At 71.6% G+C, this 55831-nt stretch carries 56 protein-coding genes and 2 pseudogenes (2 of these 58 only partly in view); 30 read left to right on the top strand and 28 right to left on the bottom strand.

Annotated features, from left to right (window positions below; translation table 11 throughout):
• The 5 genes and pseudogenes from AB0O28_RS09470 to AB0O28_RS09450 all read left to right on the top strand — a co-directional run.
• Positions 1-353, top strand: the 3' portion of a protein-coding gene (locus AB0O28_RS09470) for a hypothetical protein (RefSeq protein WP_363638105.1). 1630 nt of this gene lie to the left of the window's left edge; the window shows 353 of its 1983 coding nt (coding positions 1631-1983); its start codon lies beyond the left edge, outside the window; it ends in the stop codon at positions 351-353.
• 294 nt (positions 354-647) lie between these two features.
• Positions 648-887, top strand: coding sequence for an acyl carrier protein (gene acpP, locus AB0O28_RS09465; RefSeq protein WP_363638103.1), 240 nt, complete (start codon positions 648-650; stop codon positions 885-887).
• Positions 888-1291: 404 nt separating this feature from the next.
• Positions 1292-1561: a hypothetical protein gene (locus AB0O28_RS09460; RefSeq protein ID WP_363638101.1), complete on the top strand. Its 270-nt coding sequence runs from the start codon at positions 1292-1294 to the stop codon at positions 1559-1561.
• Positions 1501-2037: a tyrosine-type recombinase/integrase gene (locus AB0O28_RS09455; RefSeq protein WP_363638099.1), complete on the top strand. Its 537-nt coding sequence runs from the start codon at positions 1501-1503 to the stop codon at positions 2035-2037. The genes AB0O28_RS09460 and AB0O28_RS09455 overlap by 61 nt, the downstream gene beginning before the upstream one ends.
• A pseudogene (locus tag AB0O28_RS09450) lies at positions 2018-2077 on the top strand (hypothetical protein); the annotation flags it as partial. The gene AB0O28_RS09455 and the pseudogene AB0O28_RS09450, both read left to right, overlap by 20 nt.
• A gap of 228 nt (positions 2078-2305) precedes the next feature.
• Here AB0O28_RS09450 and AB0O28_RS09445 read toward each other — a convergent pair.
• Positions 2306-2854, bottom strand: coding sequence for an FAD-dependent monooxygenase (locus AB0O28_RS09445; protein ID WP_363638097.1), 549 nt, complete (start codon positions 2852-2854; stop codon positions 2306-2308).
• Positions 2855-3107: 253 nt separating this feature from the next.
• Here AB0O28_RS09445 and AB0O28_RS09440 point away from each other — a divergent pair, with 253 nt between their 5' ends.
• Positions 3108-3710, top strand: a complete 603-nt coding sequence (locus tag AB0O28_RS09440) for a TetR family transcriptional regulator (RefSeq protein WP_363638095.1) — start codon at positions 3108-3110, stop codon at positions 3708-3710.
• A 403-nt stretch (positions 3711-4113) separates the two neighbouring features.
• Positions 4114-4944: an MOSC N-terminal beta barrel domain-containing protein gene (locus AB0O28_RS09435; protein WP_363638093.1), complete on the top strand. Its 831-nt coding sequence runs from the start codon at positions 4114-4116 to the stop codon at positions 4942-4944.
• Positions 4945-5038: 94 nt separating this feature from the next.
• Here the strand turns inward: AB0O28_RS09435 and AB0O28_RS09430 are convergent, their stop codons facing one another.
• Positions 5039-5434 carry a RidA family protein gene (locus AB0O28_RS09430; RefSeq protein ID WP_363638404.1) on the bottom strand — a complete coding sequence of 132 codons (396 nt, stop codon included), beginning with the start codon at positions 5432-5434 and terminating at the stop codon, positions 5039-5041.
• Between the two features lie 131 nt (positions 5435-5565).
• Between AB0O28_RS09430 and AB0O28_RS09425 the strand changes: the two genes are divergently transcribed.
• Positions 5566-6534: a WYL domain-containing protein gene (locus AB0O28_RS09425; protein WP_363638091.1), complete on the top strand. Its 969-nt coding sequence runs from the start codon at positions 5566-5568 to the stop codon at positions 6532-6534.
• A gap of 78 nt (positions 6535-6612) precedes the next feature.
• Here AB0O28_RS09425 and helR read toward each other — a convergent pair whose 3' ends face one another.
• Both helR and AB0O28_RS09415 read right to left on the bottom strand, forming a co-directional pair.
• Complete coding sequence (gene helR, locus AB0O28_RS09420; RefSeq protein WP_363638089.1) at positions 6613-8760, bottom strand: RNA polymerase recycling motor ATPase HelR; 2148 nt, start codon at positions 8758-8760, stop codon at positions 6613-6615.
• Positions 8761-9029: 269 nt separating this feature from the next.
• Positions 9030-9947 carry a helix-turn-helix transcriptional regulator gene (locus AB0O28_RS09415; RefSeq protein ID WP_363638087.1) on the bottom strand — a complete coding sequence of 306 codons (918 nt, stop codon included), beginning with the start codon at positions 9945-9947 and terminating at the stop codon, positions 9030-9032.
• Between the two features lie 228 nt (positions 9948-10175).
• On the opposite strand from AB0O28_RS09415, the gene AB0O28_RS09410 reads away from it, so the two are divergent.
• The 3 genes from AB0O28_RS09410 to AB0O28_RS09400 all read left to right on the top strand — a co-directional run bounded on the left by AB0O28_RS09410 (position 10176) and on the right by AB0O28_RS09400 (position 11957).
• The gene (locus tag AB0O28_RS09410; RefSeq protein WP_363638085.1) at positions 10176-10937 is read left to right on the top strand and encodes an SDR family NAD(P)-dependent oxidoreductase; all 762 of its coding nucleotides are present in this window, start codon (positions 10176-10178) and stop codon (positions 10935-10937) included.
• Between the two features lie 98 nt (positions 10938-11035).
• The gene (locus tag AB0O28_RS09405; RefSeq protein ID WP_363638083.1) at positions 11036-11674 is read left to right on the top strand and encodes a LysE family translocator; all 639 of its coding nucleotides are present in this window, start codon (positions 11036-11038) and stop codon (positions 11672-11674) included.
• Between the two features lie 73 nt (positions 11675-11747).
• Positions 11748-11957 (top strand): hypothetical protein, encoded by a 210-nt coding sequence (locus AB0O28_RS09400; RefSeq protein WP_363638081.1) that lies wholly within the window; start codon positions 11748-11750, stop codon positions 11955-11957.
• Between the two features lie 111 nt (positions 11958-12068).
• Here the strand turns inward: AB0O28_RS09400 and AB0O28_RS09395 are convergent, their stop codons facing one another.
• The 7 genes from AB0O28_RS09395 to AB0O28_RS09365 all read right to left on the bottom strand — a co-directional run bounded on the left by AB0O28_RS09395 (position 12069) and on the right by AB0O28_RS09365 (position 21425).
• Positions 12069-13049, bottom strand: a complete 981-nt coding sequence (locus AB0O28_RS09395; RefSeq protein WP_363638079.1) for an aldo/keto reductase — start codon at positions 13047-13049, stop codon at positions 12069-12071.
• Entirely contained in the window at positions 13046-13423 is a 378-nt protein-coding gene (locus AB0O28_RS09390) for a MerR family transcriptional regulator (RefSeq protein ID WP_363638077.1), read from the bottom strand. Before AB0O28_RS09390 ends, AB0O28_RS09395 begins: the two co-directional genes overlap by 4 nt.
• A 46-nt stretch (positions 13424-13469) precedes the next feature.
• Positions 13470-15530: a cellulose binding domain-containing protein gene (locus AB0O28_RS09385; protein WP_363638075.1), complete on the bottom strand. Its 2061-nt coding sequence runs from the start codon at positions 15528-15530 to the stop codon at positions 13470-13472.
• Between the two features lie 225 nt (positions 15531-15755).
• Positions 15756-16775: a pyridoxamine 5'-phosphate oxidase family protein gene (locus AB0O28_RS09380; RefSeq protein ID WP_363638073.1), complete on the bottom strand. Its 1020-nt coding sequence runs from the start codon at positions 16773-16775 to the stop codon at positions 15756-15758.
• Positions 16775-17419, bottom strand: coding sequence for a hemerythrin domain-containing protein (locus AB0O28_RS09375; protein ID WP_363638071.1), 645 nt, complete (start codon positions 17417-17419; stop codon positions 16775-16777). Before AB0O28_RS09375 ends, AB0O28_RS09380 begins: the two co-directional genes overlap by 1 nt.
• A 54-nt stretch (positions 17420-17473) precedes the next feature.
• Positions 17474-20791 (bottom strand): BTAD domain-containing putative transcriptional regulator, encoded by a 3318-nt coding sequence (locus tag AB0O28_RS09370; RefSeq protein WP_363638069.1) that lies wholly within the window; start codon positions 20789-20791, stop codon positions 17474-17476.
• Positions 20792-20951: 160 nt separating this feature from the next.
• Positions 20952-21425 carry a TetR family transcriptional regulator C-terminal domain-containing protein gene (locus tag AB0O28_RS09365; protein ID WP_363638067.1) on the bottom strand — a complete coding sequence of 158 codons (474 nt, stop codon included), beginning with the start codon at positions 21423-21425 and terminating at the stop codon, positions 20952-20954.
• A gap of 231 nt (positions 21426-21656) precedes the next feature.
• On the opposite strand from AB0O28_RS09365, the gene AB0O28_RS09360 reads away from it, so the two are divergent.
• Positions 21657-23072 carry an FGGY family carbohydrate kinase gene (locus tag AB0O28_RS09360; RefSeq protein WP_363638065.1) on the top strand — a complete coding sequence of 472 codons (1416 nt, stop codon included), beginning with the start codon at positions 21657-21659 and terminating at the stop codon, positions 23070-23072.
• Positions 23073-23270: 198 nt separating this feature from the next.
• On the opposite strand, the gene AB0O28_RS09355 is transcribed toward AB0O28_RS09360, so the two are convergent.
• Positions 23271-23726: a hypothetical protein gene (locus AB0O28_RS09355; RefSeq protein WP_363638063.1), complete on the bottom strand. Its 456-nt coding sequence runs from the start codon at positions 23724-23726 to the stop codon at positions 23271-23273.
• 152 nt (positions 23727-23878) lie between these two features.
• A complete protein-coding gene (locus AB0O28_RS09350; protein ID WP_363638061.1) occupies positions 23879-24442 on the bottom strand; it encodes a MarR family transcriptional regulator in 564 nt (187 codons plus the stop codon).
• Between the two features lie 104 nt (positions 24443-24546).
• Here AB0O28_RS09350 and AB0O28_RS09345 point away from each other — a divergent pair, with 104 nt between their 5' ends.
• The 4 genes from AB0O28_RS09345 to AB0O28_RS09330 all read left to right on the top strand — a co-directional run bounded on the left by AB0O28_RS09345 (position 24547) and on the right by AB0O28_RS09330 (position 30723).
• Positions 24547-27798 carry an efflux RND transporter permease subunit gene (locus tag AB0O28_RS09345; RefSeq protein WP_363638059.1) on the top strand — a complete coding sequence of 1084 codons (3252 nt, stop codon included), beginning with the start codon at positions 24547-24549 and terminating at the stop codon, positions 27796-27798.
• An 81-nt stretch (positions 27799-27879) separates the two neighbouring features.
• Entirely contained in the window at positions 27880-28509 is a 630-nt protein-coding gene (locus AB0O28_RS09340) for a winged helix-turn-helix domain-containing protein (RefSeq protein WP_363638057.1), read from the top strand.
• Positions 28506-29831, top strand: coding sequence for an MFS transporter (locus AB0O28_RS09335; RefSeq protein WP_363638055.1), 1326 nt, complete (start codon positions 28506-28508; stop codon positions 29829-29831). Before AB0O28_RS09340 ends, AB0O28_RS09335 begins: the two co-directional genes overlap by 4 nt.
• 340 nt (positions 29832-30171) lie before the next feature.
• Positions 30172-30723, top strand: coding sequence for a YetF domain-containing protein (locus AB0O28_RS09330; protein ID WP_363638053.1), 552 nt, complete (start codon positions 30172-30174; stop codon positions 30721-30723).
• Positions 30724-30775: 52 nt separating this feature from the next.
• Here the strand turns inward: AB0O28_RS09330 and AB0O28_RS09325 are convergent, their stop codons facing one another.
• The gene (locus tag AB0O28_RS09325) at positions 30776-31096 is read right to left on the bottom strand and encodes a hypothetical protein (protein WP_363638051.1); all 321 of its coding nucleotides are present in this window, start codon (positions 31094-31096) and stop codon (positions 30776-30778) included.
• A gap of 266 nt (positions 31097-31362) precedes the next feature.
• Between AB0O28_RS09325 and purB the strand changes: the two genes are divergently transcribed.
• Together purB and AB0O28_RS09315 are read left to right on the top strand one after the other, a co-directional pair.
• The gene (gene purB, locus AB0O28_RS09320) at positions 31363-32790 is read left to right on the top strand and encodes an adenylosuccinate lyase (protein ID WP_363638049.1); all 1428 of its coding nucleotides are present in this window, start codon (positions 31363-31365) and stop codon (positions 32788-32790) included.
• An 8-nt stretch (positions 32791-32798) separates the two neighbouring features.
• Positions 32799-33548 carry a GNAT family N-acetyltransferase gene (locus AB0O28_RS09315; protein WP_363638047.1) on the top strand — a complete coding sequence of 250 codons (750 nt, stop codon included), beginning with the start codon at positions 32799-32801 and terminating at the stop codon, positions 33546-33548.
• Between the two features lie 76 nt (positions 33549-33624).
• On the opposite strand, the gene AB0O28_RS09310 is transcribed toward AB0O28_RS09315, so the two are convergent.
• Positions 33625-34455: an HAD family hydrolase gene (locus AB0O28_RS09310; RefSeq protein WP_363638044.1), complete on the bottom strand. Its 831-nt coding sequence runs from the start codon at positions 34453-34455 to the stop codon at positions 33625-33627.
• A 140-nt stretch (positions 34456-34595) separates the two neighbouring features.
• On the bottom strand, positions 34596-35354 hold the full coding sequence (locus AB0O28_RS09305; protein WP_363638042.1) for a MerR family transcriptional regulator: 759 nt from the start codon (positions 35352-35354) through the stop codon (positions 34596-34598).
• A gap of 246 nt (positions 35355-35600) precedes the next feature.
• Between AB0O28_RS09305 and AB0O28_RS09300 the strand changes: the two genes are divergently transcribed.
• The gene (locus AB0O28_RS09300) at positions 35601-37076 is read left to right on the top strand and encodes a pectinesterase family protein (RefSeq protein ID WP_363638040.1); all 1476 of its coding nucleotides are present in this window, start codon (positions 35601-35603) and stop codon (positions 37074-37076) included.
• 185 nt (positions 37077-37261) lie between these two features.
• Here the strand turns inward: AB0O28_RS09300 and AB0O28_RS09295 are convergent, their stop codons facing one another.
• Positions 37262-37825 (bottom strand): helix-turn-helix domain-containing protein, encoded by a 564-nt coding sequence (locus AB0O28_RS09295; RefSeq protein WP_363638038.1) that lies wholly within the window; start codon positions 37823-37825, stop codon positions 37262-37264.
• Between the two features lie 77 nt (positions 37826-37902).
• Here AB0O28_RS09295 and AB0O28_RS09290 point away from each other — a divergent pair, with 77 nt between their 5' ends.
• The 3 genes from AB0O28_RS09290 to AB0O28_RS09280 are packed head-to-tail and all read left to right on the top strand — an operon-like array spanning position 37903 to position 40680.
• Positions 37903-39174, top strand: coding sequence for an MFS transporter (locus tag AB0O28_RS09290; protein WP_363638036.1), 1272 nt, complete (start codon positions 37903-37905; stop codon positions 39172-39174).
• 46 nt (positions 39175-39220) lie between these two features.
• The gene (locus tag AB0O28_RS09285) at positions 39221-40114 is read left to right on the top strand and encodes a GyrI-like domain-containing protein (protein WP_363638034.1); all 894 of its coding nucleotides are present in this window, start codon (positions 39221-39223) and stop codon (positions 40112-40114) included.
• A complete protein-coding gene (locus AB0O28_RS09280) occupies positions 40111-40680 on the top strand; it encodes a hypothetical protein (protein WP_363638032.1) in 570 nt (189 codons plus the stop codon). Before AB0O28_RS09285 ends, AB0O28_RS09280 begins: the two co-directional genes overlap by 4 nt.
• Before the next feature lie 65 nt (positions 40681-40745).
• On the opposite strand, the gene AB0O28_RS09275 is transcribed toward AB0O28_RS09280, so the two are convergent.
• From AB0O28_RS09275 to AB0O28_RS09255, 5 genes are all read right to left on the bottom strand, one after another.
• Entirely contained in the window at positions 40746-41735 is a 990-nt protein-coding gene (locus AB0O28_RS09275) for a sterol desaturase family protein (RefSeq protein ID WP_363638030.1), read from the bottom strand.
• Between the two features lie 58 nt (positions 41736-41793).
• Positions 41794-42588 (bottom strand): AraC family transcriptional regulator, encoded by a 795-nt coding sequence (locus AB0O28_RS09270; RefSeq protein ID WP_363638028.1) that lies wholly within the window; start codon positions 42586-42588, stop codon positions 41794-41796.
• Positions 42589-42599: 11 nt separating this feature from the next.
• Positions 42600-43682 carry a tyrosine-type recombinase/integrase gene (locus AB0O28_RS09265; protein WP_363638026.1) on the bottom strand — a complete coding sequence of 361 codons (1083 nt, stop codon included), beginning with the start codon at positions 43680-43682 and terminating at the stop codon, positions 42600-42602.
• Between the two features lie 52 nt (positions 43683-43734).
• The gene (locus AB0O28_RS09260) at positions 43735-44202 is read right to left on the bottom strand and encodes a ribosomal protein L7/L12 (protein WP_363638024.1); all 468 of its coding nucleotides are present in this window, start codon (positions 44200-44202) and stop codon (positions 43735-43737) included.
• Positions 44203-44299: 97 nt separating this feature from the next.
• Positions 44300-45250: a DUF2218 domain-containing protein gene (locus AB0O28_RS09255; protein WP_363638022.1), complete on the bottom strand. Its 951-nt coding sequence runs from the start codon at positions 45248-45250 to the stop codon at positions 44300-44302.
• Between the two features lie 116 nt (positions 45251-45366).
• Between AB0O28_RS09255 and AB0O28_RS09250 the strand changes: the two genes are divergently transcribed.
• On the top strand, positions 45367-45966 hold the full coding sequence (locus AB0O28_RS09250; RefSeq protein ID WP_363638020.1) for an ArsR family transcriptional regulator: 600 nt from the start codon (positions 45367-45369) through the stop codon (positions 45964-45966).
• Here the strand turns inward: AB0O28_RS09250 and AB0O28_RS09245 are convergent.
• On the bottom strand, positions 45894-46706 hold the full coding sequence (locus tag AB0O28_RS09245) for an aminoglycoside phosphotransferase family protein (RefSeq protein WP_363638018.1): 813 nt from the start codon (positions 46704-46706) through the stop codon (positions 45894-45896). The genes AB0O28_RS09250 and AB0O28_RS09245 overlap by 73 nt on opposite strands.
• A gap of 77 nt (positions 46707-46783) precedes the next feature.
• Between AB0O28_RS09245 and AB0O28_RS09240 the strand changes: the two genes are divergently transcribed.
• Positions 46784-47284, top strand: a complete 501-nt coding sequence (locus AB0O28_RS09240; RefSeq protein WP_363638016.1) for an ATP-binding protein — start codon at positions 46784-46786, stop codon at positions 47282-47284.
• Positions 47285-47299: 15 nt separating this feature from the next.
• On the opposite strand, the gene AB0O28_RS09235 is transcribed toward AB0O28_RS09240, so the two are convergent.
• Positions 47300-48184, bottom strand: a complete 885-nt coding sequence (locus AB0O28_RS09235; protein WP_363638014.1) for a LysR family transcriptional regulator — start codon at positions 48182-48184, stop codon at positions 47300-47302.
• 80 nt (positions 48185-48264) lie between these two features.
• Here AB0O28_RS09235 and AB0O28_RS09230 point away from each other — a divergent pair, with 80 nt between their 5' ends.
• The 4 genes from AB0O28_RS09230 (at position 48265) to AB0O28_RS09215 (ending at position 51623) form a co-directional block, all read left to right on the top strand.
• Positions 48265-49473: an MFS transporter gene (locus AB0O28_RS09230; RefSeq protein ID WP_363638012.1), complete on the top strand. Its 1209-nt coding sequence runs from the start codon at positions 48265-48267 to the stop codon at positions 49471-49473.
• Positions 49474-49508: 35 nt separating this feature from the next.
• Entirely contained in the window at positions 49509-50273 is a 765-nt protein-coding gene (locus tag AB0O28_RS09225; protein WP_363638010.1) for a sugar nucleotide-binding protein, read from the top strand.
• A 77-nt stretch (positions 50274-50350) separates the two neighbouring features.
• The gene (locus tag AB0O28_RS09220) at positions 50351-51211 is read left to right on the top strand and encodes a sugar nucleotide-binding protein (protein ID WP_363638008.1); all 861 of its coding nucleotides are present in this window, start codon (positions 50351-50353) and stop codon (positions 51209-51211) included.
• A 241-nt stretch (positions 51212-51452) separates the two neighbouring features.
• Positions 51453-51623: a hypothetical protein gene (locus tag AB0O28_RS09215; RefSeq protein ID WP_363638006.1), complete on the top strand. Its 171-nt coding sequence runs from the start codon at positions 51453-51455 to the stop codon at positions 51621-51623.
• Between the two features lie 119 nt (positions 51624-51742).
• Here AB0O28_RS09215 and AB0O28_RS09210 read toward each other — a convergent pair whose 3' ends face one another.
• Both AB0O28_RS09210 and AB0O28_RS09205 read right to left on the bottom strand, forming a co-directional pair.
• Positions 51743-52924: a hypothetical protein gene (locus AB0O28_RS09210; protein WP_363638004.1), complete on the bottom strand. Its 1182-nt coding sequence runs from the start codon at positions 52922-52924 to the stop codon at positions 51743-51745.
• 1 nt (position 52925) lies between these two features.
• A pseudogene (locus AB0O28_RS09205) lies at positions 52926-53613 on the bottom strand (response regulator transcription factor).
• Between the two features lie 16 nt (positions 53614-53629).
• On the opposite strand from AB0O28_RS09205, the gene AB0O28_RS09200 reads away from it, so the two are divergent.
• On the top strand, positions 53630-54145 hold the full coding sequence (locus AB0O28_RS09200; protein WP_363638002.1) for an ABC transporter permease: 516 nt from the start codon (positions 53630-53632) through the stop codon (positions 54143-54145).
• 34 nt (positions 54146-54179) lie between these two features.
• Here AB0O28_RS09200 and AB0O28_RS09195 read toward each other — a convergent pair whose 3' ends face one another.
• Both AB0O28_RS09195 and AB0O28_RS09190 read right to left on the bottom strand, forming a co-directional pair.
• On the bottom strand, positions 54180-55184 hold the full coding sequence (locus tag AB0O28_RS09195; protein ID WP_363638000.1) for a YegS/Rv2252/BmrU family lipid kinase: 1005 nt from the start codon (positions 55182-55184) through the stop codon (positions 54180-54182).
• A gap of 29 nt (positions 55185-55213) precedes the next feature.
• Positions 55214-55609, bottom strand: coding sequence for a DUF3224 domain-containing protein (locus AB0O28_RS09190; protein WP_363637998.1), 396 nt, complete (start codon positions 55607-55609; stop codon positions 55214-55216).
• A 189-nt stretch (positions 55610-55798) separates the two neighbouring features.
• On the opposite strand from AB0O28_RS09190, the gene AB0O28_RS09185 reads away from it, so the two are divergent.
• Positions 55799-55831, top strand: the beginning of a protein-coding gene (locus AB0O28_RS09185; protein ID WP_363637996.1) for an ATP-binding protein. The gene runs 720 nt beyond the window's last position; 33 of the gene's 753 nt are visible here — the first part of the coding sequence; it begins with the start codon at positions 55799-55801; its stop codon lies off the right edge, out of view.

The following is a 55831-nucleotide window of genomic DNA, read 5'->3' as shown; positions in this document are numbered from 1 at the left end:
GCCCCGCCACGATGGCCCCCCACGGCTCCCAGCAGGTATGGAGGATCGTCCGCGGGATGGACAACTCGCTGGCGTTCAGCGTTTCAGGCTCACCCACCGGCTGGCGCGACGACGTCGGAACCGGAGGCGCAAGGGGGTGGCGCATCACCCATGGCCCGACGCTCACCCTCCATGACGGCAAACTATGGATCTTCCTTCGCGCGATGGACAACACCCTGCTGGTCGGCACCTACACGGACGCCACTCAGTGGACCGCGCCCCAGCAGGTCGGTGGACAAGGCGCCATCAAACCGAAGGATGAGGTCGCCGCGACCTCCCACGACGGCAGGCTGTATGTGATGTATCGCCGCTGAGGAACGGCCGGGCTCGATCCCCGGTCTCATGGGGGTCCCGGCAGTCATGAGGAAATTTCCAACGAAGTAGCCTCTGACCTGCGGTGATTCTAGGCGCCAATGACTAAGGTCTCGGAGGTCTGCTCCCGAACGGGGCCGCAGCCGCCGCCACGTAACGCCAGGTAGCCATGCTGCGAGGACGGTCTGACATATGAGTCGTTGGCAAGGGGCGTGACCTGCGCATGTCGAACCTCCAGTTGAGTGTTCTCGCATGAGAGGCTCGAGGCGATTCGTCCGGCGAGCCAGGGGGGCTACGTGACCACCGAGACCACTATCGAGGCGCGGGTAAAGCAGATCGTCGCCGAACAACTCGACCTCACGAGGCAGGTGAACCCCAACGCCTTGATCATTGATGACCTCGGAGCCGACGATATAGCCATGGCTGAGATCATCGCGGCCCTGGAGGAGGAGTACAACCTGGAGATCCCCGAGGGGGACGCCCAGTATATCCGCACCGTCAACGATGCGATCACATACGTCCAGAGGCGAGCATAGCGCTATGCCCTCCACTCGGGCCCGTGCGATGAGCCCCAAAGTGGCTGTGGGTGACGAAAACGGCAGTCAGCGCACCGGACAAAGCTTAGGTTCTGTCCGGTGCGCCGATTGCTGTTTGGGGCTGGTGACGCGTTTCTTACCGGCACCCCTACGGATGAGCGGCATGAAGTACACCGACTTCCTGAAGAACGTCAGAGAAACCACCTTCACCAAGTGACCTCCCGCCGAGAGGCGACCCTGGGATGTCCTCTCGACGGGCATCGGCCATGTACGTGATAAACGCCTATTATCGCGTACATGAGCGATCATGAGGGCACGACAACCAGGAGAACCCCCCGCCCAGGCGGTGCGCGACTCCCGCACGTTATCCGGTACATCGCCGCAGCCGTCGCGCGACGGCCCGCATGAGCGCCGCGAAGGTCGCCGCCCTTCGCGGCGGGCACGTCACCCTCGCCGCAGCCGCCGACGCCTTCCTCGCCACCGCGCGCACCGCCAACCCCAACACCCAGCGCGCCTACGCCTCGGCCATCGACCGCACCATCGCCCTGCTCGGCCGCGACCGGCCGCTCGCCGACGTCGCCGACACCGAGGTCGGCACCGCGCTCACCGACCTGTGGGCACGTGCGCGCCGGCCATCTGGAACCGCAACCGCGCCGCCATCACCTCCTGGCTGACCTGGTGCCAGACCAAAAAGCACTGGGCCGCCCCGTCCGTCCCGGCCGACGCCGAACGCCGCAAGGAAACCGCCGACGAGACCCGCGCCGTGGCCAAGACCACCATTCACCGGCTGCTGTCGCGCCGCGACGTCCCGCTGCGGGAGAAGACGCTGTGGCGGATGCTGTACGAGACCGCCGCCCGGGCCACCGAGGTCCTCGCGCTGAACATCGAGGACCTCGACCTGGAGCACCGCCGCGCCCCCGTCCGCTCCAAAGGCGGCGCCCTCGAATGGGTCTACTGGGAGCGCGGCACCGCCCACCTGCTACCCCGCCTGCTCCGCCTCCCCGACGGCAGCACCCGCACGAACGGCCCGCTGTTCCTGTCGATGCGCCGCCCCGTGCCCGCACACCGGCCGCGCCCGCCTCGGCTACGACCGCGCCCGCGTCCTGCTCGACAAGCACGCCGGGCTCGACCTGCACCAGCTGCGCCATAGCGCCGCCACCCACCTCGGCGACGCCGAGATCCCGCTGCAGCTCATCATGGGCAAAACCCGGCACAAGAACCCCCGCACCGCCATGCGCTACGTCCGACCCGGCGCCGAAGCCATCGCCAAGGTCACCGAGGTCCTGGCGCCCCGCCGCCGTACGCACTGACCAGCGCATCCCCCGCCAACACATGCCGTCGCGGCTTAGCGCTAATACTCACCAGTAGACTCCAATCGGCCTCCCGAGTTCCTGCAAACGACTGCGTATCGCCGCAGGTCATGCAAATCTGTTGGAAATTTCCCCGGGACTACAGCGAGGCCACCAGGCGGCGCACCCGGGACCAGGCTCCGTCGCCTCCCACGACGAGGTCGGTGTCGGTGGTGGCGCCGTGGGCGAAGTGGAGTCGGTGGCGGCCGTCGCCGAGGGGTTCGGCGCGCTCCAGTTTGTGGCCCCACCGGACGGTGCCGGGGTGAGGGAGTTCACGAGAAGGCCGCGCAGACGGCCGCGGTCGATCTCGGGGTTGCCCTGGCCGTCGCCGGGCGGTGCGGCGTCGAAGAGCACCTCGCCGTCACGGCTGACCAGGCGGATCTGCTCGCCTTCCGGGCGGGCCAGAGTGGTGAAGGCGTCCCACAGGCCGGCGGCCCGCAGCGCGTGCCGGCCGGTGCCGGGGTGCATGTCCAGGGTGCCGCCCTGGTCCCGGGCGGCGGCGGAGGCGTCGAGGTCGTAGACGGTGACGTCGATGCCGTGCAGTTGCAGAATGCGGGCCGTCGTCAGGCCGGCGGGTCCGGCGCCGATGACGGCGACACGGGCGGAGGCGGGAATCATGCTGGTACTCCTCGGTGATGGGTGTCGCGCCGGCCGGGTGTGCGGCCGGCGGCCGAGTTCGGGGGCAGGTGCCGGCCGGGGGCGGCGACGGGAAAGCCCCTGTGACGGCCGGCGGCTGACCTGACCGTGCCGGGAGGGCGGGGGAGGAGCGCGGCGGGGCGCGTCCTTCCGCCGACGCCCACAAAAGCACACTCGATCAAAAAGTGCAACGACACAATTTTTTGTACTGCCCAGACATCTGTACGATGTCAGCATGACGACGCCCGTAGGCCGGCGCGAGCGGAAGAAGGCGGCCACCCGCCAAGCGCTCGCCGACGCCGCCCTGAACCTTTTCATCGCGCACGGCTACGACAACGTCACCCTGCATGACGTCGCCGAGGCCGCCGACGTGTCCACCACGACGCTCCTGAAGCACTTCCCCAGCAAAGAAGCCCTGGTCTTCGACCAGGAAGCCGACCAGGAGGCCGCCCTGGTCGCCGCCGTGCGCGACCGCGCTCGCGGCACGACCATCCCCCGGGCCCTGTGCGTCCACGTCAAACGCGTACGCATCCACGCCGGCGGCTCCGACGCCCGCTACAGCCAGTTCGCGGACCTGGTGAAGACCACCCCCGCCCTCAGCGCCTACGCCCACCGCATGTGGATGCGCCATCAGGACGCACTCGCTCGCGCGATCGCCGCCGACACCGGCGCCCCGTCCGACGACCCGCGCAGCGCCGCCCTGGCCCACTTCGCCCTGGAGAGCGCCGCCCTCGCCCACCGCGCCGCCGATCCCGAACAGGCCGTGGAGGCCGCCTTCGAACTCCTCGAACACGGCTGGGAAAACCCGGCCGCGAAGCCCGGCGCCGCCCGCACGTGACATGGTGACCTGCCTGGGAGACATGTACGTCGACGCTGCGGGGGCGAGGTTCGTCCGCGACGCACTGCACGCGTACGCGCGGACCCGGATGTAGCTCGTCTGGCCTCGTGGAAACGACCAGCGAAACTCACTACCTTTTTTGCTGATCTACATTGTAAAGGCGCTTGACGAGTGAAAAATGCGAGATCAATTTCATAAAGAATCCCAACGACCCCGTGAGGCGGCTGCGGCCTTAACGCGTGCGGCCCTGCTGTGACGCGCCCGCGTAACCAGGGCAGGGCAGAGGAGCTCTGCGAAACCGCCGGCGGACGCGGCGAAGGTGACGATGCCGGCTCCGTGTGGGCGGGCAGCATCGCGGCCAACGCGGCTTTCTGGGAACGATTCTCGGACGTAGCCTGGCGGAATGAAGCTGGCCGAGATCCGTAGATATCCGGTTAAGTCAGTTTCCGGGTGGGTTGTTGATTCGGCGGTCGTGGAGCCGTGGGGGCTGGCGGGGGACCGCCGGTGGGCCGTGGTGGACGAGTCGGGGAACCTGCACTGGGTCGGGGAGAATCCGCGGCTGCTCTCCGTCGTGGCCACCCCCACCGCCGACGACGGCCTCCTGCTCGAGGCTCCGGGTCTGCCGCGGCTGAAGGTCCCCCCGGCCACCGGTGAGCACGTCCCTGTCCACTTCGTGGAACTGGACACGGCGGTCCTCGCCCATCCGGAGGCCCATGCCTGGTTCACCGGATTGCTGGGGAAACCCGCCCGCCTCGTCTGGCAGGACGACCCTCGCCGCTGCGCCGTCCCGGCCTCTCACGGAGGCATCCCCGGCGACGTCGTCAGCTTCGCCGGGGACGCCCCCTTCCTGCTCACCTCCCGTTCCTCCCTCCGCCGGCTCGACGAGTGGATCGCCGAGGGCGCCCTCGATCGTCAGGAGGAGGTCCCCGCACCCCTTGACATGGCCCGCTTCCGTCCCAGCCTCGTCGTGGACGGCTTCGCGCCCTTTGTCGAGGACACCTGGCGGGAGATCCGCATCGGCGCCCTCCGCTTCCGCATGTCCGAACTCTGCGACCGCTGCGCCGTGCCCACCTACGACCCGACCACCCTGCAGAAGGGCAAGGAACCCCTCCGCACCCTGGCCCGCCATCGCCGCTGGGACGGCAAGACCTGGTTCGGTGTCCGCTTCGTCCCCCGCAGCTACGGCGAAATCCGGGTCGGCGACCCGGTGACCGTCCTCGCCATCGAGCCCTGACCCGGCAGCACGGGTCTCAGGAGGCGGTCAGGCCCGCCACCTGCCTCCTCCTCGTGCCGTCTCCGGCCGGGCCGCAGGAGACGGCACGGTCACATCACGCGACGGCGGTCCCCTCAAGCTCGACCATCAGGCCGGGGACCGCCAGCCGGGTCACCCCGAGCATCGTGGTGGACGGCGCCACTCCGGCGGCGCCCAACCGCGACGCCAGCACGCCGTAGTGCTCGAAGAGCCGGTCGACGTCGGTGGTGTAGACGTTGAGCCGGACGAGGCCGGCGAGGGACATGCCGGCCTCGCCGAGCACGGCCTCCAGGTTGTCGAGGCTCAGCGCCAGCTGCGCCGCCATGTCACCCGCATGCAGGGGCTCACCGTCGCCGCCCATCGCGGCCTGCCCCGCGCAGTACAGGGTCCGGGTGTGCCCGGAGACGATCTCACCCTGGTTGTATCCCAGCTTCATCGACCACGCCCAGGGGTTGATCGCCGTTCGCTCCATTGCCACATCAGCTCCATTCGGGTCGACGTCACGTGCGCCGGTCGGCTCGGTAGCCGCCGTTCTCGGTCGCGTTGATGAGCCTCCCAACAAATCACGACATCCTTTGTCGTATATCTCGGTACATTTCTCGGGTGCGCGCCGACCGGTTGGTCTCGCTGGTGCTGCTGCTGCGGCAGCACGGCCGGCTGTCCGCGGCCGCGCTGGCCCGCGAGCTGGAGGTGTCCACCCGCACCGTGCTGCGCGACATCGAGGCGCTGTCCGCAGCGGGCGTCCCGGTCTACGCCGAACGCGGGCGGCACGGCGGTTTCGCGCTGTTGCCCGGTTTCCGGACCGAGCTCACCGGACTGAACCACGACGAGGCCCTTGCCCTGCTGGTCGCCGGATCGCGGCGCGGCGCGCAGGCGTTCGGCCTCGGCTCGGCGCTCGCCTCGGCGATGCTCAAGGTGGTTGACGCGCTGCCGGAAAGCTACCGGGACACCGCGGCCGGCGCGGCCGAGCGGCTGCTCATCGACCCGGAGACCGACCTCCTCTCGCGCCGGCTGGTCGCTGAGGAGGTGCCTGACGCCGTAGCGGCCGAGGTCCTGCGCGCGGTGTTCGCCGGACACAAACTGCGGATCCACTACGCGGCCGTGGACCAGGCCCCGAAGTGGCGCACGGTGGACCCGATCGGCCTGGTCACCGTACGCGACCGGGGCTACCTGCTGGCCACGAGGTCCGGCGCGGACCGCACCTATCGGCTGTCGCGGATCCTGGCCGCCGAGGAACTCGCCGAACCCGCACAGCGACCGGACCGCATCGATCTGGACCGGACCTGGCAGGAACGCAGCACGCGGTTCCGGACCGGCGGCGACCAGCTCGCCGTGCTGGTACGGGTGGACCCGGCGCGGAGGGAGGACCTGGTGAGCACCGCGCTGGCGGTCCTCGCCGAGGAATCCGGCTCGGACGGCCGGCTGCGTCTGGAGGTGACCTTCCAAGATTCGAGACACGCCGAATGGGCGCTGTGGCAGCTCGCCACGGACGCGGAAGCCCTGGCCCCGCGGTGGTTGCGCGACTCCCTGCGCAACCGCGCGGCCGCGATCGCCGCCCGCTATGGACCGTGATCCGGAGAGTGCCGAGGACGGTGGCCGTTCCGGCCCGGACAAGGCCCGGCCAAGGCGGCGCCCGTCCGGCCGCCGGCGTCAGGAGCCGGTGAGGATGACGAGTCGCTGGGTCGCCCGCGTCATGGCGACGTAGCGGTCGACGGCTCCTTCGACGCCCTCGCCGAACCTCTCCGGGTCGACGAGGACGACCAGGTCGAACTCGAGCCCCTTCGTCAGCTCGGGGCTCAGCGACCGGACGCGGGGCGTCTCCCGGAACGCGGGGGCGCCGATGACGCAGGCGGTCCCTTCGTCGTGCTCGGCGAGCCAGGTGCCGAGGACGGCGTCGAGATCCGCGACGGATCCGTGGACGACGGGGACGCCGCTTCCGCGGATGGAGGCCGGCACGTTGGCGTCGGGGAGCACGGCCCGGATGACCGGCTCGGCCTCCGCCATGACCTCCTCCGGTGTCCGATAGTTGATGCTCAACGTGGCCAGGGTGATGCGGTCGAGCCCGACCCGCTTGAGGCGTTCCTGCCATGACTCGGTGAATCCGTGCCTGGCCTGGGCGCGGTCTCCGACGATGGTGAAGCTCCGGGACGGGCAGCGGAGCAGCAGCATCTGCCACTCCGCGTCGGTGAGTTCCTGAGCCTCGTCCACGACGATGTGGGCGAACGGGCCGGCGAGCCGGTCCGGGTCGGCCGCGGGCAGCGCGGACTCGTCGACCAGGGCGTCGCGCAGGTCCTGTCCGCGCAGCATCGACATCACGAGCATCTCGGAGTCGTCGGCCTCGATGAGGTCGTCGACGACCCTGGTCATGTGCTCGCGCTGGACGGCGACGGCGGCGTCCTGCCGGCGCTTGCGTCGCGACGCCTCCGGGTCGCCGAGCCGCTGCCGCGCCGCGTCCAGGAGCGGCAGGTCGGACACCGTCCACGCATGGGCGTCCGCGCGCTGCAGCTTCCGTACGTCGTCCGGGCCGAGCCAGGGCGCGCACAGCCGTAGGTAGGCGGGCACCGACCACAGATCGCCGACGAGGTCGGGCGCTTCGATCAGGGGCCACGCGCGGTTGAGGGCCGTGAGCAGTTCCCTGTTGCGCAGCAGCGACCTGCGGAGCAGGTTGGCCGGGGCGTCGCCGTCGTGCTTGTCCACCAGGATCGTGAGCAGTTCCTCCCAGATCTGGTCGCGCGCCTCGTTGTGCGGGGTGCCGGGTTCCGGCGCTTCGAACGCCTCGGCCCAATCGTCGGCGCTCAGCCAGATGTCGGACCAGGGGGTCGTGACCGTCATCCCCTCGGTGGGCGGGTTCTCGTAGAACCTGACGGCCGGCTCGATCGCCTTCACCATGTCCGCGGACGATTTCAGGCGGGCCACGTCCGGGTCCGTCTCGATCGCCGCCGTGCCTCCCTCGGGCACGAGGTCCCGCAGGGTGCAGGTCCGCACGCCCTCCTCTCCGAGGCTGGGCAGCACGTCGGCGACGTAGGCCAGGTAGGGCTGATGCGGGCCGACGAACAGCACGCCGCCCCGGCGGTGACCGAGGCGAGGGTCGGAGTAGAGGAGATAGGCGGAGCGGTGCAGGGCGACGACGGTCTTCCCGGTGCCGGGACCGCCGTCGACGACGAGAGCGCCCTCGGATCCCGCGCGGATGACGGCGTCCTGGTCGGCCTGGATGGTGCCGAGCACGTCCCGCATCCGGGACGACCGGCTGCCGCCGAGGCTGGCGATGAAGGCGGACTGGTCGTCGAGCGCGGCGTGCCCGTCGAGCCCGTCCTGGGTGAACACCTCGTCCCAGTAGTCGCTGATCAGGCCGCGGGTCCAGCGATACCTGCGGCGGCTGACCAGCCCCATCGGATTGGCGTGGGTCGCACCGAAGAACGGCTCGGCCGCGGGGGAGCGCCAGTCGAGCAGCAGACGGCGACCCGCGCTGTCGGTGAGGCCGAGCCGCCCGACGTACACGGGCTCGGGGTCGTCCGCGCCGACCATGCGCCCCAGGCACAGGTCCAGCCCGAAACGGCGCAGCACGCGCAGGCGAGCGCTCAGCCGGTGGACCTCGAGGTCCCGGTCCAGTGTCTGCCGGCCCGCACCGCCGGGCGCCTTGAGTTCGGCGTCGAGACGGCCGGACAGGTCGATGATCGACTGTTCGAGGCTTTCGGCGACGGCCGCGAAGTGCCGCTCATCGGCGGCGATCAGCCGCGGATCGGCCTTGCGGGACAGACGTTCGGGAAGGTCGAACGCGCTGGTGGTCAGCGGGTTCACGTCATCAGCTCCGATCTGGGTCGCTTGCGACCATTACGCGCACCAAGGCCGCCAGGACCGCTGCGACGAACCCGGCGGCCATGACGGGCAGCGGTATTTCCGCAGGCGCTGCCTGCCCGGCGGACGATTGTGCGGCATGACAGGGGTCTTGCCGCAAGCCCCCCTGTGCGCTATACGTTGAGAGTGGAAAGGAGCGGATGATCCCCTTTCCCGTCATGGCCCGCCGCGGACGAACGGAATGCCGGCGGCCTCAGGACGACCGGACGTGATCAAGATCCCCGTCGGGGACACCCCGATGCTCGGCGGTCACCGTGGGTTTTGAGACGGCTGTTCGGTTCAGCCGTTCGTGATCCGGCGTTCGTTCTGTGGGCATGGTCCGGGGTCATGGAGGCGAGGAGGCGTAGTTTCTCGTCGCTCTCGCTGCCCTGATCGGCGTAGTAGAGGACCAGCAGCAGATCGTCCACGGGGAGCTTGTCCCGGTGCAGACGCAGCTCACCGACGACGGGGTGGTTCACGGTGGTGGTGCCGCCCTCGAGGTCGCGGACGTCGTGGCGCGCCCAGAGGGTTCGGAAGCGCTCGCTCGACAGGGCGAGCTCGCCCACCAGTTCCACGAACCGCGGGTTGTGGATGTCGTCCCCGGCGGACTTCCTGAAGGCGGCGATGAATCCTTCCGCGGAGCGCGTCCAGTGCTGCTGGAACGCCTGCTCCTCGGGATCGAGCAGCAGCGACCGCAGGCGGTTGTACCCGGGCTGGAGACGCGGGGAGAGCGCGACCGCGAGCCGGTTGGACGCGAGCACGTCGAACGCGCGTCCCTCAACGAAGGCGGGAACCTGCACGCCGGCCAGGAGCTGGTGCAACCGTGCGGGGACACGTTCGGGTTTTCTGCGCCGCTGAGGCCTGGGGCGCGCGGCGGCCAGGCCGAGGAGGTATTCCTGTTCGAGCTCGTCGAGGTGCAGGACCCGCGCGAGCGATTCGAGGACCTGTGCTGAGGGGTTCTTGTCGCGGCCGCGTTCCAGCCGCAGGTAGTAGTCGGCGCTGATGCCCGCGAGCATGGCGACCTCTTCACGGCGAAGCCCCGGAACGCGCCGGTTCGTGCCCGGTGCGAGCCCGGCCTGCTCCGGGGTGACCAGGGCCCGCCGGGCACGGAGATAGCCGCCGAGCAGGTTGGCGCGGTCGTCGTCGCTCATGTTCGCCATCGTATTTCGGGCTCTGTCGGCCAAGGGGGCCCTGGCAGGACCCCGGAAGACGGGGGCACTGCCTCCTGCCGGAGAACGGATCGACACTGAAGGCGTCGCCGCCCAGGGGAGGAACCGGAAGCGGCGATGCCGAAACCGTGCCGGTCGCGGACCGCACCGCCTTATCCACGGCGCCCACCGGCCTGCCGCCGACCGGCGCGCCCTGAGCAGGAGCAATCAATGGACATCACCAACCGGACCGTCTTCATCGCCGGAGCCACCTCGGGAATCGGTCTCGAGTTCGCTCGCCGCTTCGCCGCGGCAGGCAGCTCTGTCGTCGTCGGCGGCCGACGAGCCGACCTGCTCGGCCGGCTCGCGGCTGAGGGGTTCGACACCGTTCCCATCGACGTGACCGACCAGGACAGCGTCGGCCGTGCCCGCGACACGATCCTCCGCGGACACCCGGGCCTCGACACGATCGTGACGATGTCCGGGATCGGGATCCCCGAGGACCTGCGCGATCCCGCGCACTTCGCCGCCGCGCAACAGATGATCGACACCAACCTCCTCGGCACCATCCGCGTCATCGACGCGTTCACCCCGCACCTGGTCGGGCGCGGCGCCGGCACCGTCATCACGGTCACCTCGGGGATCGCATTCCTGCCGTTTCCGGTCATGCCGACCTACGCGGCTTCAAAGGCCGCCGTGCACGCCTACTCCGAGGCGTTGCGTGCGCAACTGGACGGCACGGGCGTGGAGGTGTCCGAACTCGTCCCCCCGGCTGTGGCCACCACGCCGGAGCAGGTGCGGCGCAACCCCCGCGCGCTCGACCTGGCCGAGTTCGCCACCGAGGTGATGGACCTGCTCCGGGCCGACCCCACTCCGCACGAGATCCTCGTCGAGGGCGTGCTGATGCACCGGTGGGCCGAGCGCGACGGCACCTACGCCGATCTGGTCGCCCAGCGGTCGCGGGCGCTCGCGACGCTTCCGGGCCGTCGGTAGGCGGGAGCCGCTCGGGGCGTTCTCATCAGTCGCCGGCCGGGGCCATGACAGGGGATATGCGGTTGCGGCGCTCGGGCAGGGGCCGGGACGATGTGCCCGTGATTTGGCTCGCTTTCGTCGGCTCCTGCTTCCTGCTCGCGATGATCCCGGGTGTCAGCACCGCGGTGATCCTGCGGCAGACGCTCAGGGCGGGGCGCTCCTCAGGCGTGGCCGCTCTCCTCGGCAACGAGACCGGCATCTTCCTGTGGGCGATGGCCGCCGTGTTCGGCCTGTCCGCGCTGGTCCTGGCCTCGCAGGTCGCGTACGGCGCGATGAAGGCGGTGGGCGCGGCGCTCCTGGTCGTGATCGGCGTCCAGTCGCTGTGGAAGGCCAGGCGCGCGCCGGCGGCCCACGACGCGTCCATGCCGTACGACGGGGACGAGGCGCGGACCACGGGCGGGTGGCGCCGCTCGTACGGCATGGGGCTCGCCACGTGTGGTGCCAATCCCAAGGCCGCTGTGTTCGCCATGTCGTTCCTGCCGCAGTTCGTGCCGCAGGGCGCCCACGTGCCGCTGACGCTGACGCTGCTCGCGGTGATCTGGGTGGCCGTGGACGTGATCTGGTACGTCGGGGTGATCTGGCTGGTCGGCCGGGCCGGTGCCGTGCTCGGCAGACCCGCGGTCCGCCGCCGTATGGAGCAGGTGTCGGGCACTATCCTGGTCGCCCTCGGCGTCCGCGTCGCGCTGGAGGCCCGATGACGGTCTGGCACGAGGAACGGGGCTCAGGCGAGCCCGTCGTCCTGCTGCACTCCAGCGTCGCCGACTCGGACATGTGGGCTCCCAGTGGGAGCCGCTGGGGGAGCGGTTCCGCGTCATCCGGCTCGACTTCCGGGGGCACGGGCGCACGCCTTTCGTCGCGGAGGGGCCGTACTCGGACGCCGGCGACGTCGCGGACCTGCTCGAGCTCGACTGGGCCGGTCATCTGCCGAGCCTGGAGCGCCCCGCCGAGATCACGCGTCTACTGATCGAGTTCCTTTCCTGATCTACAACGTAAAGGCGTCGGGTAGATGAAAAATCAAGATCAACTTCTGAAAACCCATCGCCACGGCGAGGAAGCCGGGCCCGATCTTCGTGCCCGGCTTCCTATGGCCGCTCAGTGGTTGACGGTGCTCATCCCGGCCGGGTTGTACCGGTCGCCGGCGACCTGACCGGCGAGGGAGTCGAGCGCGTCGAGCTGGTCCGGCTCGAACTCGATCTCCAGGGCCGCGACGTTCTCCTCCAGCCGGGCGACCCGCTTGGTGCCGGGGATCGGCACGACGTCGTCCCCGCCCCGGGTCAGCACCCAGGCGAGGGCCACCTGGGCCGGGGTCGCGCCGAGCGCGGCGGCGATCTCGCCGACCTTGGTCACCAGGGCCTGGTTGGCGTCGAAGTTGCCGCCCTGCCAGCGGGGGTTGTGGTGGCGGAAGTCGTCGGCGGACAGCTCCCCGGTGCTCGTGATCGCACCGGTCAGGAGGCCGCGGCCGAGGGGGCTGTAGGCCACCAGGCCGATGCCGAGCTCCCGCAGCGTGGGCAGCAGCTCGCCTTCTATGTCGCGGGTGAACAGGGAGTACTCGTACTGCCCCGCGGTGACGGGGTGCACGGCGTGCGCGCGGCGGACCGTGGCGGGCGCGGCCTCGGAGATGCCGAGGTGGCGGACCTTGCCCGCCTCGACCAGCTCCTTCATCGCACCCCAGGTCTCCTCGACGGGGACGCCGGGGTCGACGCGGTGCTGGTAGTACAGGTCGATGTGGTCGACCCCGAGCCGTTCGAGCGAGGCGTCGCAGGAGCGGCGCACGTGGTCGGGGCGGCCGTTGACGCCCACGCGGGTGCCGTCGGGCAGTCGCTCGATGCCGAACTTGGTCGCCAGCACCACCTGGTCGCGCCGGTCGGCGACGGCCTTGCCGACGAGCCTTTCGTTGGTGAACGGGCCGTACGCGTCGGAGGTGTCGAGGAGGGTGATCCCCAGGTCGAGCGCGCGGTGGAGGGTCCGGATCGACTCGGTCTCGTCGCCCGGACCGTAGAAGTCGCTCATTCCCATGCAGCCCAGGCCGAGCGCCGACGTGCGAAGGCCCCGGCCGAGCGTGTGCTGCTTCATTCTTCTCCCCTGATTCTGCGGCGGTAGAGGTCGATCTTGTAGTCGACCGTCTCGAGATCGCTGCGAAGCTGCTCGATCTTGGCGATGACCTCGGCCCGGTGGGCTTCGAGCAGCTCCTTGCGAGCCGCGTAGGTGCCCTGGCCCCGGCGGGCGAGTTCGGCGTACCGGCGCATGGCGGCGATGGACATGCCGCTCGCCCGAAGGCGGGTGAGCAACGCGATCCAGTCGGCGTCCCGCTCGGTGTAGCGCCGGTGGCCGTTGTCGCCTCGCGGCGGAGGCTCCAGCATGAGGCCGGCGCGTTCGTAGTAGCGCAGCGTATGGGCGGTGAGGCCGGTACGCTGCGCTACCTGCGCGATGGTCATCCCCTCGTCCATGGGGACCAGTCTGGGAGTTGGAGCGCGCTCTAAGTCAAGTTGGTGATCATTGCGCGGTGCAGAGGGCGCCGTTGAGGGTGAAGGCGGCCGGCAGCACGTTGGGGCCGCTGTAGGCGCCGACGAATCCGATGGAGGTGCTCGCGCCGGGTGCGAGCTTGCCGTTGTCGGTGGTGCTGGTGACGGTGACCGAGGTCCCGCTCTGCGTCCAGTTGGCGCTCCATCCGCTGCTGACGCTCTGCCACGCCGTCGGCCAGGTGAAGTGGAGCGTCCATCCGTCGACGGCGGCGGTGCCGGTGTTGGTGATGTCCACGGTGGCGACGAACCCGCTGCCCCAGTCGCTGGTGTCCTTCAGGCGTACCGCGCAGGAGCTCTTGTCCGGTGTGCCGGTGGTGAAGGTGAGCGGCGCGGAGGCCCAGGAGACGCGGCCGGCGGTGTCGCGGGCGATGACGTTGACCGTGTAACGGGTGCCGGGGACGAGGTTGCGGACCGTGAAGGAGGTGCCGGGGGTCTCGCCGAGCTGTTCGGTGACGGCGCCTTTCTGACGGTGGATCTCGTATTTGGCGACGGGACTCGCGCCGGGCGCGGCGGCGGGCCAGGAGATGGTGGCGGTCTTGCCGGTGACGTCGCTCGCGGTGGGCTGCCCGGGGGCCGCGGGGGCGCCCGTGGCGGCGGTGGCCGGGTGCAGCACCAGCGTGGTCAGCGAGTACGGCGGGAGGGTCCGGGTGGTGGCGGTGCCGTCGTGGGCGGTGCTGACCGAGGTGGCGCCGTTGGTGAGGGTCTGCACGGTCGGCGCTTCGTCGGCGGGGGTGAACCCGGCATAGCCGATTTTCACCGTGCGTTCGCCGTCGGGGTCGCGGTTGATCAGCAGGACGGCGAGGTCGCCGTTGGGGCGCCGTGCCGCGTGCGCGGCGACCAGCGGCTCGTCGGTGGCCGCGCGGACGAACCGGTCGCCGGGGTGGGCGAAGGCGCTGATCATGGAGAGTGCATGGTAGGGGGAGAAGGGCGTGTTCAGCGGGGGCTCGCAGGTGTCGCCCGAGCAGGTGCCGCTGGACAGCATGCCGAAGTCGCCGTAGTCGGTCTGGCCGGCGACGGTGCTGATGGTGCCGGCGCCGTTGTGGACGTTCCACCAGTCGACGGTGAACACGCCCTGTTCCATGAGGCCGGCGTAGGCGTCGGCGGCGAACAGCGCGCCGGGCTGGGTGTTCGGCGCGATCCCGCTGTTGATCTCGGTCACGGCGATGCCGATGTCCCCGGCGCGGGCGCCCGCGTGCTTGGCGATCTGCTCGCGGACCAGGTAGATCATGTCGGGGATGTGGGCGGTCTTGGTGAGGACGTCGGCCACGTCGTTGTGCGGGGGATACCAGTGCAGGATGACGAAGTCGATCTTCGAGGCGGCGATCGACAGGACGGTGTCGTTCCAGGTGTTCTGGTCGCCGTCGGCGACGATGGCGTCGGGCCAGTTGGCGGGGGTGGTGAGCACCGCGCCGATCTTGACGGCCGGGTCGACGGCCTTCATCGCGTCGGCGTACCGCACGAGGTTCCTGGCGTACTCGGCCGGGCTCTTGTCGGCGTGGTCGTCGGCCTCCCAGTCGGCGCCGTAGTGGCCGTTGCCGTAGTTCTCGTTGCCGATCTCCCAGTACTTCACGCCGTACTTCTTGGTGACGTTGGCGTACTCGACCCAGTCGGCGGCCTCCTGGGCGCTGCCGGTGCCGTAGTTGGCGATGATGATCGGCTGCGCGCCGGTGCGCCTGGCTCCGCTGATGAAGGTGTCGAAGTCGGTGCCGGGGGCGACGTAGCCGCCGGGGGCGGTGTGGGTCTTCCAGTGGTAGATGTCGGCGTACGACCCGCCCGGATAGCGGAGCATCTTCACGCCGGCGGCCTTGAGGAGGTCGGCCGTCTCGTTCGTGCCGAGGTTGCTGTCCCAGATCGCGTGGTTGGCGCCCACGGCGGTGTCGGACGCGGCGGCCAGCCCCGCGCGGGCGTTGACGGTGACGTTGACGGGCGTGGTGTCGGCGGTCGCGGCGGGTACGCCGGTGAGTATCTGGGCGGCCACCGCTAACCCCGTGACGAGTGCGATGGCCGGTCTGGCGATGCGCAGGGTGCTCATTACGTCCCTTTTTCTGGAGGATCTTGCCCGTGTGATCGTGAGCAGGACGTGTGGAGCGGTCAAGCGTGCAGCCCCCGATAGGGCCGTGAGCTGCGGCATATTTAGGCGGGACGTGCAACTTTCACCGTCAGACACGACCTGACGGCGGGTGGGTCCGTCGAGAGCCGTTCATGGCCTCGCCGTATCCGCCGCAGCCGTCGTGCTCCGGCGGATACACGGACGAAGTCAGGCGCCGGGGCGGCGGACGCGGGGGACGGGCTGGCCGCGGCGGGCGGCCTCGGCCTGCAGGCGCTTCCTGAGCATCCTGCCCTGGCCGAGGAACGAGCGGTTGCGCTCGCGGCGGTTGCGGGGCAGGCTCCAGTCGTTCAGAGCCCGGTCGACTCGCACGCTCAGCCGGTCGCCCTCCCCCGTCGCGGTCCCGACGAGCACCACGTTCTCCTGCCACTCCATGGCCGGGCCGTGCCGGTGGAAGGTCAGGCACACCGGCCCCTCGGCCGCCCGGACGCCGGCGGGCAGCCGCAGGTCGAAGCCGGCCTCGGTACGTACGGCCGAGCGGGTGCGCACCGCCAGCGGCATGCCCTCGCCGGCCCCTCCTGTGACCCCGGTGGCGACCATGGTGACGACGGGTTCGCCCAGGCGGGCCGCGCGGTCGGCGAAGGGCCGCCAGTCCGGCGGCGGGGCCGACCGGCTCGGCAGCCGGGGGCCCGTGGGGGCGGGGTCGGAGGCGGGGACCGCGACGTCCCCCGGGCCCGTCCAGATCTCGGGCGCCCTGGACAGGTCGCCCTCGGGCCACCAGACGATCCTCTCGGGGGTGACCTCCACCCAGACGCGGGCGAAATACCACCCCAGCCGCTTCACCAGGAACCACGGCATCGCGGCGAACCCGGCGCCGGTCTTGGCGAGCGACTCCCGGACGTACCGGTCGGTGTTGGCCTGCAGATCCGCGTCGCGTACGGTCGCCCGGCCCTGCACGAGGACGACGGGCGCCGGGGGATGGGCCCGGTCCGGTCCGGTGCCCTCGGAGTAGAGCAGCGCGACGCGCGGGTCGCGCCGGGCGCGCTCGGCCTTGTCGGGGTAGGTGAGCCCGGTGCTCACGTCGAGCGTGCCGCCCGCGCCGACGTACGGGGTGACGGGCCAGGTGACGGGCCGGCCGTCGCGGGTGAGCGAGGCGTATGCGCAGACCATGGCGCGGTCGAAGATCTCGGCCGCCTCGCGCGGCCACGTGGTCGATACGGATGCGGTCATCACGACTCCAGGAGAGCGTTTGCGGGGGCGGTGGTGCCGTACAGGCGGGTGAAGCGCCGCCGGTAGGCCGGCCACCAGAACAGGCGGAACATGAGCCGGGCCACGACGGGCAGGTCGGCGTACGACGCCGCGAGCAGGCCGGTGTCGGCGCTCGAGGCAAGCCAGCCGAAGATGACGGGGACCCGGCGGCGGCCGAAGTCGTCCATCGCCCGGCGCTTGTCGGCCTCGACGTCGTCGAGGGTGAGGTGGCGGAGCATGAGAGGCACGACGGCCCGCTCCTCGTGGTCGAGGTGCTCGTTGACCACCTCGTGCAGTCGCCGCAGGGTGGGCGCGCGCCCGGGCAGGGGCATCCCGCGATCGGAGGCGGCCGCGATGAGCGGGTCGAGCACGGCGTGCTCGGACTCCAGCTCGGCCAGCACGTCCGCCGCCTGCGGGGCGCGGCCGGCGAGGGTGGGCCACAGAACGGCGTCCTCGTGGGCGTGGTGGGCGTGCAGCATGTCCAGCACGAGGGCGAGCTGCTCCTCCAGCAGTTCCTCGTGCGTGTCGTCACGCGGGTTCGCGCACGCCTCGGCCAGGCGGCCGAACTCTGCGCGGAAACCGGCGTGCATCATCAGGAAGCCGGTCAGGTGTTCCTCTGTGATCATCGATCTGTTTCCTCACGTGGCGAACGTGTCGGAAACAGCGTGCGCGACCCGCCCCTACGTGCACTTGTCGAGTGCTTGTCGGGCCCTTGCCAGCCAGTAGCCCGCCCCCGCCTGCTCCAGCAGGCGCACCGCCTCCCGCAGGTGGGCACGGGCCCCCTCGCGGTCCCCGAGCGCCAGCAGCGCCTCCCCCATGTGGCCGTCGTACGCGCCGTCGATCGTGGTGCACGTGCCGCTCACGTGCAGCAGCCCGGCGAAGGGACGGAACGCGTCGTAGACCTCCCGCACGATGTCCGTCTCGCCGAGCCGGATCGCCGCGTGCAGCCGGCACATGGCGGCCATCGCCCAGTGGTAGTCGCGCGGCGGCAGCGGGGTCTCACGCAGGAGCCGCCGGGCGCGTTCGTGCTCGCCCCGGTCCGCCAGCGCGTACGCCAGGACGTAGGCGAGCCCGGCCATGCCCGTGCGCCGGAACATCTCCTCGATCCATTCCGCCTCCTCGCCGAAGCGGTCCTCCTGGATGAGCGTCTCGGCCCGTACGGCGAGCATGCCCACCTCGAAGTACGCGAGGTCGGAGAAGGACAGCGTCGCCCTGACGGGCTCGTAGTGGCGCGCCGGGTCCGGCACGCCCTGGAACAGGTCGAGACCCACGTGTGCGATCGCCGCCTGCAGCGCCAGCGCGGGGTTGTGTAAGTCGCGCAGCAGCGCGTCGGTCTCCGCCAGCAGCGCGCGGGCCTGCGGCACCCTGCCGTGCTCGACGTGATCGGCGACGAGGTGGAGCTGTGCGATCGCCCTGAGCTGGGACGACAGGTCCGGCTCGGCCAGCAGGCGCCGCGCGGTTGCGGCGCGCTGCTCGATGAAGTCCTGTCCCTGCATGGCGAGCAGCCGCAGGTGGAGCACGCGCCGCAGCAGGGCGGGGTCGCCCAGGCGCTCGGCCGCCGCCACGGCCTGCGACGCGACCGCGTCGACCTCGTCCTCGCGGCCGGTCTGGGCGAGCACGACGGCCCGGACGGCCTGTGCCGTCGCCCAGGCCGGTGTGGAGGGCGGCAGCTCTCGCACGGCCCGGTCCGTCGCCTCCCGCAGGGCGGCCACGTCGAGGCCGTACCGGAAGGGCACCCAGACGCCGTGTCCCATGGCGATGTCGGCGGCTTCGACGGCCTTGTCCAGGTCGGCGCCCGCCATGGCGAGCGCCTGCTCGACCGCCTCGTAGCCCTCGTCGAAACGCCCGGCGGCGTAGCGGCTCTCGGCCAGCCCGACGGCGAGCTCGAACCGCTCGGCCGGGCCGGCCCCGGCCGGCTCGGCCGCCGCCAGCGCCTCCTGCCATGAGGTGGCCGCGTCGTCGGGCGCGTGCCGCCGCAGGGCCGCCCGCGCGGCGCGGGCGCAGTAGTCCATCGCCATGCGGGCGGGCTCCGCGCCCAGTTCCGCCGCCGCCAGCCAGTGCCGCGCGATCACCGCCGCGCGGTCGTCGCGGTCCCCGTGGACGCGGGTGAGGACGCCCGCGACCTGCTCGTGCACGTGCGCCCGCCACAGCCGCGACCGGCGCGACAGCAGCGCGTCGGTCACCAGGGCGTGCGCGAACTCGTAGACGCCCAGCCGGTACGACGACTCCCGGATCAATCCCGCGGCGAGGGCCGCGTCGAGCGGCGGCAGCAGGTCGCCGACCGTGCCGCCGGCGACCTGGGCCAGGACGCCCGCCTCGAACTCGTCGCCCATCACGGCGGCGAGTTCCAGCACGCGGGTCGTCTCCTGCCCCAGGCCCGCCACCCGGTGCAGCACGACGTCGAGCACGCCCTGCGGCAGTTCCTCGCCCGCCCGGGCCAGCTCCGCGAGGAAGAAGGGGTTCCCGGCGGTGCGCCCGCGCAGTTCCTCGGCCTTGCGGCTGCCGGGGTCGCGGCCGGACACCTCCCGGACGAGCGCGCGGACCTCCTCGGTGGCGAGCCCGTCGAGCCCGAGCCTGCGGGCGCCGAGCCGTGACAGCGCCGACAGCGTGCCGGTGAGCGCCGACGCCTCGTGCCGCCGGAAGGTCGCCACCAGCAGCAGGCCCGGCCGGGCGGTGGACGCCACGTGGACCAGCAGTCGCAGCGTCGCGTCGTCGGCCGCGTGGATGTCCTCCAGCACGACGGTCACCGGGCCGACGCCGCCGAGGAACGTGCCGACGGCCTCGAAGAACCGCAGCCGCGCCCCCTGCGCGTCGGACGCCGGGATCGCCTCCAGCCCGCCCGACAGGAACGTGCCCACCTCGTCGGGCAGGTCGGCCTGCGGGGCCGCGGCGGCGAGGTCGCGCAGGATCCGTTCCCAGGGCCACAGGGCGGGCGCGGTCTCGTGGTCCGGACTCGCCCCCCAGCCGACCGGCACGTCGGCGGTCGTGATGAACCGCTTCAGCAGGCTCGTCTTGCCGACGCCCGGCTCGCCGTCCACCAGCACGACCTGCCCGGCGGCGGACGACGCCTTCGCCGCCTCGTCCAGGAACTCCAGCGCACTTTCGCGGCCGACGAAGACCGGTTGGTCCGCCGCGGGCTCGGGAACCCTGCGTGCCGTCGTCTGTTCCGGTGTCCGCGTCAGTGTCCGCTGTGGGGGCCGCTGTGGGGGTGACGGCGCGGCGGGGCGCTCCGGCGGGAGCAGAGTCGTGTCCTGGCGCAGCACCGCGCCTTCGAGCTCCCGCAGCCGCGGCCCGGGGTCGATGCCCAGCTCCCCGGCGAGCACGTCCCGCACCCTGCGCAGGCATTCGAGGGCCGCCGCCTGCCGGCCCGCCCGGTAGTGGGCCAGGACCAGCAGTTCCCAGGCACGCTCGCGCAGGGGGTGTTCGCGGACGAACGGGTCCAGCCGCGCGACGACGTCCGTGTGGCGGCCCAGCTCCAGCAGGGCCGCGGCCAGCCCCTCCACCGTGTCCAGCCGCATCTGTTCCAGACGGCCGATCTCCGGCTGCGCCCACTCCTCGGACCGCACGTCCGCGTAGGGGGTGCCCCGCCACAGGCCGAGCGCCTGGGCGAGGGCGGCCGCCGTCTCCTGGTGCCGTCCCTCGGCCAGATAGGCGGACCCGGCCGCCACGAGCGTCTCGAAGTCTCCGGTGTCGAGGTCGAGCCCGCCGGTCATCAGGCCGTATCCGTCGGCGGCGCTGACCAGGACGGTCGGGGTCGCGCCGGGCCGCCGGCCGGGTTCCAGCCGGCGGCGCAGGTTGGAGACGTACACCTGCAGGCTCCCCTGGGCGCCGGCCGGCGGGTTGCCGGACCACAACCGGTCGGCCAGGAGGTCGGCGGGGAGCACGCGGTCGGCGTGCATCGTGAGGAGGGCGAGGAGGGCTCGCTGCTTCGGTGGTCCGGCCGGTACGACCTGCCCGGCCACGACGAGTTCCATGGGCCCGAGGACGTTCAGCCGCACGGGCCAATAGTAGGGAGGCGCTTTTCGACCGGTCCAGTTGTCACATTTCCGGAACCGACCGGCGTTCCGGCACCACGACAGGGACCGTGCGAGCCGTGTGGCGCCGGTGGTCGCCGTACCCCGGAACGCGATGCGGGTGAGGAGTCTCGGTCGGCGCGGCTCAGTCCGGAAGCGGCCGCGGTGTGGCCGCCGCTGCGAAGAGGCGGTCGAGGTGGTAGTCGATGATCGCGACGGCGGCCTCGTAGCTGCGCTGCCGGCTGAGGACGCTGGAGGTCAGGCCGTTGGCGAGAGCCAGAAGGGCGGCGACTTCGGTGCGCGGGTCGCGATCGGAGGCGAGCTCCCCGGCCCGCTGCGCGGTGGTGAGCCGGGTGGTGAGGAAGTCTTCCAGTGCGTTGGGCAGTCTGAGCCCGGCCGCGGCGAGCGCGGGGTCGGTGAGGGCGGCGGTGTGGTAGGCGGTCCAGGCCAGAGAGTCCAGGCGGCTCTGTTCGTCGGAGGGAAGGATCGAGCCGAGGACGGCGGCGAACAGACCTCGCGTGGACAGCCCGCCCGGGGCGGCGGCCCGCTGCCGGACGCGGCGGTCCAGACGGGCGCCCAGCTCGGCGAGGCCGGAGTCGAGCAGGGCCTGCTTGTTCACGAAGTAGTACTGGACACGGGGCTGCGTGATCTTGACAGCACATCGAGCGCCGCTGAAATAATTCAGCCACTCAACCAAATAGCCCGGGCGTTGCAGATCTTCGATGCCAGGCATGGTCGGCGCCGAGGGCGCGGGTTCATCCGCTCAACCGGCTCGCCGTCAACCACGTGGTGTGCGCCCCCGCTGACCAACGACGCCACAAGACCCGCACCCGACAAGCCCGGAGAACCAGTGCCCCTCGTCGCCGGAGTCGATTCGTCGACCCAGTCGTGCAAAGTCGTCATCCGCGACGCCGAGACCGGGAAGCTGGTGCGCGAAGGCCGCGCACCACATCCCGTCGGCACCGCCGTGCCGCCGGCCGCGTGGGAGGCTGCACTGTCCAACGCGGTCGCACAGGCCGGCGGACTGGACGACGTGGCGGCCGCCTCGATCGCCGGGCAGATGCAGGGCATGGTGTGCCTGGACTCCGACGGCGCGGTGATCCGGGACGCCGTGCTGTGGAACGACACCCGCTCGGCCGGCGCCGCCGCCGACCTGATCTCGGATCACGGCGGCGGCGAGGCGGGACAGCGAGCATGGGCGGAGGCGGTCGGCCTGGTGCCGGTGGCCAGCTTTACCGTGACCAAGCTGCGCTGGCTGGCCTCGGCGGAGCCGGACAACGCCGCCCGTACGGCCGCGGTGTGTCTGCCGCACGACTGGTTGACCTGGCGACTGTCCGGCGCGCCGGGGCTCGATGCGCTGCGCACCGACCGCAGCGAGGCCAGCGGGACCGGCTACTGGTCGGCCGCGGCCGGTGAGTACCGCCTGGACCTGCTCCGGTTGGCGTTCGGTCGCGACGATGTGCTGCTGCCGCAGGTGCTCGGGCCGACCGGTCAGGCCGGGCACCTGCCCACGGGTGCGCCGCTGGGCCCCGGCGCCGGCGACTGCGCCGCTGCGGCGCTGGGTGTCGGCGCCGAGTCGGGCGACGTGATCGTGTCGATCGGCACCTCCGGCATAGTGTCCACCGTTTCCGACGTGCCGGCCGCGGACCCGAGCGGGATCGTGGCGGGGTTCGCCGACGCGACCGGCCGGTTCCTGCCGGTGGTGTGCACGCTCAACGCCGCCCGGGTGCTGGACGCGGCCGCGACCATGCTGGGGGTGGACCACGCGGGGCTGTCGGCGCTGGCGCTGTCCGCCCCGCCGGGCGCCGACGGGCTGGTCCTGGTGCCCTACCTGGAGGGCGAGCGCACACCGAACCGCCCGCACGCCACCGGAGCCGTGCACGGCCTGACCCTGCGGACCTCGACCGCCGCGCACCTGGCCCGCGCGGCGGTGGAGGGCATGCTGTGCGCACTCGCCGACGGGCTGGACGCGATGATCGCGCAGGGCACGACGGTCAACCGGGTCATCCTGGTCGGCGGCGGCGCCCGCTCGGAGGCGGTGCGCCGGATCGCGCCTGCAGTCTTCGGCCGTCCTGTGCTCGTCCCACCGCTGGGGGAGTACGTCGCAGACGGCGCCGCCCGTCAGGCGGCCTGGGTGCTGTCGGGCGGGCAGCGGCCGCCGTCGTGGACGGCCGGGCAGGTTGAGATGCACGAGGCGGACGCCGTGCCGGCGATCCGCGAACGGTACGCCGTGGCCCGCGAGAACGTCCTGGACCGCACCGCCTGACGGCGGCAGAGCTGGTCAGCGGGCCGGTTACATCGTTCACCCTGACGAGGAGGAGCCCGACCGGGTGATCGACACTCCCGGCTGTGCAAGGGGTGGATCTCGTCGTCGTCCCCGGCGGCGGCCGGGTCGCGGTTGGCGCCGGGATCACCGGTCCGGCGTGCGCGAGGTGTTCGCGGCCCGGCCTGGTGGGGCGGGGCGTCAGGATTTGCGGCGGATCGGCATGTTCTGTCCGAGCAGGCAGTTGTCCGGCTGCGACGCACAGAAAGCGGACTGCACCTCGAACGCGCCGTGGTCGGTGATGGCCTGCTGTGCCTGCCCCTGCACGAAGGTGGGGCTGATGACGCCGTTCAGGCTCTGGTTGAACCGGCCTTCGCCGGAGCGGTCCTGCCCGCCGCCCGCGCGGCCGCCTCTGATGACCTGGCCGCCACCGGCGCGGCCTCCTCTGCTCGCCCGCGCTCCGTCTCCGCCCGGTCCGGGGTTGCGGAGGGCGGCGAGCCCCGTGCGCGGCTGATGCGGGGCGACGCGGGCGATCGCGGGCTGCGCGGCGGCGATCCCCGCTGTGATCACGAGCGCGGCCGCGGCCAGCCGCCGGCTCGTGAGGGCCGTCGCGGGGACGGTGGTGTCGCGCGGGTCACGCGCGCGGGAGCGGGACATTGCGTGCCTTCCTGGTCCTGACCCGGCGGTTCGCTGCCGGTCGCGTCCGGTTCCGCCGGAACGTGAGCCTCATACCCCTCGGTGGGGGGATCCGGCCGGAGCTGGTCAAGATCGGCGCAGGTCATTACCGGTCCATTGGAATGATCGCCGGGTCAGGAGGGTCCGGCGTCCTCGGCGTGCATCTCGCGCATGGCGTCCTCGATTTTGCGCATCACCGTCTCCATGGTGCGCAGGGTCTCGGTGTCGAGCCGCCGCAGGAGGCGGGTGTAGCCGCCCGTCCCGGCTTCGATGATCTCGCTGGTGAGCCGCCGCCCCGCCTCGGTGAGCTCGACGCGGCGTACGCGGCGGTCGTGGGGGTCCTCGTAACGGGCGGCCAGGCCCTGGGCGACCACGCGGTCGACGATGCCGGTGACGGTGGCCAGGCCGACGCCGAGGTGGCGGGCGAGTTCCTGCCCGGAGGTGGCCCCGGCGAACGACAGGAACATGACGACCTTGAGCTGCTGCATCGTGAGGGTGGAGGCCAGCAGCGGCATGGAGCGGTCCCGGGCGAAGAACCGGCCCATGCTGCGTTGCAGCTCCGTGAGGCGCGCGATGAGGCATCCACGCTCCGCGCCCTCCCCGATTTCTCCGGGGGGTGCGGGTTCGTCCTGCGTGCGGGGGGCGGCCGCCGCGTCGATGCCGGTGGGCCGCTCGGCCGGGCTGTCGTTCACTGTCACCTCTCGGAAGAAGAGGTTACCAGTCGTTAATGCGACAGCTGAATGTTCGTCCAGTGCGAAGTGTTAGGGTTGGGCAAACACTTTCCCCACTGTCAGGAGCTCGGATGACCTCCTTGGCCAGGCTGAGCCTTGGCAATCGCACTCTCGTGATCATGATCGCGCTGGTGCTCGCGGGTTTCGGCTTGTTCGCGATTCCCTCGCTGAAGCAACAGCTTTTCCCGTCGCTGGAGTTCCCGGCGGCGTTCACGGTGGCGAGTTACGCGGGTGCCGCTCCGGAGATCGTGGAGGAGCAGGTCACCAAGCCGATCGAGAGCGCGTTCCAGGGTATCGCCGGTGTCACCGACATCACCTCCACCTCCCGGGAGGGGATGTCCCAGGTGCAGGTGGCCTATGAGTACGGCACCGACATCGACCAGATGATCGGGAAGATGCAGCAGGCCGTGAGCCGGATCAAGGCGCAGCTTCCGGCCGACGTCGATCCGCAGGTGGTCGCGGGCGGCACCGACGACATCCCGGTGATGGCGATCGCGGTGGGCGACGGCGGCGACCAGCACGCCATGCTCGACAAGATCGAGAAGATCATGGTGCCGGAGCTGCAGTCGGTCGAGGGCGTGCGCGACGTCAGCGTCAGCGGCGCCCGCGAGGAGCGGGTCGTCATCACCCCCGACCAGGAGAGGCTGGCTCGGCTGGGGCTGTCGGCCGCGGCCATTCCCGACCTGCTGCGGGCCAACGGGGTGTCCATCCCGGCCGGCACCCTGACCGAGGACGGCAAGTCGCTGACCGTGCAGATCGGCGACCCGGTTCGTACGGTGAAGGACCTCGAGAACCTCTACCTGACCCCGGCGGCCGCGCCCGCGGCGGGCCAGGGCGCCGCCGCCGGGCAGCGCGGTGGCGCGGGCGCGGGCCAGGCCGCAGGACAGGGTCCCGGACAGGCGGCAGGGCAGGGCGCGGCGGCGCAGCCGGCCCGGCCGAAGCCGGTCAAGCTCGGCGACGTGACCGACATCAAGGTCGAGGACGCCGCCGCGACCACGCTGACCCGCACCAACGGCACCCCGACCCTGGGCGTGTCGATCACGATGGTGCCCGACGGCAACGCGGTGCAGATCTCCCACGACGTCAACGACGCCCTGCCGGAGCTGACGCGGGCCCTCGGCGGCGACGCCGAGCTGACCGTGGTGTTCGACCAGGCGCCGTACGTCGAGCGGTCGATCGAGGACCTCACCACCGAGGGCCTGCTGGGCCTGGCGTTCGCCGTGCTCGTGATCCTGGTGTTCCTGCTGTCGGTGCGGTCCACTCTGGTCACGGCGGTGTCGATCCCGCTGTCGGTGGTGATCGCGCTGATCGCGCTGTGGATCGGCGACTACTCGCTGAACCTGCTCACGCTGGGCGCGCTGACGATCGCCGTGGGCCGGGTGGTCGACGACTCGATCGTGGTGCTGGAGAACATCAAGCGTCATCTGGCCTACGGGGAGGAGAAGCGGAGGGCGATTCTGACGGCCGTGCGCGAGGTGTCCGGCGCGGTGACCGCCTCGACGCTCACCACCGTCGCGGTGTTCCTGCCGATCGCCTTCGTCGGCGGGATGGTGGGGCAGCTGTTCAGCCCGTTCGCGATCACGGTGACCGTGGCGCTGCTGGCGTCGCTGCTGGTCGCGCTGACCGTCATCCCGGTGCTGGCGTACTGGTTCCTGAAGGCGCCGGCGCTCACGCCGCAGGAGGCGCAGGCCGTACGCGAGGACGCCGAGCGCAGGGAGCTGCGCAGCCCGCTGCAGCGGATCTACCTGCCGGTGCTGCGGTTCGCGACGCGGCGGCGCCTGATCACGGTGCTGATCGGGGTGGTGGTGTTCGTCGCCACGATGGCGCTGGCGCCCAACCTGAAGACGAACTTCCTCGACAACTCGGGCAACGACACCACGCAGATCAGCCAGCGAATGGCGGCGGGGACCGACCTCGCGACCACCGACGCGGCGGCCGAGAAGGTCGAACAGGTGCTGAAGGCCGACGGGGGCGTGAAGTCCTACCAGGTGACGGTCGGCGGCGGGAACCGCTTCCTCGGCGGGCTGGGCGGCGGCTCCGACCGCGCGTCGTTCTCGGTGACGCTGAAGGAAGGCGTGGAGACGACCGCCCTGGAGGACCGGCTGCGGGAGCGGCTGAAGGGCCTGACAGGGGTCGGCGACATCACGGTCGGCGGCAGCGGCGGCGGGTTCAACTCCGACCAGGTGCAGGTCATCGTGCAGGGCGCGGACCAGGCCGCGCTGAAGACGGCCGCCACCACGGTGCGCGACGCCATGGCCAAGGTGGACGGGCTGCGGGACGTCACCTCCAACCTCGAAGACAGCGTCCCGCGGGTCGAGGTGCACGTGGACCGGGAGAAGGCCGCCGCCAGGGGACTGACCGAGGCCGGGATCGGGCAGCTGGTCGCGCAGGCGTTCCGCGGGGCGCCGGTCGGCTCGATCGACGTCGACGGCCGCTCTAGCGACGTGATCCTGCGCGCCGGAGGGGACGCGCCCGCCGACGTCGCGGCGATCAAGAAGCTCGCCATCCCCACGGCGACCGGCATGGTGAAGCTCGGCGACGTCGCCGACGTGGTGAAGGCCGGCGGGCCGACCCAGATCACCCGTCAGGACGGCGACCGCACCGCGACGGTATCGGGCACCGCCGACGCCTCCAACCTCGGCGCGATCACCACGAAGGTCACCGACACGCTGAAGACGCTGACGCTGCCGGCGGGGGTGACGTACAAGATCGGCGGTGCGAGTTCCGAACAGCAGGACGCGTTCGCCGACCTGGGGCTGGCCATGCTGCTGGCGGTGGCGATCGTCTTCATGATCATGGTGGCGACGTTCCGCAGCCTGGTGCAGCCGCTGATCCTGCTGGTGTCGATCCCGTTCGCGGCGACCGGCGCGATCGGGCTGCTGCTGGCCACCGACACGGCGCTCGGCGTGCCCGCGCTGATCGGCATGCTGATGCTCATCGGCATCGTCGTCACCAACGCGATCGTGCTGATCGACCTGATCAACCAGTACCGCGAGCAGGGGATGGGCGTGGTGGAGGCGGTCATGGAGGGCGGCCGGCGGCGCCTTCGCCCGATCCTGATGACCGCGATCGCGACGATCTGCGCGCTCACCCCGATGGCGCTGGGCGTGACCGGTTCCGGGGGGTTCATCTCCCAGCCGCTGGCCATCGTCGTGATCGGCGGCCTGATCTCCTCGACGCTGCTCACGCTGGTGCTGGTGCCGACCCTCTACACGATCGTGGAGCGGCTGAAGGAGCGCATGCGCCGTACGCCGAAGCCGCCCGCCTCGGGCGAGGGCGACCTGACCGTGTACGGCGAGGAGGCCCTCGAACCGGCCAAGTGAGCCCGGCCGCGTGAGGTAACCGCAAACAGTTCTTCGCGAATACTTCTTCGCGAAGAACTGTTTGCGGTTTACGGTGGGGTCATGACCGATCAAGGCGAGACGCCGTACTCTCCGGCCGCGGAGGACGTGGTAGTCCTCGACGCCAAGGGCCTTCGCGCCCTCGCCCACCCGGTGCGCGTGCAGGTGGTCGGCCTGCTGCGCAAGCACGGCCCGTCGACGGCCACCCGGCTCGCCGAGCTGCTGAACATCAACTCCGGCGCGGCCAGCTATCACCTGCGCCGGCTCGCCGCCGCGGGCTTCGTCCAGGAGGACACCGCGCGCGGGAACGCGCGGGAGCGCTGGTGGCGCGCGGTCCACCGGTCCACCTACCTCGACGACCTGGACCTGGCCGAGCGGGAGCCCGAGGCGACGGTGGCCTACCTGCAGTCCGTCGCCGCCACCTACACCATGCGCACCCAGCGGGCGATCAACGAGCTCCAGACGATGCCGCGCGAGTGGCGCGCCGCGTGCGACATGAGCGACTGGGCGCTGCGGCTGACCCCGCAGGAGGCCACCGCCCTGCGGGAGGAACTGTGGGCGGTCGTCACCCGCCACCGCCGCGACGTGCCGGAGGCGGCCGGTGCCCCCGAGGACGCGGAACGGGTGTCGGTGATCGTGCAGATCCTGCCCGAACTGGACGCGCCCGCCCCCCAGGAAGACGACGCGCGATGACGGGTGCCTTCTCCCGCACGCGGAGGCTGCGGCCGCTGGGCGGGCTGCTCGCCGCCATGGCGGTCGCGTTGACCGGCACCCGCGTGTCGGCCATCGCGCTGCCGTGGTTCGTGCTGGTCACGACCGGCAGCGCCACCCAGACCGGGCTGGTCGCCTTCTGCGAGATGACTCCGTACGTGGTGGTCAAGGCGCTGACCGGGCCGCTGGTGGACCGGGCGGGTCCGCGGGTCGTCTCCTGGAGCACCGACGCGGTCAGCGCGGCCGCGGCCGGCGCGATTCCCCTGCTGCACGCCCTGGACCTGCTGACCTTCCCGGTGCTGCTGGCCCTGGTCGCGGTGATCGGCGCCGTACGCGGCCCCGGTGACCTGGCCAAGGAGGTGATGGTCCCGGACGCGGCCGAGCGCGCCGGCGTGCCGCTGGAGCGGGCCACCGGCCTGTCGGGTGTGACCGAGCGGCTGGCCTCGACCGTCGGACCGGCGGCCGGCGGCCTCCTGGTGGCGGTGCTGGGCCCGCTGACCGGCCTGGTCGTCAACGCCGTGTGCTTCGCCCTCGGGTCGCTGATCATCGCGCTGGCCCTGCCGCGCGGCATGGGACGCCCGGCGGACGAGGCCCCGGCCGATTCCGGCTACTGGCGGCGTTTCGGCGAGGGCTTCGCCTTCCTGCGCGGCGAGCCGCTGCTGCTCACCATCATCGTCATGGTCGGGGTCACCAACCTGCTGGACGCGGCGTTCAGCACCGTCCTGCTGCCCGTGTGGGCCGAGCGGTCCGGCAACGGGCCCGCCGCGATCGGCCTGAGCAACGGCGTGTGGGGCGCCACGGCGGTCGCGGGAAGCCTGGTCGCCGCGGCCGTCGCGCACCGGATGCCGCGCCGGGTGGTGTTCTTCGCGGGATTCCTGCTCGCCGGGGCGCCGAGGTTCCTGGTGCTGGCGACCGGCGCGCCGATGTGGGCGGTGCTGGCGGTGTTCGCGGCGAGTGGGGCGGGCGGGGGATTCCTCAATCCGATCCTGGGGGCCATCGCCTTCGAACGGGTGCCGCGCGGCCTGCGCGGGCGGGTCAACGCGCTGGGCGATGCGATGGCGTGGGCCGGCATTCCTCTCGGCGGCCTGGCCGCCGGGGCCGCGGTGGCCGGGTTCGGGCTCGGGCCGGCGCTGGTGGCCGGCGGCGCGGCGTACTTCCTGACCACCAATCTGGCCGCGCTGCTGCCGCAGTGGCGTGAGATGGACCGTCTGCGCGGGCGGGGCGTGCGGGATCCGGCAGCCGGACCGGACGTCCGGTCAGGCTCTGGGCCGCGTGAGGTCCGGCGAGAGGCGAGGCACGGGTGAGGTCCTCGGCGTTTTCCTGCCGCCGTGACCGAACCGGCGATGCGACGGCGTTCAGGGGGCCGTGCGGGCGCTGAGGCATTCTCGGGAGGGCACGAGAGGCCACGTTTCGTAGATCATCGGCCGGGTAGGTCCATGCCACGCTGAGCCGCCTGGACGGAAGGCTCCTCCGGTCACGGGCAACGCCTCACCTGCGTCCTGGCGGTGGCCCGGCCACGCCGTGATGGCTGTTTCGGCGACGGCACGTGAAGCGGGGGCCAAGGAACGTGGACATGGTCGCAACGATCGCCGCCGGGGGCGACGGCGGGACGTCCGGCGCCGCACGGGGTCGGCCGGGTCCGGCATGAGCGGGGTGCTCGACGCGCTGATGGGCGCTCCGGAACGGGCGTTGCTGGCCGCGGTCAAGGTGCTGGCGCTGTTCGTCACCGCGGTAGTGGTGTTCCGGCTCACCGGGCGGCGTGCGCTGGCCGAGCTCGCCCCGTTCGACTTCGTCACGGCCGTCGCGGTCGGGGCGCTGATCGGCCGTACGGCGACCGCGACCGACGCCTCCTGGCTGGACGGGGCCGCCGCTCTGATCACGCTGCTGCTCGCTCATCTCGTCGTCGTCCGTCTGCGCTTCCTTCCCGGGGTACGTCGGATGGCCGACCCGCCGCCGCACCTGCTCGTCCACGACGGCGTGGTGCACCAGCCCGCCCTGCGCCGCTGCGGATTGACGCGGCACGACCTTGACATCGTCCTGCGCCAGCATGGCGTCACCGAGCTGGCCGCCGTACGCCTTGCGGTGTTCGAGCCGAACGGTGCGATTTCCGTCATCACACATACAGAACCATGTGGTCCGGCAGGCGGGCACGACCCGCCGTCCCCGGCCGAACCGGTGCGCGGGGCCGACGGATGAGGCACCTGAGGAACGCGGTCCCCGAGCCGTACGGGCCGCAGGGGGCGGCGGGTCAGAAGACGCGTCGTGACACGATGCCACTGCCGACATCGTGTCCGCACCACAGGTCGAAGCGCTCGCCCGGGCGCAGGTATTCGGCGGCCCTGTCGTCCGTGACGGCTATGGTCACGATGTGGTTCTTGTCTCCCGGGCTCAACGGCTTCCAGTCGTCGGTCGTGATCGCCGCGGCGAAGGGCCGGCGGTGGACCACGCCTGCCTCCCGATGATGCGCGCTGACCGTCAGTGACTGTGAGCGGTGCGGCAGTGCGTGGTGCAGGCCGCCCTGCTCGGACGGCAGGAGCGTGATCAACGCTCTTACTTTTATCCTGGTCATCGTTTACGCTCCCTCGCCTGCCGAGCTGGCGGGTCCTGCCCGGTCCGTGGCCGTGTGCGGCGATACGATTCTGAGAGCCATCTCCTATCTTATTTCCCAGGTCGCAGATGCGGCCGCGACCGGGATCGACGAATGTCACGTCCGCCCTTCAGGAGCGGCTCCCGGATGCCGCCGGTCGACGCCGGCGGGAGGACCGCCGTCGCACCCCGCGGGCGGGCGGCAGGCAGGTGCGTGCTCGACAGATGTGGTCAATAGACTGGGCCAACGTGAATGCCAAGCCGCGTATCCCGAATGTCCTGGCCGCCCGTTACGCCTCCCCGGAGCTGGCCCGCCTGTGGTCTCCCGAGCACAAGGTGGTGCTGGAGCGCCGGCTCTGGCTCGCCGTGCTGAAGGCCCAGGCCGACCTCGGGATCGAGGTGCCCGAGCAGGCGATCGCCGACTACGAGAAGGTCGCCGAGCAGGTCGACCTGGCCTCCATCGCCGAGCGGGAGAAGGTCACCCGGCACGACGTGAAGGCCCGCATCGAGGAGTTCAACGCCCTGGCCGGGCACGAGCACGTCCACAAGGGCATGACCTCCCGCGACCTGACCGAGAACGTCGAGCAGCTGCAGATCCGCGACAGCCTGCTGCTGGTGCGGGGCCGGGTCGTGGCGCTGCTGGCCCGCCTGGGCCGTCTGGCCGCCGAGCACTCCCCGACCGTCATGGCCGGGCGCTCGCACAACGTCGCCGCGCAGGCCACCACGCTCGGCAAGCGGTTCGCCACCGCCGCCGACGAACTGCTGGTGGCCTACGAGCGGCTGGAGGACCTGCTGGAGCGCTACCCGCTGCGCGGCGTCAAGGGCCCGGTCGGGACCGCCCAGGACATGCTCGACCTGCTCGGCGGCGAGGACCGGCTGGCCGCGCTGGAGGACCGCGTCGCCGCGCACCTCGGGTTCGCCCGCCGGTTCACCAGCGTTGGCCAGGTCTACCCCCGCTCGCTCGACTACGACGTGCTGACCGCGCTGGTGCAGCTGGCCGCCGCCCCGTCCTCCCTGGCCAAGACCATCCGCCTGATGGCCGGGCACGAGCTGGTCACCGAGGGCTTCAAGGAGGGCCAGGTCGGCTCGTCGGCGATGCCGCACAAGATGAACACCCGCTCCTGCGAGCGGGTCAACGGCCTCACCGTGATCCTGCGCGGGTACGCCTCCATGGCCGGGGAGCTCGCCGGCGACCAGTGGAACGAGGGCGACGTGTCCTGCTCCGTCGTCCGCCGGGTGGCCCTGCCCGACGCGTTCTTCGCCTTCGACGGCCTGGTGGAGACCATGCTGACCGTGCTGGACGAGTTCGGCGCGTTCCCGGCCGTCATCGAGGCCGAGCTGGGCCGCTACCTGCCGTTCCTCGCCACGACCAAGATGCTCATGGCGGCGGTGCGGGCCGGGGTCGGCCGCGAGACCGCCCACGAGATCATCAAGGAGCACGCGGTGGCCTCGGCGCTGGCCATGCGCTCGCGCGGCGCCGGCAACGAGCTGCTCGATCGGCTGGCCGCCGACGAACGTTTCCCGCTCGGCCGGGCCGAGCTCGACGCGCTGCTGGCCGACCGGGCCTCCTTCGCCGGCGCGGCCGCCGGTCAGGTGGAGGCCGTGACCGCGCGGATCGGGGAGATCACCGCGCGGCATCCCGGGGACGCCGCCTACGTCGCGGGCGCGATCCTGTAGGGACACGCGTGCGTGAGCTGGTGAGCGAGGCCGAGGTCGTCGCCGCCTCGGGGGACGACGACCTCGTCGTGTGGGCGGCGCAGGGCATGCGTCCCGGCGTACGCGCCTGGGCGTACGGGGACGCGGTGGCGGTGGCCAGCCCCGAGGCGGCCCGGCGGGACCGCCTGGCGGTCAGGGGTGAGGCCGCCCGGGTCGTCCCGCTGCTGCGGCACGCCCTGGCCGAGGCCGGGCCGTCGTACCGGCCCTTCGGCGACGCCGCGCTGATCGAACAGGTCGTCGAGGCCGTGCCGGAGCTGGAGCTCGCGGGTCGCTTCTCCTGGATGGGCACCGAGAAGCTCGCCCCGCCCCGCGAGCGGGCCGCGGGCCGGGAGCGGCCTCCCGCCTGGCTGGCGGACTCCGCCGCCGGCGAGGTGGCCGATCTGCTCGCCGCCGCCAGCCCCGGCTCCTACGCCGTGCCGGGCCTGCCGCGCGTGCACCGCTGGGCCGGTGTCCGCGACGGTTCCGGCGCCCTGCTGGCGGTCGCGGCCGACGCGTGGCCGGCGCCGACGGTGGGCCTGCTCGCCGGCGTCGCGACCGCTTCGCCGGCGCGGGGACGCGGGCTGGGGGAGCGGGTGTGCCGGTTCGTGGCCTCCGCGCTGCTGGCCGAGCACGGCCGCGTGGCGCTGATGGTCGACGACTGGAACGCGGCCGCCGTCGTCGTCTACGAGCGGCTCGGCTTCGCCCGCCGCCGCGTCGCCGCCGCCGGTCCGCGCGCCTGACCGCTCACGCCCGCGGCCGTGAGGGATGTGCCGGCTGTGCGGGCTCACGGCGGCGCCTGCCCTCGCCACGGCGAGGTCACCCGAGCGGCACAGGCACCGCGATCCCGCCCATGGCCGTCCGGGTGACCATCGCGAACGCGGCTGTTTCCCGGCCGGTCGCGGCTTCGGGCGTACGGCGCCGTGGCCGGCCGGACCCGCGCGAGTTCACCGCGTCCAGCGCGTCGGGCAGGTCCCGCAACGTGGTGATCCTCGGTACGGCGGGGGAGGAGGGGGCGGGCTCCGCGCGGTACCGGTCGAGCCACACGCCGTGCATCCCCGCCCGGGTGGGGGCGACCGCGTCGAGCAGGAGGTTGTCGCCCACCATGAGCACCTCGCAGGGAGACAGGCCCAGCGTCGCCGCCGCCCGCCGGTAGCACTCGGGGTCGGGTTTGAACGCGCCGAGCGCCTCGGGCGTCAAGACCACCTCCACACGGTCGAGCAGCCCGATCCGGCGCAGTTTGGCCTCCTGCTGCGCCGCCGTGCCGTTGGTGAGCACGGCCGGCACGGGCGCGTCGTCGAGGAGCGCCAGCGCCTCCAGCGTCTCGTGCACGTCGGGGAAGGCGGCCCAGGCCGACTCGTAGTGGGTCAGGAACCCGGCGAACGCCAGGTCCGGGTCGGCCGGCGCCGGCAGGCCGAGCCGCCGGCAGAACTCCCGCAGCCGCCTGCGCCGCTGCTCGGCGAACGAGCACTCCCCGGCGTGCCAGGCCGGCAGGTGCTTGTCCTCCAGATCCAGCCACAGCGCCGGCGCCTCCGGCAGCAGCTCGTGCCCGGGGCAGACCGACTCGGTCCAGCGGGTCGCCGCGTGCGCGACCGCCCGGCGATGATCGAAGAGGGTCTCGTCGAGGTCGAACAGAATGGCCCTGATCACGAGTCCTCATCTTGACCCGGACGTGTTTCCGCCGCGTTTCCAGGCTGTGAAGGTGCCGGGAATGACCGGGGGAACAGGGATGACCGGGGGAAACAGCCGCCGGTGACACCGGCGCCGCCCGCGGGACACGCCGTGACCGGTCAGGCGTGCCGGGCCGCGTTGGCGTGGACCGCGTCGCGGACGTACCGGCTCAGCCCCTCGGCGACCCGCTCGTAGTTGTCCGCGAAGCGGGGGTCGCTCACGTACATCTCCCCGAGGCCCTTGTGGATCTCGTAGGTGCAGTCGTAGAACCAGCGGGTGATGTGCGCGCGGTGCCGCTCGGCCACGTCCGTCGCCCGCTCGCCGTCCGCGGGGGCCCCTTCGGTGAAGGCCGCCGCGAACGCCTCCAGCACCTCCTCGGCCTCCGCGGTGATGGCCCGCCAGTCGTCCTTGGTGTAGCGGGCCGTCCGGCGGCGGCTCTGCTCGAACGCGTCGGTGCCGCCCCAGCGTTCCTCCGCCTCCTCGGCGTACCGGTCGGGGTCGAAGTCGCCGAACACCTCGAACCGCTCCTCGGGTGTGAGGGAAATGCCCATTTTTCTCGCCTCCATCGCGCGTTGGACCGCCGCGGCCATCTCCTCCAGCCGGCCGATCCTGCGCCGCAGCAGCTCGTGCTGGTGACGCAGGTGGGTCATCGGATCGGCGCCCGGATCGTCGAGGATGGCGGCGATCTCCTCCAGGGAGAACCCGAGCTCCCGGTAGAACAGCACCTGCTGCAGCCGTTCGAGGTCCGGCTCGGTGTAGCGCCGGTATCCGGCCGCCGACCGCTCGCCGGGCGTCAGCAGCCCGATCTCGTCGTAGTGGTGCAGCGTCCGCACGGTGATCCCCGCGAAGCGGGCGACCTGGCCGACCGAGTAGCCCATGGGTACTCCTCCCTTCCTGGTCCAAGCCTGCGGTCTCACGCCGCGTGAGGGTCAAGCGGGTGGCCCGCGATGAAAGTTTCGCACCGGGCCCGGCCGGTCGATCAGCGGCGACGCGACGGCGTTAGTTGAGGCGATTGACTTATTCGGAGCAGTTCGCATACGGTGCGGTGGCTCTCGCGCCGACGCCGGTCCTTCCGGCGCGAGCAGTGGTCCTCCCGTTCGCGCAGCGCGTCCGAAGGAGTGCAGATGCCTGTCACACCCCCCAGCAACGCCTCGAGTCCGCCTCGGATCCGCCGCCGGCCGGGCCGGCGTGCCGCCGGTGGGGCGGCCGTCCTCGCCGCCGCCCCGCTGGCGGCGGTCGCGTTGTCCTCCGTCCCCGCGCAGGCGGCCGTGCCCTCGGCCGGGGGGACGTACCAGATCAGCGTCACCAAGAGCGGCATGTGCCTGGACGTGGTGTCCGGCTCCACGAGCAACGGCGCGCTGGTGCAGCAGTGGGGCTGCTCCGGCGCCGCCTGGCAGCACTTCACGCTCAGATCCGCCGGATCCGGCGTTTACACCATTGTGAACGCTAACAGCGGCCTGTGCCTCGACGTCCCGGGCGGCTCCACCGCCTCTGGGGTGCAACTGCAGCAGTGGGGCTGCGCCAACCAGACCAACCAGCAGTGGCGCCTGGTCGCCTCAGGCTCCGGCACCTACCAGATCGTCAGCGTGGCCAGCGGGCTGTGCGTGAGCGACAAGGGCGCCTCCACCTCCTCCGGCGCCGCGGTCATCCAGGAGACCTGCACCGCCAACACCAACAAGCAGTGGCTGTTCACCCCCGCCGGCACGCAGGGCACCGCCACCGTGGCCGCCGACGGCACCGGCAGGTACCGCACGGTCCAGGCCGCGATCGACGCCGTGCCGGCGAACAACGGCGGCCGCGTGGTCATCACCATCAAGCCCGGCACGTATCGGGAGATCGTCACCATCCCGGCCAACAAGCCGTACATCACCCTGCAGGGCCTCGGCGCGTCGGCCTCGGACGTCGTGATCGTCAACAACCACTACGCCGGGGGGAACGGCGGCACCTTCAACAGCGCCACCGCGTTCGTGAACGGCCACGACTTCACCGCCACCAACCTGACGATCTCCAACGACCACGTCGAGAGCTCGTCCGTCGACGGCCAGCAGGCCGTCGCGCTGAACCTCAACGCCGACCGGGCGGTCCTGTCCAACGTGCGGCTGCTCGGCGACCAGGACACGTTCCTGGTCAACGCCTCCGCCCGCGCCTACATGACCGGCTCCTACGTGGAGGGCACCGTCGACTTCATCTTCGGCGACGGCACCATCGTGATCGACAACTGCGACATCTACGAGAAGCGCGCCAGCGGGGCCCCGATCACCGCCGCCAGGACGGACGCCGCCAAGACCTATGGCTTCCTCATCTACAGGTCGCGGATCTCCGGCGCCACCGCGGGCACCACACAGCTGGGCCGCCCGTGGGGCCCCAGCGCCCAGGTGCTCTACCGGGAGTCCACCCTCGGCTCCACCATCAAGACCTCCCAGCCCTGGACCGACATGTCCGGCAACTCCTGGAAGAACGCCCGCTTCTTCGAATACAAGAACACCGGCGCGGGCGCCGGCACCAACGGCAACCGGCCGCAGATGAGCGACTCCCAGGCGGCGAACTACACCCCGCAGAAGTACCTGGCCGGATCCGACGGCTGGAACCCTGCCCCCTGACCGCTGCCGGCTGACCCCTGACCCCTGCCGGCTGGCCCCTGCCTCGGGGGAACGGACCCGCGCCGCACCACGCTCCGGGCCGCCGCCGCACCGACGGCGGCCCGCGCCGGCCTCCGTTTCCGGGCAGGCGGCCCTGTCCCCGGCGTTGACAGGCCCGCGCTCCCTCCCACCTGACATCCGCCCGATCAGCGGGAACGCAGTCCGTCGAGCGCGACCTCGATGTATCGCCGCCAGTCGCCCGCGGCGTTGCGGATGACCGCCGCCAGGCCGCAGATGACCATGTTGACGTCCTCGGTCGTCACCTCCTGCCGGACCGCGCCGCTCGCCCGCGCCCGGTCGATCAGCTCGGCGGCGATGGCCAGCAGCGCCTCGCGGGTCTCTTCCCGCGGCTCGCTCGAGCCCATGGCCTTCTCGACGACCTCCGACATGCCGCGGTCGTCCGCGAGCACCTCGCCCATGTGGTGCAGGAAACGGGCCAGGCCATCCGCCGGATCGCCGGCGCCGGTGAGCCGGCGTGCGGTGGCGACGATCTCCACGGCCCGGTGCTCGGCGACGGCCTCGATCAGGGCCTCCCTGGTCGGGAACTTGCGGTAGAGGGTCCCCACGCCGACGCCCGCCGCTCGGGCGACCTCCGACATCTGCACGTCGTGGCCGGACGCGGCGAACAGTGCGCGAGCCGCATCGAGGACGCGATCGCGGTTGCGCTCGGCGTCGGTACGCGTCCTGCGGCGGGCCGGCGGAGTTGACATCTCAAACGATCCTCTGCCTAGACTTCGGAGCGGAATCCGGATTCCTTATTCCGTATTATGTCAGAGAGGTCGACGCCATGTCGAAGGAGCATTCCGTCCTGGTTTCCCCCGATGCGAAGCGGCCGGCAGGGCGTTCCGGCCGGGCGCTACTGGTGTGGGGACTGCTGGTGGTGGCGGCCAACCTGCGGCCGAGCCTGACCGCCGTCGGGCCGTTGCTGGATCGCGTGCAGGCCGATCTGGGGCTGACTCCGGCGGTGGCGGGCCTGCTGAGCACGCTGCCCCTGCTGGCGTTCGCGGTGATATCGCCGCTGGTCCCGCGGCTGGCGGCCCGGTGGGGACCCGAGCGGCTCCTCTGGGGTGCGCTCATGGTGCTGACCCTCGGGATCGCCATCCGGTGGGCACCGTCGGCGATCGGCCTGTTCTCGGGAACCGTGCTGATCGGGGCGGGAATCGCGGTGGGCAACGTGCTGCTGCCGAGCCTGATCAAGCGCGACTTCCCCACCAGAGTGGGCCTGCTGACCAGCGCGTACGCCACCGTGATGGGGGCCGTCGCCGCGGTCGCCTCCGGGGTCGCGGTACCGATGAGCCAGGTCGTCCCCGGCGGCTGGCCCACCGCGCTGGGGTGCTGGATCCTGCCCGCGCTGGCGGCCGTGGTGCTGTGGCTCCCGCAGGCGCGTACGGCGAGGCCGGCCCCGCGGGCGATCCGCGGGCACCGGTTGCCGCTGGGATCGGCGCTGGCGTGGGCGGTCACGGCGTTCATGGGATTGCAGTCGCTGGGTTTCTATGTCGTCGTCACGTGGTTGCCCCAGGTGTTCCAGGACGCCGGGGTGAGCGCGGCAGCGGCGGGATGGCTGCTGTTCGTGTTCCAGGCGGTCGCGGTGGCGACCAGCCTGGCGGTGCCCGCCGCGCTGCGATGGGCACGTGACCAACGCGCGGTGGCCACCGTGAGTTCGGCCGTCCTGCTCGCCGGATACCTCGGCCTTCTGGCGGCGCCCGGATGGGCGTTGCTGTGGAGCGTCGTCCTCGGCCTGGGCGGCGGAGCGTGCCTGGTGCTCGCGCTGGCGTTCCTCAGCCTGCGCGCCCAGGACGCGACCGTGGCGGGCGCGTTGTCGGCGATGGCCCAGTCGATCGGTTACCTGCTCGCCGCCGCGGGACCGGTGGTTTTCGGGCTGCTGCACACCATCACCGACGGCTGGCAGGCGCCGATCATCGTGATGTGTGCCGCCGCGGCCGGACAGGTGATCGTCGCCATGGTGGCCGGCCGGGGCACGGTGCCGCCGGCCGACGGCCGGGCACCCGGGCGCGCCTCCTCACCGGCACCGGATCGCGCCCCTTCCCCCGGACAGTGACGCGTCGCCGTCTTCCGAATGCAGCACGCGCGCTGTCCATCGTGGCATGGACTCTCCCACGGAGGGAGAGGCCATGCTGGGGCACGTGAACGACGACCTTCTGTCGATCGGGCAGTTCGCCCGCCTCGCCCGGCTCAGCGTCAAGCAACTGCGCCACTACGCCACGCTCGGCCTGCTCGAACCCGCCTGGATCGACCCCGCCAGCGGCTACCGCTACTACCGGGCCGCCCAGGCCCGCGACGCGCTCGTCATCGGCCTGCTGCGGTCCCTCGACGTCCCCCTGCCCGTCGTCGCGGCCGTCCTGTCCGCCGGCGGGGTGTCCGGTCAGGACACGGGGAGACAGGGCGGCGGGGGACAGGGCGGCGGGGGACAGGACACCGCGGCCGCCGCGCTCGCCCGGGTGAAAGACGATCTGGAGGCCGAACTCGCCCGCCGCAGACGCACCCTCAAGACCCTCGAACACATCCTCGCCGCCGGCCTGCCCGGCGCCGAGATCACCGTCGTCACCGAACCCCCGCGCCCCGCGATCGTCGTCCACGACCTGGCCGCCACCCCCGACGACATCGGCCGTGCCACCTCCGCCTGCGTCGCCCGCCTGATGGCCGCCGCGTCCGGCGCGATCCCGCTCCACCTCGTCGGCCTGTTCCCGCTCGACTACGGCGATTCCGTCCCCGTCGCCGTGGCGCTCACCGGCACCGGCCTTCCGCACGTGCCGGGCGCCCGGCCCGACATCCTGCCGGGCGGCGCCTTCGCCACCGCCGCCCACGTCGGCCCCTACGACCAGATCGCGCTCACCGCCCACGCCCTGCTCGCCTGGTGCGCCGAACGCGGGCACGCCCCCACCGGCCCCCTCCGCGAGGCCTACGTCTCCGACCCCGCGACCACCCCGCCCGAGCGGCTGGTCACCCACCTGATGATCCGGCTGGAGGACGAAGAATGAACCACCTGACCGATTGGTATTCCGCCGCCGACGCCCCGGAACTCGCCGAGTTCGGCCCCGTCACGGGGCTCGGCGTCACCGGACGCGGCGCCCCCGGAGCATCGGCGCACCTCGCCGCGATCACCGCGCTGTACGCCGTGGCAGGACCCTTGACCAGCCTCGCCGGAGGACTGCCCATGCCCGTGCTCGAAGGCCGCTGGTGGGTCGAGGACACCACCCGCCACCCCCTCGATGTCCCCAGGGACGAGTGGCACTGGCACCTGTTCCTCCGCCTGCCCGCCGGCCTCGACCCCGCCCTCGCCGAACAGGCCCGCGAGGCGGCCCGCCCCACGCCCGGCGTCGGCGCCGTCCAGCTCGTCACCTTCACCGACGGGCGGTGCGTCCAGATGACCCACCACGGCCCCTTCGCCGAGGAGCCGAAGTCGCTCACGCTCATGGAGGAGTTCATGCACGCCCACGGCCTCGTCCCGGCCGGCCTGCACCACGAGCTCTATCTCACCGGCGTCCAGGAGGCCGACTCCGCGGACGTGCGCACGATCCTGCGCCAGCCCGTACGCCCCGCCTGAGCGGCCCGGCTCGACGATCCCGCGCAACGACGCGGCCGGGGGAGTGCCACGAAAGACGGCGGGCGTCAGTGAAGCGCGGGCGCCCGCCGCGCCGGGTCTGCGGCGCTTGCCTGCCCCGTGCCTGCCTGCCCTGTGCCTCCCTGTCCTGGGGCGGCATGGCAGGCGCCGGACGCCCTGAACGGCTCGGCCAGCTGGGCCAGATACGCGCTCGGATAGTGGGGCTTGGCCGCCATGCCGAGCAGCTCCGAGGTGAAGCGGCGCCCGGGGTCGTAGGAGTAGGTGCCGAGCAGATGGTCCCAGACCAAGGTGAACAACCCGAAGTTGACGTCACCGACGCCCGCCCACTTCAGGTGATGGAAGCGGTGCCCCTCGTTGAGCGCCAGGACATACCTGAGCGGGCCGACGCGATAGTCGGCGTTGGAGTGCTGCAGCAGCAGCTGGACCGCCACAGCCAGGGCCAGGACCGAGGCGACCCGGACGGGCAGGCCGATCAGCAGCAGCGGAACGACCCCCGCGGCCATCTCCATCGCCTGATGCACCGGGTGCTTCATCAGGCCGTTCAGGCCGTAGAAGCGTGTCACGGAGTGATGCACGGCGTGGAAACGCCACAACGCGCCGACCTTGTGGCTGCCGTAGTGAAACAGGGTGATCCCGGCATCGGCGACCACCACGGCCAGCAGCACCTGCACCACGAACGGCCAGCCGCCCGGCCACAACCCGGCGGCAGGGACGACGGCGGCCAGCAGCGGGATGACCGCGACACCGACCAGGATCAGGCTCTCGTTGACCAGGCCATGCGCGGCATCACGCCCGGCATCGCCGTGAGAGGTGTTCCAGCCGGTCTCATACGGCACGATGCGCTCGGCGCAGAACGACACGCCGACGGCGGCCGGCAGCAGGACGAACAGCCACAGCTCGGCGGCACCGGCGGAGGCCAGCGCGACGGCCGCGCCGTTGACGCCGAGCAGCATCAGCGGGACATAGCCGTAACGCACGGCACCCCGTACGGCGGAGCGCGCGGTAGCGGCAAAAGCAGTGAAGACAGGAACGGACATGCCCATCACTGTGGCGGCGCGGCCCCGCTCGCGGCTTGAACGGATCCGCTGAAGCCCTTCACCGGCCCCCGCGACCGGCGGACCTCCAGTGCGCGGCGGCAACGGCCTGGCTGGGGGTGATGCCGAACATGGCCCGGCAGGTGCGGGTCAGATGGGCGCTGTCGGCGAACCCGGCCGCGTGCGCGGCCTCCGTCAGGCCGGCGCCGTCGCGGACCGCCTCGATGGCGTGCAGAAGCCGCGCCCAGCGCCGCCACGCCGGATAGGGCAGCTGCAGATGCTCGGCGAACAGATGACCCAGGCGGCTGGCCGACACCCCCACCCGAGCCGCCAGCTCACTCAGCAGCAGCGGTCCGCTGATCAGCTGCGGAATCAGGTCCAGGGCACGCACGAGCACCGCGGGCAGCTCACCCGGCCCGGCCCCGGGCACCTCGTCGTCCATCGCCGCCCCGAACGGCTCGCCCACGACCGGCTCGGCGGCACCGCGCCACGTGCCCACGGCCTGCGGATCGCCGCCGCCCGATCGGACGCGGGCCATGGCCGCACGCCCCGCGCGGCCCGCCGGATCCAGGTAAGCCAGCAGGCCGTGCGCGCCCGGACCGGCCAGCAGCTCGTGCCGGACCCCGGTGGGGATGATCGCGGCCTCCACCTGCCGCTGCCGCCGCCCGCTGCCGTCGACCAGCTCCACGTTCCCCTCGGTGACCAGCAGCACCTGCACCGCGGCGTGCGCGTGCGGCTCCGCGGTGCCGATCGCGCCGGTGAAGGCGAGCAGACCCGGCGCGGCGCTGACGCTCCCCGCCCACCGCGCATCGAAAGCGCTCCCCGCCCACCGCGCGCCGGAAGGCCACTCACCCATCAGCGCGACGCTCAGGGCGTGTCCGGCCCGGCCTGGCCGCGCCAGCGGCGCAGCAGCGGATGCGACCCCATCGCGATCTCCAGCTCTCCGGGCAGGTCGTCCCGGTAACGGCCCAGCGTCGATAGATCACTGTGTCCAAGTACCCGTCGTACCGCGTCCATGTCCGTGCCGTCCGCCAGCAGATGCGTCGCCGTCGTGTGCCGCAACCCGTGCGGCGTCACCGCCCGCCGCTGCCCGGGATCCACCCGCCGCTGCACCCGGTCGATGACCGCCTGCACATCGCCCCGCGCCAGCCGCCTGCCCCGCCACGACAGCAACAGCGCCTTCTCGCCGTTCCCGTCCGGCCGGACCGCCAGGTAAGCGTCGAACGCCGCGGCCACGGCATCGGGCAGCGGAACGTCACGGGTCCGCCCGCCCTTGCCGAAGATCCGCCAATAGCGCACCCCGTCGTTGGTGTAGAAGTCCTCCACGTTGGCCCGCACCAGCTCCGACACCCGGGGGCCCACCGTGGTCAGCAGCAGCACCACCAGCGCGTCACGCACCTCGGTCCGCTGGTCCGCCCGGCGGCGGCGCCCCACGCCGGAACCCGCCGGCTCCGCCTCCGGAGGCGGCCCAGAGGGGGAGCCGGCCGCCTCGATCAGGCCTTCGGCCTGCTCCCGCGTCAGCGCCCGCCGCTCCGGCCGCAGCCCGCCCCGCTCCCGCGCCCGCACCGACGAGGCCGCCATCGGATCCAGATGCACCCACCCCGCCGACGTCGCGTGCCGGAACAACGCCGACACCGACCGGCGGAACCTCGCCTGCGACGCCGCGCTCTGTCCCGCGCCTTTCCCCGTGCCCTTCCCCTGCTCGTCGCTCTTCCTGCGCTCGTCCGGCTTGCGCGCGAAGGCCAGCAGCACCGCGTCCACATCCTCGCCGGTCAGGTCGTCCAGCACCCGGTCCGGCCCGGCCAGCCGTACGAACGTGGCCACGTCACGCGCGTACACCTCGGCCGTGGCGGGCGACAGCCCCCCGGTCAGCGTCTTGGCCCGGACCAGCTCCACGTAGCGGTCCGCGGCCTCCTGCACGGTCACCCTGTTCACCTGTGCGGGCAGCATGATCGACACCGTACCGAGCCGCACCGACAACCGGCACCCGGAGGGCGGCCTCCTACGCCTCGCCGCCATCCGCGTCGACGGCGTCGATCGCGTCGACGAACCGCTCGGCCTCCGACTGGCCCATGCCCGTCTCGCCGCGCACCAGGAACACCGCCTGCTCGCCGCGTCCGGCCGCCTTCAGCTCCCGCACCCGCGACGCCAGATCCGGCCGCGCGTGGCCCGGGGCCACCGGCAGCGGCCGCCCCGACGCCAGGGCCTCGGACAGGTCCTTGGCCTCCTTCAGACCCAGCCCGGTCTGCTCGCGGATCAGCTTGATCGCCTCGATCTTCTTGCCCTCGGCGTACAGCTCCCGCACCCGGTGCTGCAGATCGGCCGACACCGGCGGCAGCAGCCCGGGGCTGCGCCACGCGAGCGGCCCGGCGGGGCGGGCGCCGGCCCGCACTGCGGCGAGCCCCACACCGAGAAGCGCGATCACGATGACGGCGAGGATCAATACCTCGACCATGCCCAAGCCGAACATGTGGTGATCGTAAACCCCGCCCCACGGAACAGTCAGCCCTTCCGGCTAGGGTGAACGACAGACGTGATCGCCGGCCGGGTGACCCGGCGCCTGCCGGTCAGCCCACCCGCCGGGCGACGGTGACGCCGTCACGCACCGGCAGCATCACCGACTCGACCCGCTCGTCCCGCGCGATCGTCTCGTTCAGGCGGCGGACGGCCACCTGCGCCTGTCCCTGGAAGGCCGGGTCGAACACACGCCCGCCCTGGAACACGTTGTCGAGCACGACCAGGCCGCCCGGGCTCAGCCGCGTGACCACCTCCTCGTAGTAGTCCGGGTAGCTCTCCTTGTCAGCGTCGATGAACGCGAAACCGATGACCGGCTCGGCCGGAAGCGCACGCAGCGTCTCCAGCGCCGGCCCGATCCGCAGGTCGATACGACCGGCCACACCCGCCCGCTCCCAGTAGTTCCTGGCGATCGACGTCCACTCCGTGCTCACGTCGCACGCCAGCAGGCGCCCGTCCGGCGGCAGCCCCCGGGCGATGCAGATCGAGGAGTAACCGGTGAACACCCCCACCTCCACGGCCAGGCGGGCGCCCGACATCCGCACCAGCATCGTCAGCAGCGCGCCCTCGTCGTGCGAGATCTGCATCCCGGCCGCGCCGCCCGTCTCCTCGCGCGTCCTGACCACCAGATCCCGCAGCACCTCGTCCGGCGGGGAGCAGTGCGTGAGCAGGTAGTCGTCCACGACGGGGGACAGGTCCCACACCGCGTCGCCCCCGGCGGGCGGCGACCAGTCGACCACGAGCTCCTCCTGGGTGGCGAACCGCAGCAGGTGACGGGTCACGACGTCCCGCACGCCGGTCAGCGACTCCTCGCCGCCGGCGGTCGCGATCATCTCGAATCCGCCGGCGCACGGCCGCAGCACGCAGCGCCCGGACCCCAGCTCGATCACCGCCCGGCCGTCGCCGCCGAGCACGGCCTCCACCTTGTGGCCCATGTGCGAGACGAGCTGCCTGATGTAGCGCTCGGGCCTGTCGGTGACGACGCGCGCCGTCGAATGAGGCATCGGTTTCCTCCACGTGAGGCATCAAGCGTCGACAATGCTCGACGCTTCCGGTCCGGCGATTGTGCTGTCCCGCCCACCCGTTTGTCAAAGCGTCGACCATCCTCGACACTTTCTTCGTGACCGACGAGACGACGACGGGGGAGCGCCACTCAACGCCCCCGCACGACCCCGACCTTCTGGAGCTACGTACCCCCGCCCAGTTCAAGGCCCTCGGCCACCCCGTCCGCCACCGCATCGTCAACCTGCTCCGCCAGCGCCCCGCGACACTGGGGGAGCTGGCCACGGCACTGCGGGCCGCCAAAGGCACCGTCGGCTACCACATCCGCGTCCTACGCGAAGCGGGCATCGTCCACCTCGCCGGCACCCGGCACGTACGCGGCGGCACCGAACAGACCCTCGCCCTGGTCAGCCGGGGCTTCCGCCTGCACGAGGAGGCCACCGCCGGCCCCGGTTTCCTCATCAGAGCCGCCCTCGACGAGATGCTGCCCGCCCGGCCGGGCCAGGCCGAGCACACCCTGCTGAACCACCTGTGGCTCACCCAGGACGAGGCCCGCGCCCTCATCACCAAGCTTCGCGCCCTGCTGCCCCCTCCCGGCGGCACCCCGTCCTCCGCGGGCGAGCCGTACGGGCTGCTGCTCTCGCTCTATCCCGCCGACATCCCCACCCTGCCGTCCCGCCCCTCCGGCGAGAGCGCCGCCAGGAACAGCCCCTCATGACGGGCCATATGCGCGCTGTCGGTGAAATACAGTAGATCGTGCCCCTCCGCGACATGAGCGGCGAACGCCTCGTGACCCGCCGCGGCCTCGGCACGCATGTGGGCCGCCAGATGCTCCAGCCGGGCCCGCGCGGTCTCCACCAGCACCTCCCGGTCCGCCGCCCCGAGCCCGTATGCGTCGGCGAACACCCGCAGCCGCCGCGCCTGCTCCTCCACCCCCGGAGCGCTCCCGTCCCGGCCGGGATCATGCATCGGCACGAACCGGTAGGCGGCATACGCCACATCCCACACCCGCGGCCCCGGATGCGCGGTGTCGAAATCGATGAACGCCACCGGCCGCCCCTCCCGGAACACACAGTTGTACGGCGCCACGTCACCATGGCAGACGACCTCCGCCGGAGCCCGCGCGGGGAAGTACCACCCGGCGTCCTCCGCGGGCGCGAAGCCCACCGTCGCGTCGTGGTAGTCCCGGAGCAGCGCCCCCACGGCGACCAGCGCCTCATCCGCCGTCGCGTACGACGGCAGGGGATAGTCCGGCACCTCACCCGGGACGAAATCCAGCACCTCCCGGCCCTCGCCGTCACACCCGTGAGCTCTCGGCGCGCCACCGAACCCCACCGCCGCCAGATGGCCGAGCAGGGCGTGCACCACCGGTGTCCACCGGCGGGCCGGCCGGCGCACCGTGCCTCCCACCCGGACGACGCGGTTGACCCCGCCCCCGGTCAGCTCCTCTTCGTCCATCCCATGATCGTAGGCGTGATCACAGCAGACCCCGGCGCGGCCCCGGCTCCCACCCACGGCTCGCCGGGGGAGGAGGCGTGACCCCCGGCACGCGACCCGCGGGCGTCACGGGCCGGGAGGTCGCCGTGCTCGTCGGGCTGCAGGCGTCGGGCAAGTCCACCTTCTACCGGCAGCGCCTGGCGGCGACGCACGTCCACGTCAGCAAGGACAACTGGCCGAACGCCCGCCACCGGCAGCGACGCCAGCTCCGGGTCATCGCCGAGACGCTGGGGGAGGGGCGGAACGTGGCCGTGGACAACACCAATCCCTCCCCAGAGGAGTGGGGCCCGCTCATCGTCGCGGCCAGGGAGCACGGCGCCCGCATGGTGGCCTACTGGTTCCCTCCCGACCTCACCGCCTCCCTGGAACGCAACGCCCGCCGAACCGGCCGCGCCCGGGTGCCCGAAGTCGGCATCCTCGCCACGGTCGAACGCCTGCGCCGCCCACGCCCGCAGGACGGGTTCGACGCGGTCCACACGGTGACCTTCGACGGCCGGGGCGGCTTCACCGTACGAGACGAGGACGACCACGGCCGGTGAGGAAGGCCGCGCGGCTCAACCGGGAGGCGCCTCCGCCCGATCGGCGCCGATCAGCTCCAGGAAGGCCAGCGCCGCCGGGGACGGCCGGTTGTCCCAGATCAGGTGCTCCACCCGGGTGGGAGCATCGCGAAGACGAATGACACGCAGGTCGGGAAAGCGCGGCGCGAACGCGGCCGGCAGCATGCCGACGCCGAGGCCCTGCCGTACCAGATCGACCATGAGTTCGGCCGACGACACCTCGAAGGGCACGTCACGCCGCACCCCCACCGCGGCGAAGGCCTCGTCGGACTGTGCCCGCCCGGCCGCCCCCGCGCGGAAGTCGATGAACGGCTCGTCCGCCAGACTCCGCAGATCCACCTCGGTCTCCGTCCGGTGATAACCGGGCGCGACCACGGCGACCAGCTCACCTCCGCCGAGGTGGCGACTCTGCACGCCCTTGGGTTCCATCCGGGGCGGCAGGCCGAGAAACGCGACGTCGACGCCGCCCTGCCGGACCCGCTCGATCAAACTTTCGCTGCCCGCCGAGGTGAGCGTGATGTGCACCCGCGGATAGCGCCGGCGGTAGTCCCTCAGAGCGACCGGAAGGTCGACGGCCGCCAGGGTGGGGATGGCCCCGACGGCGAGCCGCCCCAGGATCTCCCCGCCGACGGCCGCCACCTCGGCCCGTGCCCGGTCCGCGGCCTCCAGACACTCCCGGGCCGCGGGCAGGAACGCCTCCCCGGCCGGTGTCAGGCGTACGCGGCGGCTCGTGCGCTCGAACAGCCGTGCGCCCAGCTCCCGCTCCAGAGCGGCGATCTGATGACTGAGCGCCGACTGCACCACCCGGCAGCGCTCGGCCGCACGGGTGAAGTTGCTGGTCTCCGCGACCGCGACGACATATCTCAGCTGCTGCAGTTCCACCCGACAATCATGCATCACGATAGATAGCAATGAAAATTATGTGTTGGACTCATAGATCGATGCTCGCGCACCCTTGAACCATGACGGAAACCACGCACTCGCCCCTGAAACCATGGCTCGGCGTCGCAGCGATCACAGCCAGCCTCTTCGTCTTCCTCACGACCGAGCTCATGCCCGTCGGCCTGCTGACCCCCGTGAGCACCAGCCTGCACATATCCGTGGGCATCGCCGGGCTGATGGTCACGCTCTACGGCGTCTCGGCCGGACTCGGCGTGCCCTTCATCGTCGCCTGGACCAGGCGCGTCAACCGGCGCGTCCTGCTGTCCACGCTCCTGGCGATATTGACCCTGGGAAACGTGATCACCGCCATCTCGCCGAACTATCCCCTGGTCCTGGCGACGCGGCTCATCATGGGATTCGCCAACGGGGTGTTCTGGGCCATCGGCGTGAGCATGGCGATGCGCCTGGTCCCCGAACGTCACGCCAGCAGGGCGGCCGCGACCGTCATGTCCGGCATCTCGGTCGCCGCGGTCGTGGGCATGCCGCTGGGGACGATCCTGGAAAGCCTCACCAGCTGGCGAACCACGTTCCTCATCTGGGCCGGCCTCGGAGCGCTGGTGTTCCTCGCGGTCGTCGCCGTCATCCCGTCGCTGCCGTCGACGAACGCCGTCTCGGTGCGGGAAGTCTTCAGTCTCCCGCTGAAGAACGTGCCCCTGCGTCTGGTGCTGTTCACCGTCGTCCTCTTCGTCCTCGGCCACTTCGGCACGTACACGTTCGTGCGCCCCTACCTTGAGCAGAGCGCATCCGCCACGCCCTTCTTCATCACCGTGGTGCTGATGGTCTACGGCGCCGGAGGCGCGGCCGGGAACTTCATCGCCGGGTACACGGCCAACAGGAACCTGAGGGGCAGCTTCATCGTCGGCTGCGCCGGCCTCGTGATGTCCATGCTGTTCCTGCTCACGATCGCCGGCGGACAGGCCGGTTCGATCGTCACGCTGATCCTCTGGGGAGCGTCCTTCGGCGTCGTCCAGCTGTGCCAGGTCAACATGACGCAGGCCGCCGCGCCCGACACCTTCGAAGCCGCGATGTCGCTCAACACGATGGCGTACAACACCTCCATCGCCCTCGGAGCGCTGTTCGGCGGACAGTTCGTCGACCACCTGGGCGTCACGAGCGTCGTCTGGTACGGCCTGGCGCTGACGGGGGCTTCGCTGCTCCTCACACTCGCCACCCGCCGGAAGACCACACGCACCGTCCCCGACGACGCGCTGGCGATCGCCCGTGGTTGAGCGCGTCCTCCGACTCCCTGATGAGGTGATCCGCCTTGAGAGTTCTCATCGTCGGCGGCAGCGGCCTTCTCGGCAGCGAACTGGCGAGGCGGTGTTCGGCGGCCGGGCATGAGGTCGTCGCGACCTACCTCACGCGGCCAGGAAAGATCGTGGACGTCGAGTGGGCGCCGCTCGACGTGCTCCGGCGCGAGGACGTCGGCGCTCTGATCGGCGCACACAAACCAGAGATGGTCGTTAACGCCGCGTACCGGCAGGCCGACTGGACGACCACGGCGGCCGGAGCCGCGAACGTCGCTCTGGCCGCCTCCGCGACGGGCGCGCGCCTGGTGCACATGGCCGACGACACGGTCTTCTCCGATGCCGCGACCCGTTACGACGAGACCCGCGTCACCGGCGCGATCACCCCGAACGGCGCCGCCGAAGCCGCCGCCGTCACAGCGATGAACGCGATCGCGCCGGCCGCGGTGACAGCCCGGACCTGCCTGTTCACCGGCGACGGTGATCGCCCGCACGAGGCGCCGGCGCATCCCCCGGCCACGGACTGGGGGAGCGGAGTGCTGTTCACCGACGACGTGCCGCGCCCCGTGCACGTCGCCGATCTGGCCGCGGCGCTGCTCGAACTCGCCGCGTCCGAGCACCACGACGTCCACCGGGTCGCCGGAACCGACGCGGCGAGCCGAAACGAGCCGGGGTCGCTCACCGCCCGGCGTGACGGCCTCGACGGGGACCGGCCGCCTTCGGCCCGGCGAGCGGACACCGCCGCGCCCGGTCCGCTCGATGCGCGTCTGATGTGCTGCTGACTCAGCGGCCGCTTCGGACCACGCTGCGCGGCGGTTCCGGGGGATGGGAAGCGATTGCTCAACTAGGGTGACCGGCCATGAGATTCCTCATCGTCGGGGGCAGTGGTCTTCTCGGCAGTGAACTCGCCCGGCAGTGTGTGGCGGCCGGGCATGAGGTGGCGGCGACCTACCTCACCCGATCAGGAGAGACCGGCGGCGTCGACTGGTTGCCGCTCGATGTACGCCGGCGCGAGGACGCGGAGGCGCTGATCGGCGCATTCCGGCCAGAGGTGGTCGTGAACGCCGCGTACCGGCAGACGGATTGGGCGACCACTGCCATCGGAGCCGTGAACGTGGCTCTCGCCGCCACCGCGGCCGGCGGGCGCCTGGTCCAGGTGTCCAGCGACGCGGTTTTCTCGGGTGCCGCGATCCACTATGACGAGACCTGCGTCCCCGACCCGATCACCCCCTATGGTGCGGCCAAAGCCGCTGCCGAGACAGCGGTGAGCGCGATCGCGCCAACGGCGGTCATAGCCCGGACCTCCCTGATCATCGGGGACGGTGGTTCCTCGCACGAGGCGCTGGTGCACGCACTGGCCGGCGGCAGACAGAAAGGAGTGCTGTTCACCGACGATGTCCGATGTCCGGTGCACGTCGCCGATCTGGCCGCGGCGCTCCTCGAACTCGCCGCATCCAGATACCGCGGCATCCATCATCTCGCCGGAACCGACGCGGTGAGCCGGTTCGAGCTCGGGCTGTTGATCGCCCGGCGTGATGGCCTCGACGCGGACAGTCTGCCTTCGGGCAGGCGAGCGGACACCGCCGTGCCCGGACCGCTGGATGTGCGACTGGAGTGCGCCATGACGCAGCGGCGCCTGCGGACCACGCTGCGCGGCGCGCGGCGGTTCCTGAGCAGGGGACAGGAACCGCCTCTACAAACCGGATCAGAGCCCTCATAGCAACTGATAGCCACATATACCGGACAGAATTCACCTTCTGTCCGGTATGACGATTTATAGGTGCCTACGATCAGAATAGGAACCTTTGTCCAATCGCAGAGGACGGGCGGGTTCTCGTTCGGCGATGTGGGCGCCCAGAGGGAGAATCGTGGACCTCGGGTGCCGAGAATGCGGCACCGGCTCCGTCCCGGGTCCGCCAGTGGCGACGACGGGCCGCGCGACGGAGGAGGAGAGGACCACCATGACGATCCAGTGGAGGGACAACGCCGGCATCGTCGACGTCATCGCCCGCCTGCGCATCCACGGCGCCGAACACGTCGCCGAACTCCGTGCGCCCCGAGGGCGACTGACGGCTCTGTTGCGTCCGCGGCCCGGAGGCACCGTGGTCGCACTGGTCGAGCAGATCGGCTGACGGCCCTCGTCGCGGGACCAGCACGGAGACGGTGTCATGCGCACCTTGCAGAGCGTCCGAAACTCCAGGCCAACGGCCCTTCGTGCCCCTTCCGGCATTGCTCGATAATGAACATTATGTCAAGTAGGCGATTTGGCGGCCCTCCTCCCGGCCCTCCTCCCGGCCACTCTCCCGGCTCTACGACCGACTCGCGCGCCCGTATCGCGGACATCGCCGCGCGAGGGCGTCCGAGCGTCCATGTCGCGGCGCCGAACGGCGGGCCCGTCGGCGCGGCGGTGCCGCGCCACGGGGCTTGCGATCGTCGCGCTCGTGCTGACGACCACTCCCACGGCCTGGCTTCGCGGACGGCGGCGCCCCTCTCGCGACGGGTCTGCGGCGCCACACGTCGTTCGGCCGCTGGCCGGTTGGAGACTCCCCCGGCCCGTGTTCGATTTGCCGGATCTCGACGCGGTTGCGCACCTGCGGATCGTCCCCTTCCGGCCCGCCGGCTCTGGTGACCTGCTTTCCACCGCTTGGACCGGCCCGCTTTGCCACGCTCTCCGCGCCGCTCCCCCGCCTTCCCGGGCGCACACGGACTCACCCGTGAGGGTGTTGTCACTCTCCGTGATCACCCCTCTCCCCCGCCCTTCAGCCGGTCGCGGCCGGGCGAGGTGGGCAGTTGGACGACGGTACGGAGCCCGCCCGCGGGGCGCGGGACGATGGTGAGAGACCCGTCGTGCGCGTGAACGATGCTCTTGACGATTTGCCAGGCCGAGGCCGACGCCCGCGTGGTCGCCGCGTATTCTTCCGGTGCCGCGCTGGAACGGTTCGGTAAGTGTCGCGACCGACTCCGGGGGCAGCTTTTCGCCGCTGCTTTCGACTGTGAGCATCACGGTCTCGGGGCGGACGCTGGTCGTGATTAGCGCCTCGGTGAGGTCGATCGCGCGGGCGTTGACGGTGTGAAGGCGGTCGACGAGTTCGCCGTGGTCGTCCTTGCGGCCTTCCAGCCGGATGCGGTGGGTGAGCGACCCGTTCGCGGCCATGCGCGTCGCGTCCGTGATGCGAGTCAGCGGGGCGAGCATGCGGCCGGCGAGAAGCCGGCCGCCCACGAGGCCGAACACCAGCAGGAACGCCAGCACCGCGGCGGCCGCCGGCGCGAACATACGCAGGAGGAGGGAACGGTTGGGCGCCACGCCGAGAAGGCCGCGCGTACTGTCGGGCACGTAGGACAGGAGGAACACCCACACGGCGGCGAGCAGCAGGGCACCGGCGAACATGAGGAACGCCGCGTAGCTGAGGGTGAGTTTGAGGCGAACGCTCACGTCATACCTCTGGCGGTACGGTGCCGGACGCCGCGTCGATGCGGTAGCCGACGCCGGCCACGGTGGCGATGATCCCGGGTTCGCCGAGCCGTCTGCGCAGCGCCGAGATGGTGATGCGCACGGCGTTGGTGAAGGGGTCGGCGTTCTCGTCCCACGCTCGTGCCAGCAGTTCCTCGGCGCTGACGACCCCGCCTTCGGCGGCGACGAGCACTTCGAGCACGGCGAACTGCTTGCGGGTGAGCGCGGACGTAGCGGCCGTCGCGGTAGACCTCGCGGCGGAACGGATCCAGCCGCAGGCCCGCGATCTCCCGCACGGGCGGCCTGTTGTAGGCGCGCCTGCGGTCGAGTGCTCTGAGCCTGAGGACGAGTTCGCGGAGTTCGAACGGCTTTGTGAGGTAGTCGTCGGCGCCGAGTTCGAATCCGGAGACCTTGTCGTCGAGCCGGTCGGCGGCAATGAGGATGAGAATGGGGGTGCCGCGGCCGGAGGCGACGATGCGATTGGCGATCTCGTCGCCGGAGGGGCCGGGGATGTCGCGGTCGAGGACGGCGATGTCGTAGGCGTTGACGCTCAGCAGTTCCAGGGCGGTGTCGCCGTCACCGGCGATGTCGGCGGCGATCGCTGCCAGGCGTAGGCCGTGGCGGACGGCTTCCGCCAGGTAGGGCTCGTCCTCGACGATCAGCACACGCACGCTCTCGAGGCTACGGGTGGGCGCATGTCGTCGGCGTATCGGAAACTCATACGTGCCGGCAACACCGCGTCGCCTTGACTGCGGGCATGGCCTACAGCGAACCGACCGTGGCCGCCGGCAGCTGGGGACCCACACCTGGTCGGCGCTCGGACTGCTCGGGATCGCCGTCGTGATCGCGCTGATCGGGATCGCGAACACTTTGGGGCTCTCCGTGCTCGAGCGGGCCCGCGAGCACGCGATGCTGCGCACGCTCGGGCTCACCCGCAGGCGGCTGCGGTGGATGCTGGCGACCGAGGCGGTGCTGCTGTCGGTGGTGGCCACTGTGCTCGGCACCGTGATCGGCGTCGGGTTCGCCTGGGTGGGCTACGAGACGGTGGTGACGCGGGCTCTGCGCGGCGCCGCCATGCGGGTCCCCTGGTGGTCGCTCGTCGTCGTGGTTGTCATCGTCGCCCTTGCCGGGCTTGTCGCCGCTGTCGGCCCGGCACGCCGGGCCGCCCGGGTGACTCCGGCCGCGGGGCTGTCCCTCGGCTGATGCTCTCGTCGGTCGTGCGCGGGGGCCGCGGTGGTCATGCGGTGGTGTCGGGCAGGCAGACCGTGATGGCCTGGGGGACGACTTTGACCTTGATGTTTCTGGCCTGGTCGCGGGCTCCCCCGTCCAGTTCGTACGTCTTGGGGTCCTGAAGTTTGACCGTTATCTTTCTGGCGCGGGTGATGCGGACGAAGGGGGATTTCTCGGCGTTGCCGGCGCTCATGCGGCCGAGGGTCCGGGCCCATTGGACGGGGCCTTCCGCGGTGGAGACGCCGACTTCCAGCCAGCCGTCGTCGGAGCGGGCGTCTTCGAAGACGTCGATGCCGCCGGTGACGGTGCCGACGTTGCCGACGAGGACGCAGCTGGCGTCGCCCTCGAACCAGTCGGTGCCGTCGATTTTGATTTTCATGGGGGTGACGGCGCCGCCGACGTGGCGTAACCCGGTCCAGATGTAGGCGAGGCGGCCCAGGCGGTCCTTGAGGCCGCGGTCGGCGTCGGCGATCATTTCGGCGTCGAGGCCGACGCCCGCCATGACCGCGAAGTGCTCGCCGTTGATCTTTCCGAGGTCGAGTTTGGCGCGGCGGCCCTCGAAGCCGATGCGTACGGCCTCGGGCAGGTCTTCGGGGATGCCGAGGTTGCGCGCGAGGAGGTTGGCGGTGCCGGCGGGGACGATGGCGACGGTGGCGCCGCTGCCGGCGAGGGCGTCGACGCAGCGTTGGACGGTGCCGTCGCCGCCCCAGAGGAAGAACAGCTCCGCGCCGTCCTTGAGGGCTTGGCGGACTTTCTTGGGGGCCTTCTTGCTCTTGGGGACCTCGTACCAGAGCAGGTCGGCGACGTCGTAGCCGGTGATGAGCTTGCGCAGCTCGTCGAGGCCGCCGCCGAGGGTCTTCTTGCGGTGCGCGATGACGGCGACGCGCGGGGCCCTGGTGTGGCCGTCAGTGGTGCGGCCGGTGGGGCGTGCCGCGGTGCGGGGGGTGGCGGAGGCGGGCTCTGCCGGGGCGGCGGCCTCGTCCGTGGTTCGCCGGTCAGCGGATTTCACCATGGACCGGCGGCTACCCGGATGAGAGCGGGTTAGGCGTCGGGCAGGGTGTAGTCGAGGACATAGTGGTGGCCGTCTTCGACGCGGATGGTGCCCTGTCCGGTGAGGCGGGTCAGCTCCCCGGTGCCGCTGGTGGGGACGATCTGCCATTTCATCCATTGTTCGCCGTTGTGGCTGGCCGCGCTGTGCTGGAGGGCGAAGGTGCCTTTGCGTCCGTGGAGGGTGCCCGCGAAGTGTTCGACGCCGACGTAGGCGGCGGGGCCGTCGGGGGTGATGACGGTGAGGATCTCGGTGGTGCTCGTGCCGACGAGGTCGCCGTGGAAGGTCTTGGTGATGTGGTTGCGGCCGAAGGTGGCGCCTTCCTTCTCGTCGGTGGCCAGTTCGTTCCAGCTGGTGATGTCGAAGGTGCCGGTGGCGTGTGCGTTCATGTGTCCAGCGTGGCGCGTTTTCCTGTCGTCTTCTGTCAGGTATGGCGGTGACTGGAGGATGAAAATTCTGCGAATGCCGTGAAGCCGGTCACTTTACCGGCGTTCATGACAGAGGATCGGAGGCATGGGTTCTCCCCGACCGGCCGTCCCGGTCGTCGTCGACCGGTCCGTCCAGGCCCGTTCAGCGGAATGCTGACCTCTCCTTTCCCTTCGCAGGAGGGC

The organism is Microbispora sp. NPDC088329, from assembly GCF_040685655.1.
GTDB lineage: Bacteria > Actinomycetota > Actinomycetes > Streptosporangiales > Streptosporangiaceae > Microbispora.
This window is presented reverse-complemented; position numbering and strand designations above follow the sequence as displayed.

Bases quoted from the DNA above. Each gene is read 5' to 3' on its own strand.
- AB0O28_RS09460 (WP_363638101.1), top strand. From the start codon at position 1,292: ATGAGCGCCGCGAAGGTCGCCGCCCTTCGCGGCGGGCACGTCACCCTC.
- AB0O28_RS09445 (WP_363638097.1), bottom strand. From the start codon at position 2,854: ATGATTCCCGCCTCCGCCCGTGTCGCCGTCATCGGCGCCGGACCCGCC.
- AB0O28_RS09440 (WP_363638095.1), top strand. From the start codon at position 3,108: ATGACGACGCCCGTAGGCCGGCGCGAGCGGAAGAAGGCGGCCACCCGC.
- AB0O28_RS09435 (WP_363638093.1), top strand. From the start codon at position 4,114: ATGAAGCTGGCCGAGATCCGTAGATATCCGGTTAAGTCAGTTTCCGGG.
- AB0O28_RS09430 (WP_363638404.1), bottom strand. From the start codon at position 5,434: ATGGAGCGAACGGCGATCAACCCCTGGGCGTGGTCGATGAAGCTGGGA.
- AB0O28_RS09415 (WP_363638087.1), bottom strand. From the start codon at position 9,947: ATGAGCGACGACGACCGCGCCAACCTGCTCGGCGGCTATCTCCGTGCC.
- AB0O28_RS09410 (WP_363638085.1), top strand. From the start codon at position 10,176: ATGGACATCACCAACCGGACCGTCTTCATCGCCGGAGCCACCTCGGGA.
- AB0O28_RS09395 (WP_363638079.1), bottom strand. From the start codon at position 13,049: ATGAAGCAGCACACGCTCGGCCGGGGCCTTCGCACGTCGGCGCTCGGC.
- AB0O28_RS09390 (WP_363638077.1), bottom strand. From the start codon at position 13,423: ATGGACGAGGGGATGACCATCGCGCAGGTAGCGCAGCGTACCGGCCTC.
- AB0O28_RS09385 (WP_363638075.1), bottom strand. From the start codon at position 15,530: ATGAGCACCCTGCGCATCGCCAGACCGGCCATCGCACTCGTCACGGGG.
- AB0O28_RS09380 (WP_363638073.1), bottom strand. From the start codon at position 16,775: ATGACCGCATCCGTATCGACCACGTGGCCGCGCGAGGCGGCCGAGATC.
- AB0O28_RS09375 (WP_363638071.1), bottom strand. From the start codon at position 17,419: ATGATCACAGAGGAACACCTGACCGGCTTCCTGATGATGCACGCCGGT.
- AB0O28_RS09355 (WP_363638063.1), bottom strand. From the start codon at position 23,726: ATGTCCCGCTCCCGCGCGCGTGACCCGCGCGACACCACCGTCCCCGCG.
- AB0O28_RS09345 (WP_363638059.1), top strand. From the start codon at position 24,547: ATGACCTCCTTGGCCAGGCTGAGCCTTGGCAATCGCACTCTCGTGATC.
- AB0O28_RS09340 (WP_363638057.1), top strand. From the start codon at position 27,880: ATGACCGATCAAGGCGAGACGCCGTACTCTCCGGCCGCGGAGGACGTG.
- AB0O28_RS09335 (WP_363638055.1), top strand. From the start codon at position 28,506: ATGACGGGTGCCTTCTCCCGCACGCGGAGGCTGCGGCCGCTGGGCGGG.
- AB0O28_RS09330 (WP_363638053.1), top strand. From the start codon at position 30,172: ATGAGCGGGGTGCTCGACGCGCTGATGGGCGCTCCGGAACGGGCGTTG.
- AB0O28_RS09325 (WP_363638051.1), bottom strand. From the start codon at position 31,096: ATGACCAGGATAAAAGTAAGAGCGTTGATCACGCTCCTGCCGTCCGAG.
- AB0O28_RS09305 (WP_363638042.1), bottom strand. From the start codon at position 35,354: ATGGGCTACTCGGTCGGCCAGGTCGCCCGCTTCGCGGGGATCACCGTG.
- AB0O28_RS09300 (WP_363638040.1), top strand. From the start codon at position 35,601: ATGCCTGTCACACCCCCCAGCAACGCCTCGAGTCCGCCTCGGATCCGC.
- AB0O28_RS09295 (WP_363638038.1), bottom strand. From the start codon at position 37,825: ATGTCAACTCCGCCGGCCCGCCGCAGGACGCGTACCGACGCCGAGCGC.
- AB0O28_RS09290 (WP_363638036.1), top strand. From the start codon at position 37,903: ATGTCGAAGGAGCATTCCGTCCTGGTTTCCCCCGATGCGAAGCGGCCG.
- AB0O28_RS09285 (WP_363638034.1), top strand. From the start codon at position 39,221: ATGGACTCTCCCACGGAGGGAGAGGCCATGCTGGGGCACGTGAACGAC.
- AB0O28_RS09280 (WP_363638032.1), top strand. From the start codon at position 40,111: ATGAACCACCTGACCGATTGGTATTCCGCCGCCGACGCCCCGGAACTC.
- AB0O28_RS09275 (WP_363638030.1), bottom strand. From the start codon at position 41,735: ATGTCCGTTCCTGTCTTCACTGCTTTTGCCGCTACCGCGCGCTCCGCC.
- AB0O28_RS09270 (WP_363638028.1), bottom strand. From the start codon at position 42,588: ATGGGTGAGTGGCCTTCCGGCGCGCGGTGGGCGGGGAGCGCTTTCGAT.
- AB0O28_RS09265 (WP_363638026.1), bottom strand. From the start codon at position 43,682: ATGCTGCCCGCACAGGTGAACAGGGTGACCGTGCAGGAGGCCGCGGAC.
- AB0O28_RS09260 (WP_363638024.1), bottom strand. From the start codon at position 44,202: ATGTTCGGCTTGGGCATGGTCGAGGTATTGATCCTCGCCGTCATCGTG.
- AB0O28_RS09255 (WP_363638022.1), bottom strand. From the start codon at position 45,250: ATGCCTCATTCGACGGCGCGCGTCGTCACCGACAGGCCCGAGCGCTAC.
- AB0O28_RS09245 (WP_363638018.1), bottom strand. From the start codon at position 46,706: ATGGACGAAGAGGAGCTGACCGGGGGCGGGGTCAACCGCGTCGTCCGG.
- AB0O28_RS09230 (WP_363638012.1), top strand. From the start codon at position 48,265: ATGACGGAAACCACGCACTCGCCCCTGAAACCATGGCTCGGCGTCGCA.
- AB0O28_RS09220 (WP_363638008.1), top strand. From the start codon at position 50,351: ATGAGATTCCTCATCGTCGGGGGCAGTGGTCTTCTCGGCAGTGAACTC.
- AB0O28_RS09215 (WP_363638006.1), top strand. From the start codon at position 51,453: ATGACGATCCAGTGGAGGGACAACGCCGGCATCGTCGACGTCATCGCC.
- AB0O28_RS09195 (WP_363638000.1), bottom strand. From the start codon at position 55,184: ATGGTGAAATCCGCTGACCGGCGAACCACGGACGAGGCCGCCGCCCCG.
- AB0O28_RS09190 (WP_363637998.1), bottom strand. From the start codon at position 55,609: ATGAACGCACACGCCACCGGCACCTTCGACATCACCAGCTGGAACGAA.